46 protein-coding genes, 1 tRNA gene and 2 pseudogenes (2 of these 49 cut by a window edge) are annotated in these 57,671 nt (G+C 63.5%); 25 read left to right on the forward strand and 24 right to left on the reverse strand.

Translation table 11 applies throughout. The features are described 5' to 3' along the window. Positions 1-190: the 3' portion of a YgdI/YgdR family lipoprotein gene (locus AC5O5R_RS19120; protein ID WP_172224912.1), read on the forward strand. Its footprint begins 32 nt before the window's first position; only the last 190 of its 222 coding nucleotides appear in the window; its start codon lies off the left edge, out of view; its stop codon occupies positions 188-190. An 81-nt stretch (positions 191-271) separates the two neighbouring features. Continuing rightward, positions 272-348 (forward strand) — tRNA-Pro (locus AC5O5R_RS19125). A 46-nt stretch (positions 349-394) separates the two neighbouring features. Here the strand turns inward: AC5O5R_RS19125 and AC5O5R_RS19130 are convergent. From AC5O5R_RS19130 to AC5O5R_RS19140, 3 genes and pseudogenes are all read right to left on the reverse strand, one after another. Then, positions 395-1,162, reverse strand: coding sequence for a methyl-accepting chemotaxis protein (locus tag AC5O5R_RS19130; protein WP_494515474.1), 768 nt, complete (start codon positions 1,160-1,162; stop codon positions 395-397). Positions 1,163-1,327: 165 nt separating this feature from the next. Beyond that, positions 1,328-2,011, reverse strand: a pseudogene (locus AC5O5R_RS19135) (methyl-accepting chemotaxis protein); the annotation flags it as partial. A 142-nt stretch (positions 2,012-2,153) separates the two neighbouring features. Beyond that, positions 2,154-3,917: an ABC transporter transmembrane domain-containing protein gene (locus tag AC5O5R_RS19140; RefSeq protein WP_494514643.1), complete on the reverse strand. Its 1,764-nt coding sequence runs from the start codon at positions 3,915-3,917 to the stop codon at positions 2,154-2,156. Between the two features lie 209 nt (positions 3,918-4,126). Here AC5O5R_RS19140 and AC5O5R_RS19145 point away from each other — a divergent pair, with 209 nt between their 5' ends. Further along, a complete protein-coding gene (locus AC5O5R_RS19145) occupies positions 4,127-4,300 on the forward strand; it encodes a PA1571 family protein (protein ID WP_172224903.1) in 174 nt (57 codons plus the stop codon). A 176-nt stretch (positions 4,301-4,476) separates the two neighbouring features. Here AC5O5R_RS19145 and pdxB read toward each other — a convergent pair whose 3' ends face one another. Together pdxB and tusA are read right to left on the reverse strand one after the other, a co-directional pair. Then, positions 4,477-5,619 (reverse strand): 4-phosphoerythronate dehydrogenase PdxB, encoded by a 1,143-nt coding sequence (pdxB, locus tag AC5O5R_RS19150; RefSeq protein ID WP_494514644.1) that lies wholly within the window; start codon positions 5,617-5,619, stop codon positions 4,477-4,479. A 60-nt stretch (positions 5,620-5,679) separates the two neighbouring features. Further along, positions 5,680-5,922: a sulfurtransferase TusA gene (tusA, locus tag AC5O5R_RS19155; RefSeq protein WP_027596647.1), complete on the reverse strand. Its 243-nt coding sequence runs from the start codon at positions 5,920-5,922 to the stop codon at positions 5,680-5,682. 381 nt (positions 5,923-6,303) lie between these two features. Here tusA and AC5O5R_RS19160 point away from each other — a divergent pair, with 381 nt between their 5' ends. Then, positions 6,304-6,483, forward strand: coding sequence for a hypothetical protein (locus tag AC5O5R_RS19160; RefSeq protein WP_494515485.1), 180 nt, complete (start codon positions 6,304-6,306; stop codon positions 6,481-6,483). 368 nt (positions 6,484-6,851) lie between these two features. On the opposite strand, the gene rlmM is transcribed toward AC5O5R_RS19160, so the two are convergent. Further along, positions 6,852-7,916, reverse strand: a complete 1,065-nt coding sequence (rlmM, locus tag AC5O5R_RS19165) for a 23S rRNA (cytidine(2498)-2'-O)-methyltransferase RlmM (RefSeq protein ID WP_172232018.1) — start codon at positions 7,914-7,916, stop codon at positions 6,852-6,854. 224 nt (positions 7,917-8,140) lie between these two features. Between rlmM and acnA the strand changes: the two genes are divergently transcribed. Both acnA and AC5O5R_RS19175 read left to right on the forward strand, forming a co-directional pair. Next, positions 8,141-10,882: an aconitate hydratase AcnA gene (gene acnA, locus AC5O5R_RS19170; RefSeq protein WP_172287926.1), complete on the forward strand. Its 2,742-nt coding sequence runs from the start codon at positions 8,141-8,143 to the stop codon at positions 10,880-10,882. A gap of 139 nt (positions 10,883-11,021) precedes the next feature. Next, positions 11,022-12,587: a methyl-accepting chemotaxis protein gene (locus tag AC5O5R_RS19175; protein WP_172229123.1), complete on the forward strand. Its 1,566-nt coding sequence runs from the start codon at positions 11,022-11,024 to the stop codon at positions 12,585-12,587. 57 nt (positions 12,588-12,644) lie between these two features. Here the strand turns inward: AC5O5R_RS19175 and AC5O5R_RS19180 are convergent, their stop codons facing one another. From AC5O5R_RS19180 to AC5O5R_RS19200, 5 genes are all read right to left on the reverse strand, one after another. Continuing rightward, a complete protein-coding gene (locus AC5O5R_RS19180) occupies positions 12,645-13,529 on the reverse strand; it encodes a pseudouridine synthase (protein ID WP_172229125.1) in 885 nt (294 codons plus the stop codon). A gap of 51 nt (positions 13,530-13,580) precedes the next feature. Further along, the gene (locus tag AC5O5R_RS19185; RefSeq protein WP_172229127.1) at positions 13,581-13,889 is read right to left on the reverse strand and encodes a transcriptional regulator; all 309 of its coding nucleotides are present in this window, start codon (positions 13,887-13,889) and stop codon (positions 13,581-13,583) included. Positions 13,890-13,954: 65 nt separating this feature from the next. After that, positions 13,955-14,386, reverse strand: coding sequence for a D-Ala-D-Ala carboxypeptidase family metallohydrolase (locus tag AC5O5R_RS19190; RefSeq protein WP_172229129.1), 432 nt, complete (start codon positions 14,384-14,386; stop codon positions 13,955-13,957). Positions 14,387-14,493: 107 nt separating this feature from the next. Continuing rightward, positions 14,494-14,733, reverse strand: a complete 240-nt coding sequence (locus AC5O5R_RS19195; protein ID WP_172229131.1) for a glutaredoxin family protein — start codon at positions 14,731-14,733, stop codon at positions 14,494-14,496. Positions 14,734-14,806: 73 nt separating this feature from the next. Continuing rightward, the gene (locus tag AC5O5R_RS19200; protein WP_172229133.1) at positions 14,807-16,015 is read right to left on the reverse strand and encodes an ammonium transporter; all 1,209 of its coding nucleotides are present in this window, start codon (positions 16,013-16,015) and stop codon (positions 14,807-14,809) included. A 312-nt stretch (positions 16,016-16,327) separates the two neighbouring features. Here AC5O5R_RS19200 and AC5O5R_RS19205 point away from each other — a divergent pair, with 312 nt between their 5' ends. The 8 genes from AC5O5R_RS19205 to dacB all read left to right on the forward strand — a co-directional run bounded on the left by AC5O5R_RS19205 (position 16,328) and on the right by dacB (position 25,361). Next, positions 16,328-16,642 (forward strand): ElaB/YgaM/YqjD family protein, encoded by a 315-nt coding sequence (locus AC5O5R_RS19205; protein WP_172229135.1) that lies wholly within the window; start codon positions 16,328-16,330, stop codon positions 16,640-16,642. 9 nt (positions 16,643-16,651) lie between these two features. Next, positions 16,652-17,026 (forward strand): phage holin family protein, encoded by a 375-nt coding sequence (locus AC5O5R_RS19210; protein WP_172229137.1) that lies wholly within the window; start codon positions 16,652-16,654, stop codon positions 17,024-17,026. After that, positions 17,023-17,352 (forward strand): hypothetical protein, encoded by a 330-nt coding sequence (locus tag AC5O5R_RS19215; RefSeq protein WP_172229139.1) that lies wholly within the window; start codon positions 17,023-17,025, stop codon positions 17,350-17,352. Before AC5O5R_RS19210 ends, AC5O5R_RS19215 begins: the two co-directional genes overlap by 4 nt. A 91-nt stretch (positions 17,353-17,443) precedes the next feature. After that, positions 17,444-18,775 (forward strand): deoxyguanosinetriphosphate triphosphohydrolase, encoded by a 1,332-nt coding sequence (locus tag AC5O5R_RS19220; RefSeq protein WP_172229141.1) that lies wholly within the window; start codon positions 17,444-17,446, stop codon positions 18,773-18,775. 286 nt (positions 18,776-19,061) lie between these two features. After that, entirely contained in the window at positions 19,062-19,679 is a 618-nt protein-coding gene (locus tag AC5O5R_RS19225; protein ID WP_172286472.1) for a response regulator transcription factor, read from the forward strand. Positions 19,680-19,687: 8 nt separating this feature from the next. Next, on the forward strand, positions 19,688-23,317 hold the full coding sequence (locus AC5O5R_RS19230) for an ATP-binding protein (RefSeq protein ID WP_494515475.1): 3,630 nt from the start codon (positions 19,688-19,690) through the stop codon (positions 23,315-23,317). 41 nt (positions 23,318-23,358) lie between these two features. Beyond that, the gene (locus AC5O5R_RS19235; RefSeq protein ID WP_172286470.1) at positions 23,359-23,703 is read left to right on the forward strand and encodes a YggL family protein; all 345 of its coding nucleotides are present in this window, start codon (positions 23,359-23,361) and stop codon (positions 23,701-23,703) included. Positions 23,704-23,903: 200 nt separating this feature from the next. Further along, entirely contained in the window at positions 23,904-25,361 is a 1,458-nt protein-coding gene (dacB, locus tag AC5O5R_RS19240; RefSeq protein ID WP_172228269.1) for a D-alanyl-D-alanine carboxypeptidase/D-alanyl-D-alanine endopeptidase, read from the forward strand. Between the two features lie 68 nt (positions 25,362-25,429). Here dacB and AC5O5R_RS19245 read toward each other — a convergent pair. Together AC5O5R_RS19245 and rlmKL are read right to left on the reverse strand one after the other, a co-directional pair. Then, positions 25,430-27,813: pseudogene (locus AC5O5R_RS19245) on the reverse strand (sensor domain-containing diguanylate cyclase). Positions 27,814-27,907: 94 nt separating this feature from the next. Next, entirely contained in the window at positions 27,908-30,100 is a 2,193-nt protein-coding gene (gene rlmKL / locus AC5O5R_RS19250; RefSeq protein WP_172228290.1) for a bifunctional 23S rRNA (guanine(2069)-N(7))-methyltransferase RlmK/23S rRNA (guanine(2445)-N(2))-methyltransferase RlmL, read from the reverse strand. Positions 30,101-30,660: 560 nt separating this feature from the next. Here rlmKL and rmf point away from each other — a divergent pair. Then, on the forward strand, positions 30,661-30,876 hold the full coding sequence (gene rmf / locus AC5O5R_RS19255; RefSeq protein ID WP_003248687.1) for a ribosome modulation factor: 216 nt from the start codon (positions 30,661-30,663) through the stop codon (positions 30,874-30,876). A 97-nt stretch (positions 30,877-30,973) separates the two neighbouring features. Here rmf and AC5O5R_RS19260 read toward each other — a convergent pair whose 3' ends face one another. Next, positions 30,974-31,999 (reverse strand): quinone-dependent dihydroorotate dehydrogenase, encoded by a 1,026-nt coding sequence (locus AC5O5R_RS19260; RefSeq protein ID WP_172228292.1) that lies wholly within the window; start codon positions 31,997-31,999, stop codon positions 30,974-30,976. 146 nt (positions 32,000-32,145) lie between these two features. On the opposite strand from AC5O5R_RS19260, the gene AC5O5R_RS19265 reads away from it, so the two are divergent. From AC5O5R_RS19265 to AC5O5R_RS19280, 4 genes are all read left to right on the forward strand, one after another. Further along, a complete protein-coding gene (locus AC5O5R_RS19265; protein WP_172228294.1) occupies positions 32,146-33,360 on the forward strand; it encodes a CmpA/NrtA family ABC transporter substrate-binding protein in 1,215 nt (404 codons plus the stop codon). An 11-nt stretch (positions 33,361-33,371) separates the two neighbouring features. After that, a complete protein-coding gene (locus tag AC5O5R_RS19270) occupies positions 33,372-33,947 on the forward strand; it encodes an ANTAR domain-containing response regulator (RefSeq protein WP_494511420.1) in 576 nt (191 codons plus the stop codon). 194 nt (positions 33,948-34,141) lie between these two features. Then, positions 34,142-35,353: a nitrate/nitrite transporter gene (locus AC5O5R_RS19275; protein WP_172230826.1), complete on the forward strand. Its 1,212-nt coding sequence runs from the start codon at positions 34,142-34,144 to the stop codon at positions 35,351-35,353. A gap of 9 nt (positions 35,354-35,362) precedes the next feature. Continuing rightward, complete coding sequence (locus tag AC5O5R_RS19280) at positions 35,363-37,033, forward strand: bifunctional protein-serine/threonine kinase/phosphatase (protein WP_172230823.1); 1,671 nt, start codon at positions 35,363-35,365, stop codon at positions 37,031-37,033. Positions 37,034-37,103: 70 nt separating this feature from the next. On the opposite strand, the gene AC5O5R_RS19285 is transcribed toward AC5O5R_RS19280, so the two are convergent. From AC5O5R_RS19285 to ppsA, 8 genes are all read right to left on the reverse strand, one after another. Further along, a complete protein-coding gene (locus tag AC5O5R_RS19285; protein ID WP_172230820.1) occupies positions 37,104-38,138 on the reverse strand; it encodes an OmpA family protein in 1,035 nt (344 codons plus the stop codon). Positions 38,139-38,249: 111 nt separating this feature from the next. Then, a complete protein-coding gene (gene sigX / locus AC5O5R_RS19290; RefSeq protein WP_003248665.1) occupies positions 38,250-38,816 on the reverse strand; it encodes an RNA polymerase sigma factor SigX in 567 nt (188 codons plus the stop codon). 112 nt (positions 38,817-38,928) lie between these two features. Continuing rightward, positions 38,929-39,753, reverse strand: coding sequence for a mechanosensitive ion channel family protein (locus AC5O5R_RS19295; protein ID WP_172227774.1), 825 nt, complete (start codon positions 39,751-39,753; stop codon positions 38,929-38,931). Positions 39,754-39,755: 2 nt separating this feature from the next. Then, positions 39,756-40,028: a hypothetical protein gene (locus tag AC5O5R_RS19300; protein WP_028697557.1), complete on the reverse strand. Its 273-nt coding sequence runs from the start codon at positions 40,026-40,028 to the stop codon at positions 39,756-39,758. Between the two features lie 100 nt (positions 40,029-40,128). Beyond that, positions 40,129-41,124, reverse strand: coding sequence for a zinc transporter ZntB (locus AC5O5R_RS19305; RefSeq protein ID WP_172227772.1), 996 nt, complete (start codon positions 41,122-41,124; stop codon positions 40,129-40,131). A 27-nt stretch (positions 41,125-41,151) separates the two neighbouring features. Next, positions 41,152-41,643 (reverse strand): ribonuclease E activity regulator RraA, encoded by a 492-nt coding sequence (gene rraA, locus AC5O5R_RS19310; RefSeq protein ID WP_172227770.1) that lies wholly within the window; start codon positions 41,641-41,643, stop codon positions 41,152-41,154. Between the two features lie 221 nt (positions 41,644-41,864). Beyond that, on the reverse strand, positions 41,865-42,857 hold the full coding sequence (locus AC5O5R_RS19315; RefSeq protein ID WP_256678493.1) for an alpha/beta fold hydrolase: 993 nt from the start codon (positions 42,855-42,857) through the stop codon (positions 41,865-41,867). Between the two features lie 100 nt (positions 42,858-42,957). Beyond that, entirely contained in the window at positions 42,958-45,333 is a 2,376-nt protein-coding gene (gene ppsA / locus AC5O5R_RS19320; RefSeq protein ID WP_172227766.1) for a phosphoenolpyruvate synthase, read from the reverse strand. Between the two features lie 190 nt (positions 45,334-45,523). Between ppsA and ppsR the strand changes: the two genes are divergently transcribed. Next, positions 45,524-46,342 (forward strand): posphoenolpyruvate synthetase regulatory kinase/phosphorylase PpsR, encoded by an 819-nt coding sequence (ppsR, locus tag AC5O5R_RS19325; RefSeq protein ID WP_012271263.1) that lies wholly within the window; start codon positions 45,524-45,526, stop codon positions 46,340-46,342. A 162-nt stretch (positions 46,343-46,504) separates the two neighbouring features. On the opposite strand, the gene AC5O5R_RS19330 is transcribed toward ppsR, so the two are convergent. Further along, complete coding sequence (locus tag AC5O5R_RS19330) at positions 46,505-51,370, reverse strand: NAD-glutamate dehydrogenase (protein ID WP_494514645.1); 4,866 nt, start codon at positions 51,368-51,370, stop codon at positions 46,505-46,507. A gap of 275 nt (positions 51,371-51,645) precedes the next feature. On the opposite strand from AC5O5R_RS19330, the gene AC5O5R_RS19335 reads away from it, so the two are divergent. Next, positions 51,646-51,999, forward strand: a complete 354-nt coding sequence (locus tag AC5O5R_RS19335; RefSeq protein WP_172232475.1) for a hypothetical protein — start codon at positions 51,646-51,648, stop codon at positions 51,997-51,999. 173 nt (positions 52,000-52,172) lie between these two features. Here AC5O5R_RS19335 and AC5O5R_RS19340 read toward each other — a convergent pair whose 3' ends face one another. Next, positions 52,173-53,078, reverse strand: coding sequence for a LysR family transcriptional regulator (locus AC5O5R_RS19340; RefSeq protein ID WP_172232472.1), 906 nt, complete (start codon positions 53,076-53,078; stop codon positions 52,173-52,175). Positions 53,079-53,200: 122 nt separating this feature from the next. On the opposite strand from AC5O5R_RS19340, the gene lysA reads away from it, so the two are divergent. The 4 genes from lysA to AC5O5R_RS19360 all read left to right on the forward strand — a co-directional run. Beyond that, a complete protein-coding gene (gene lysA / locus AC5O5R_RS19345; RefSeq protein WP_172287308.1) occupies positions 53,201-54,433 on the forward strand; it encodes a diaminopimelate decarboxylase in 1,233 nt (410 codons plus the stop codon). Between the two features lie 139 nt (positions 54,434-54,572). Then, positions 54,573-55,073, forward strand: a complete 501-nt coding sequence (locus AC5O5R_RS19350) for a sigma-70 family RNA polymerase sigma factor (RefSeq protein ID WP_172227976.1) — start codon at positions 54,573-54,575, stop codon at positions 55,071-55,073. A 5-nt stretch (positions 55,074-55,078) separates the two neighbouring features. Continuing rightward, entirely contained in the window at positions 55,079-56,014 is a 936-nt protein-coding gene (locus AC5O5R_RS19355) for a FecR domain-containing protein (protein ID WP_172227978.1), read from the forward strand. 112 nt (positions 56,015-56,126) lie between these two features. Beyond that, positions 56,127-57,671, forward strand: the 5' portion of a protein-coding gene (locus AC5O5R_RS19360; RefSeq protein WP_494514646.1) for a TonB-dependent siderophore receptor. It continues 942 nt past the right edge of the window; 1,545 of the gene's 2,487 nt are visible here — the first part of the coding sequence; its start codon is at positions 56,127-56,129; the stop codon falls past the right edge of the window.

The following is a 57,671-nucleotide window of genomic DNA, read 5'->3' on the forward strand; positions in this document are numbered from 1 at the left end:
CGCCCTGGGCCTGGGCGCCCTCGCCGGCTGCTCGACCCCAAGCGTCATCACCCTCAATGATGGCCGCGAAATCCAGGCAACCGACAAACCCTCCTATGATGAAGACTCTGGCTTCTACGAATTCGAGCAACTGGACGGCAAGCGCACGCGCCTGAACAAGGACCAGATCCGCACCGTCAAAGAGCTCTGATCAAGTCGCCTGTTTTGGTCAGCGGCCGTTGAACGACAAGGGCTTGCGGGCCAAAACGGGATGCAGTAGGATTTTCGCCATCGGAGTGTAGCGCAGCCAGGTAGCGCGTCTCGTTCGGGACGAGAAGGCCGCAGGTTCGAATCCTGTCTCTCCGACCAGATCCTGCTCAAAAAGCCCGCCTTGCGCGGGCTTTTTAGTGCCCGGTCAGGCGCTCAGGCGCGAGGTGACCTCACCCAGCTGCCCCGACAGCCCATGCAGGCGCTGCCCTGCCTGTTCGGTGTGCTGCACCGCTTCCTGGTTGGCTGTGGCAATGCGGGTGATTTCGATCAGGTTGCGCGAGATGTCCTCGGCCACGCTGGTCTGTTCCTCGGCCGCCGTGGCGATCTGCCGGTTCATGTCGCGGATCGCCTCCACTGCCAGGGTGATGCGCTGCAGCATCTGCCCGGCCCGCTGCACCTGCTCGGCCCCTTCCTCACTGCGCTGCTGGCCGCTTTCAATGGCCTTGACCGCTTCCACCGCCCCCGACTGCACCGCTTCGATGATCTGGTGGATCTCGGCAATCGATGCCGCCGTGCGCTGGGCCAGGCTGCGTACTTCGTCGGCCACGACCGCAAAGCCACGCCCGGCCTCCCCCGCGCGGGCCGCTTCGATGGCCGCATTGAGTGCCAGCAGGTTGGTTTGTTCGGCAATGCCGCGGATCACTTCAAGCACCTTGCCGATGCGCGTGCTGTCATGTTCCAGGTCGCGGATCACCGCCGCCGTGCCAGCGATTTCGCGGTTGACCACGCCAATGATGTCGATGGTCTGCTGCATGACCTGTTCGCCCGCCTGGGCGCTGTGGTCGGCATCATCCGCCGCGCGGGCGGCTTCCGCGGCATGGCGGGCGACTTCCTGGGCGGTAGCGGACATCTCGTGCATGGCCGTGGCCACCTGGTCGGTACGCTGGAACTGGTCGTGGGTACCTCGGGCCATGTCCCCGGCAATGCTGCGCAACTGGCCGCTGGCGCCTTCCAGTTCCTGGGCGTTGTCCTGCAGCCGGCCTACGGTGTCGGCGAGGAAGTCGCGCAGGGTGTTGGCCGCCCGCGCCAGGCGCCCCAGTTCGTCCTCGCGGCGGCTGTCGACACGGGCGGCGAAACGGCCCTGGCTAAGCTGCGCGACATACTCGATCAACTGGCGAATCGGCTCGATCAGGCTGCGGTTCACCAGCCACAGGCTGAGCAGCCCCACCAGTACCGCCGAGGCCAGCATCACCAGCAGGCCCAGCCATACGGTGCGGTCGGCGCTGGCATTGATGCGGGCCGCACGCTGGCTCGCGTCCGCCCGCAGTTGCTCGACCAGCTCGCTCATCTGCTCGCTGGCGGCGCGGTCAACCCCCTTCACCGCCTGGTCGCCCGCTACCGGGTCGCCCCCCGCAGCGAGAAACGCCTGCCGGCCTTGCGCGTAGGCCTGGCCCAGCTGGCGATGGGTCTCGCGCAGCTGCTGCAGCGGCGCCTTGAGCCGCGCATCGCTGCTGTCTATCAGTTGCCCGAGCAGTTGTTGCACCTGCTGTTCGCGGGCCTGGAACTGCTGCCAGTACTTGTCCATGTCAGCCGGCTGGCGCCCGCGCAACAGCACGTTCTTCCATTCCTGCACCTGGATCTTGAACTGCAGGTTGGCCTCGTCGATCAATTGCGAGGCACGCAGGGGCCCGTCGACCAGTTCGGCATAACTGCGCACGCTCGACGACAGGAACTGGAAGCACACCAGGGCGATCAGCAGCATCGCGACCAGGCTGCCACCGAGCAGCGAGAGAATTTGCACTCTGAGGGATTTACGCAACATCGAGGGTCTCGGAACCAGGGGGAGAAAGCGGGCCAAAAAAAAGCTGCCATCAAGCAATGGCAGCCAGGTCGAGCACTTACGCAACAGTTGAGTTGAATACTCTCAGGCAATTACTACAGAAATATTACAGAGCAACGACAGCCTACCCCAAAGTGAACTGCAAAGCGGCCAACCGCGCATAAAGCGGGCTTTCCTCGATCAACTGGCGATGAGTGCCCACTGCCACCAGCCGGCCCTTGTCGATGACCGCAATACGCTCGGCATGCTGCACCGTAGCCAGTCGATGCGCGATCACAAGGGTGGTGCGCCCGGCCATCAGGCTGGGCAGCGCCTGCTGGATCAGGTGTTCGCTCTGCGCATCGAGGGCACTGGTGGCTTCGTCCAGCAACAGGATCGGCGCGTCGACCAACAGCGCCCTGGCAATCGCCAGGCGTTGCCGCTGCCCACCCGACAAGCCGATGCCGCCCTCGCCCAGTGGCGTCTGGTAGCCCTGCGGCAGCTGGCGGATGAATTCATCGGCATGGGCGCCCTTGGCCGCGGCTTCGACCTCGGCCATGGTCGCGTCGGGCCGGCCGTAGCGAATATTGGCCTCGACCGTGCCACGAAACAGTGAGGGGTTTTGCGCCACCAGGGCGAACTGTCGGCGCAACTGGTCGGGGTCGAGCGCGGTGATCGCCTGGCCATCGAGCAGGATGCGCCCTTGCTGGGGGTCGTAAAAGCGCAGCAGCAAATCGAACAGGGTCGACTTGCCTGCCCCCGACGGGCCTACCAGGGCCACGGTCTGCCCAGGCTCGATGGCCAGGCTGAGGCCATCGATAGCCGCCACCGATGGCCGTGAAGGGTAGGCAAACACCAACTCCTGCAGCTCGATGCGCCCGCTGGCGCGCTGCTGCGGCAGTGTCAGCGCCGTGGTCGGGGGCAGGATTGCGCTACGCGCAGCCAGCAGTTCGGCGATGCGTTCGGCAGCCCCCGCTGCACGTTGCAACTCGCCGATCACTTCGCTGAGCGTGCCGAAAGCGCTGCCCACGATAAGGCTGTAGAACACGAATGCCGCCAGCTCGCCGGCGGATATGCGCCCAGCGATGACGTCCATGCCACCTACCCACAACATCACCCCGACCGCCCCCAGCACCAGTACGATGACCAGGGTGATCAACCAGGCACGCTGGGCAATGCGCTGCCGGGCCACGGCAAACGCCGCCTCGACCGTGCCTGCGAACAACTGGCGGTCCAACCCCTGGTGGTTGTAGGCCTGCACGGTCTTGATCTGCCCCAGGGTTTCGGCCACGTAGCTGCCCACATCCGCCACCCGGTCCTGGCTTTGCCGCGACAGGCTGCGTACCCGACGGCCAAACAGCAGGATCGGCGCCAGCACCAGCGGCAAGGCCACCACCACGATACTGGTGAGCTTGGGGTTAGTGATGAACAGCAGCACCACACCGCCGATGACCATCAGCGCGTTGCGCAGGAACATCGACAACGATGAGCCGATCACCGATTGCAGCAAGGTGGTGTCGGCGGTCAGCCGCGACTGGATTTCGGAGCTGCGGTTGTCTTCGAAAAACCCCGGGTGCAGGCCGATCAGGTGGTCGAACACGGCACGGCGAATATCGGCCACGCAACGCTCGCCAATCCACGATACCAGGTAGAAACGGCTGAACGTGCCCACGGCCAAAGCCAGCACCAGCAGCAGGAACAACCCGATGGTCTGGTTGAGCTGGTGCGCGGAGCGGGTCATGAACCCCTGGTCCACCAGCAGGCGTATGCCTTGGCCCATCGACAGGGTAATGCCGGCAGTGACCACCAGCGCCAGCAAGGCCAGCAGCACCTGGCGGCGATAAGGGCGAACGAACTGCCAGGCCAGGCGCAAGGCCCGGCGTTGGCGCGGGGAAACCGATTCGGGCATGACTGCAACCACAATGGCAGGGAAGCCGCAGACTACCACTCATCCAGGCCGTGGGAACGGGTGCAGGTTGCTATAACCGATCGATCTAACCTGGCTATGGAGGTTTATCCTGGTTTCTGTTGGACTGGTTGTGCCGGGATGCGGCCGCTGTCACAGGCCAGTCACGGCGCAAGGTTACCTTGAGCTTGTACCTGATGAGGAGACAATGCATGAGCTTGCAGCACAACAGCGACAACCAGAAGCCCCGGACCACCCCGCAACCGCAGGTGTGCGGTTCGATCATCGACGGCCAGGGGCGCGAAGTGCCAATCACCGAGCAGATGATCCAGCAGGCCTGCGAGGACCTGGAAAAAAGCCGGCGCGAGCGCGTGCGCAAAGGTTGATCGGCGAATTTATTGCAACCCGGCCTTCGCGCCGGGTTTTTATTTGCCTGAATACTGTGCCGGCCTCTTCGCGGGTGAACCCGCTCCCACAGGGATTCCACAGGACCTGAGCCAGGTCAGGTTGCTGTGGGAGCGGGTTCACCCGCGAAGAGGCCGGTAGAGCTTGCAATACTCTGTCAGACCAGCACGCCACCCAAAGCGCTGACCAGCTGCGCAAGCTGTGGTGACTCCCCACGCAAGCGCACCGCCAACCCCTCGATCTCGCGCCGGGGCGGATACTGCTTGCGCAACTGGTCAAACGCCGCCCGCTGTTGCTGCGGGTCGTCGCTGAGGCTGCGACGGAAATCAGCATCGTCCCGACGTGGGTCGTACACCGCGCGGCACAGTGTAGCCAGCGCCCAGGCCAGGTCTGTGCTGGCATCCAGCTCGATCTGCGCGAGCGACGGCCGGGGTAGCAGATCAGCCAGCTGCACTTGCTCGTCCACCCCCAGGAAGCGGCACAGCGCCTGGTAGATCTGCGCCGTGCCACGCTGGCGGCCGTCGAGGCTGTAACCGGCGATGTGTGGCGAAGCCAGGGTGCACAGGTCGGCCAGTTGCAGGTCGACCTGCGGTTCGCCCTCCCACACATCCAGCACCGCATGCACGTCCTCACGGTCCAGTAGCAGTTCGCGCAGGGCGGCGTTGTCCACCACCGGACCGCGGCTGGCGTTTACCAGCCAGGCACCCGGACGAAGCTCGGCCAGTTGCGCCTGGCCCAGCAAGTGCCAGGTCGGGTGCTCGCCAGCGTGCTGCAACGGGGTATGCAGGCTGATCACATCGCATCGTTGAAGGATGGTTTCGAGGCTGACGTAATCGCCACCTTCGGCGGCCTGGCGCAGCGGGTCGCACACCAGCACGTTCCAGCCCAGCCCGTGCAGCACGCGCACCAGGCGACCGCCGACTTCACCGGCGCCGACCACGCCGTAGGTGCGCTCGGGCAGTGCCACGCCATCCAGTTCGGCCAGGGTCAGCAGGCTGCCCAGCACGTAATCGACGACGCCGCGGGCATTGCAGCCCGGCGCGCTGCTCCAGCGGATGCCGGCTTCGGCAAAGTAGTCCAGGTCCAGGTGATCGGTGCCGATGGTGCAGGTGCCTACAAAGCGTACCCGGCTGCCTTCGAGCAACTGACGGTCGACTTTGGTTACTGACCGCACCAGCAGGATGTCGGCATCCTTTACGCTGGCGGCATCGAGGCTTCGGCCGGGGTAGCGGCGTATTTCACCGAAACCCTGGAAGAAGGCATCGAGCAGCGGGATGTTCTCGTCGGCAACTATCAGCATGGCGCTCTCCTGTCTGGGGAACGCAGTGTAGGCGCAACGTGGGGCGTGTTCCAGAGCGTTTCAGTCGGCTTTCTTGCGGATCCAGTACAGGAATGTGCCGGCGTCTTCTTGCTGCTGAAGCAGTTCGTGGCCGAGGAAGTTGCAGAATTTGGGGATGTCGCGGCGGGTCGACGGGTCGGTGGCGATGACCTTGAGCAGGCCACCGGCGGCCAGGTCACGTACGTGCTGGTGCAGCATCATTACAGGTTCCGGGCAGTTCAGGCCGGTGGCGTCGAGGACGGCGTCAGGGGTGAAGTCGGTCATGTGGGGCTCCGCAAATGATCGTCATTGTCGCGCATCGCGCGACGTCGTCCAAGCACCGGCTGCGAACCTGGCTCCAAGGTTCAGGTTCAAGTTCAGGTTCAAGTTCAGGTTCAAGTTCAAGTTCAAGTTCAAGTTCAAGTTCAAGTTCAAGGTTCAAGCCATGGGCATTCACATCAAGTAGACATTCGTTAGCGAGGGTGGCGCTGAGTCACCTTTCCGCCCTTACGGCGGGTCACTTTTGTCTTGGCAAAAGTAACCAAAACCGCCCGCTCCCATCATCCGGCCCCTACGCTGCGCTGCGGGGTTCCCTCGCTCCGGGCTTGCTCCCGGGAGGACCGCGCTGCAGGCCCCATCCTGGGGCCCAGCGCTTGACGGGCATCCATGCCCGTCACCTCCCTCCGCAAGCCCTGCGCTCGGCCTCCTGAAGTCGCAACCTGTGTCGCCTGGACTATCGCGCGCTTAGAAGCAAAAGCCGAAGCAAAGCAAGAGCAGAAGCTGTTGCTGTTGCTGTTGCTGTTGCTGTTGCTGTTGCTGTTGCTGTTGCTGTTGCTGTTGCTGTAGATCTTGATCTTGATCTTGATCTTGATCTTCGCGACTTCAGGAGGCCGAACGCAGGCCTTGCGGAGGGAGGTGACGGGCATGGATGCCCGTCAAGCGCTGGGCCCCAGGATGGGGCCTGCAGCGCGGTCCTCCCGGGAGCAAGGCCGGAGTGAGGGAACCCCGCAGCGCAGCGTAGGGGCCGGATGATGGGAGCGAGCGGTTTTTGGTTACTTTTTTCCAAGAAAAAAAGTGACTCGCCGTAAGGGCGAAAAGGTGAGTAAGCGTCGCCATCGCAAATGGACTGTTCGCTGCATCAAAACCGGCGCATAAGTTTCAAACTTCAAACTTCAAGCTTCAAGCTTCAAGCTTCAAGCTTCAAGCTCTCACGCTCAGCGCGCCTTCAGATCAAGCCTGCGCAAGTGACAGGTCACTTCCTCCCGATCGTGATACAGCTGCTTGCAAGCAATCGACACCCGAATCTTGCGCGCCTTGAACGTCGCCTCCATGCGATCAAGCAACCGCCGCACTTCGGCATAACGCTGCTTCATCGGCAGCTTCAGGTTGACCACCGCCTCGCGACACAACCCCTCCCCCAGCCAGGTCTCGATCAGCGAGGTAGTGCGCGCCGGCTTCTCGACAATGTCGCACACCATCCAGTCCACCGGATGCTTCGGCTGCCAGGTAAACCCATCAGCCATCAGGTGCTGGACCAGCCCGGTGTCCATCAGGCTTTCGGCCATCGGCCCGTTATCGATGGCCGTCACCAGCATCCCCCGGCGAACCAGCTGGTACGTCCAGCCACCCGGCGAGGCACCCAGGTCGACACCGGTCATGTCATCGCCCAGACGCTGCTCCCACTGCTCGCGCGGGATGAACTGGTGCCAGGCCTCTTCCAGCTTGAGGGTCGAACGACTGGGCGCCTCGCGGGGAAACTTCAGGCGCGGAATGCCCATGGGCCACAGCGCGCTGTTGTTGGCGGCGGCAACACCGGCAAATACCCGTCGGCCGCTGATAAATGTCAGCAGCAGCCGTGGCCGGTTGGCGTCGTCGACCAAGCGGCCGGCTTTTTCCATGGCCTTGCGCAGCGGCACCTCGAACTTGCGGCAAAAGGTGGACAGTTCCTTGCCATCGTTGCTGTCCAGCACCTCCAGCCACAGGCTGCCGAACACCGGCATGTCGGCCAAATGGGCCAGCAGCACACTGATGCGGTCGGTTTCCGGCAGCTCGACAAAACCACCACGGGCCCACTGCCGCGGGAAAATCAGCTGGTTGAAGCGCAACTCCCCCATCAAGCGCTCGGCACCGCCGTCCTCGCTGCAGACAAACTCGGCACTGGCGCTTTGCGGCTTGCCTTTGGCATAGCCAGCAACACCCAGGCGGGCGGCGTGTTCGCTGATTTCGGCGCACACCTCGCCCTCGAAACCGGGCCGGCAATGCATGAACAGGGTATTCATCTCTCACTCCACTACGGCGGGCGCGCAACAGGCGCCGGCAGGGCGGCGATGATAAAGGAAGTTCGGAACCTGCGACACGCCCCGCCGGTCCAGAAAAGGGTCAGGGGCCATAAACCGGTCTAACCTGACCATTCAGCCAGGTCCGTGCCGTGCGGACCGATACACAACGGTGCTACCGGCAAACCCTGAGTAATTGCCGGGCACCGGCGCAGAAGGAGTTGGCAATGCCCTCGCTCGATAGCCTGAACACCCTCAAGCCCCTCAAGGTCGGCGATCAGACCTACCATTACTTCAGCCTTGCTGAGGCTGCCCGCCAGCTGGGTGATCTGCAGCGCCTGCCCATGTCGCTGAAGGTGCTGCTGGAAAACCTGCTGCGCTGGGAAGACGGCAAGACCGTCAGCGGCGACGACCTGCGCGCCGTCGCCCAGTGGCTGAGCGATCGGCGCTCCGATCGCGAAATCCAGTACCGCCCGGCACGGGTGCTGATGCAGGACTTTACCGGCGTGCCGGCGGTGGTCGACCTGGCCGCCATGCGCGCGGCCATGGCCAAGGCCGGTGGCGACCCACAGCGGATCAACCCGCTGTCCCCCGTTGACCTGGTCATCGACCACTCGGTGATGGTCGACCGCTACGGCACCCCGCAGGCATTCAGCGAAAACGTCGATATCGAAATGCAGCGCAATGGCGAGCGCTACGCGTTCCTGCGTTGGGGCCAGAGCGCCTTTGACAACTTCCGCGTGGTGCCGCCGGGTACCGGCATCTGCCACCAGGTGAACCTGGAATATCTGGGCCGCACGGTCTGGACCCGCGAAGCAGATGGCCGCACCTATGCCTTCCCCGACACGCTGGTCGGCACCGATTCGCACACCACCATGATCAATGGCCTTGGCGTACTAGGCTGGGGTGTCGGCGGCATCGAGGCAGAGGCAGCCATGCTCGGCCAGCCCGTGTCGATGCTGATCCCTGAAGTGATTGGATTCAAGCTGACCGGCAAGTTGCGCGAAGGCATCACCGCCACCGACCTGGTGCTGACAGTCACCCAGATGCTGCGCAAGAAAGGCGTGGTGGGCAAGTTCGTGGAATTCTACGGCGACGGCCTGGCTGAGCTGCCCTTGGCCGACCGCGCTACCATTGCCAACATGGCCCCCGAATACGGCGCCACCTGTGGGTTCTTCCCGGTCGACCAGGTCACACTGGACTACCTGCGCCTTTCCGGCCGCCCCGAGGCGACCGTGCAACTGGTCGAGCAATACTGCAAAACCCAAGGCCTGTGGCGCCTGCCGGGCCAGGAGCCGCTGTTCAGCGACAGCCTGGCGCTGGACATGCACCAGGTCGAAGCCAGCCTGGCCGGGCCGAAACGGCCGCAGGACCGTGTGGCGCTGGGCGAGGTCAGCCAAGCCTTCAACCATTTCATCGAGCTGCAACCCAAACCGCTGGCCAAGGAAGTCGGCCGCCTGGAAAGCGAAGGCGGTGGTGGCGTGGCGGTGGGCAACGCCGATCAGGCCGGCGAGATTGATTACACCCATCAGGAGCAGACTCACACCCTGCGTGATGGGGCCGTGGTAATCGCCGCGATCACCTCGTGCACCAACACCTCCAACCCCAGCGTGATGATGGCCGCCGGCCTGGTGGCGAAAAAGGCCCTGGAAAAAGGCCTGAAACGCAAGCCGTGGGTCAAGAGCTCGCTGGCGCCGGGCTCCAAGGTCGTCACCGAGTACTTCAACGCAGCCGGGCTCACCCCGTACCTCGACCAGCTGGGCTTCGACCTGGTCGGTTACGGCTGCACTACCTGCATCGGCAACTCCGGGCCGCTGGACGAGCCGATCGAGAAGGCCATCGGCAGCGCCGACCTGACCGTGGCCTCGGTGCTGTCCGGCAATCGCAACTTCGAAGGACGCGTGCACCCCTTGGTCAAGACCAACTGGCTGGCCTCGCCGCCCCTGGTAGTGGCCTACGCCCTGGCCGGTAGCGTGCGCCTGGACCTTACCCGTGACCCACTCGGCACCGGCAAGGACGGCCACCCTGTCTACCTGCGCGACATCTGGCCCACCCAGCAGGAAATCGCCGAGGCCGTGGCCAAGGTCGACACGGCAATGTTCCACAAGGAGTACGCCGAAGTGTTCGCCGGCGATGCCCAATGGCAAGCCATCGAGGTGCCACAGGCTGCGACCTATGTGTGGCAGGCGGACTCCACCTATATCCAGCACCCGCCCTTCTTCGACGGCATCGGCGGCCCGCCGCCGCAGATCGCCGACATTCATGACGCGCGGATTCTGGCGCTGCTGGGCGACTCGGTGACCACCGACCACATTTCACCCGCCGGCAACATCAAGGCCGACAGCCCCGCCGGGCGTTACCTGCGCGAGCAGGGTGTAGAGCCACGCGACTTCAACTCCTATGGCTCACGGCGTGGCAACCATGAGGTGATGATGCGTGGCACCTTTGCCAACATCCGTATCCGCAACGAAATGCTGGCGGGCGAGGAAGGTGGCAACACCCTGCACATCCCCAGCGGCGACAAACTGTCGATCTATGACGCGGCCATGCGCTACCAGCAGGAAGGCACCCCGCTGGTGGTGATCGCCGGCCAGGAATACGGCACCGGCTCAAGCCGCGACTGGGCGGCCAAGGGCACCAATCTGCTGGGGGTCAAGGCTGTGCTGGCGGAAAGTTTCGAGCGCATCCACCGCTCCAACCTGGTGGGCATGGGTGTACTGCCGCTGCAGTTCACGGCCGGGCACGATCGCAAGCAACTGGGGCTGACCGGGAACGAGAAAATCGATGTATTAGGCCTGGACAGCGCGCAAATCCGTCCCGGCATGAGCCTGCCCCTGCGCATCACCCGCGCGGATGGGCAGCAGGAGCAGATCGAGGTGCTGTGCCGGATCGACACCCTGAACGAGGTTGAATACTTCAAGGCGGGTGGAATTCTGCATTATGTGCTGCGCCAACTGATCGCGGGCTGAGGCGGCAGGTCTGGCTCTGGATTCCAGGTGCTCCTGAGATCGGGCGCCGCCTGCGCGGCGCTCGATCTGACAAAAATATCCATTCAACAAAAGCCGTGGCTTGCCGATACCTCTCCAAAGCCCTGCGGACTTACAAGCCATGCGTAACAACCAGCCGATTACCCAGAGAGAACGGACTTTCCCTGCCCAGCAGCGGTTGATCTCCACCACCAATGCCAAAGGCGTGATTACCTACTGCAACGATGCCTTCATCGATATCAGTGGTTTCACCCGCGAAGAGCTGACCGGCGCACCGCACAACCTGGTCCGCCATCCCGACGTTCCGCCTGCCGTGTTCGCCCATATGTGGCAAACGCTCAAACAGGGCCAGCCGTGGATGGGGATCGTCAAGAACCGTTGCAAGTCCGGCGACCATTACTGGGTCAACGCCTATGTCACGCCGATCTACGACAACAACCAGGTCGTCGGCTTCGAGTCGGTGCGGGTCAAACCCACTGCCGAACAGATCCGTCGCGCCGAGGCGTTGTACCAGCGCCTCAACCAGGGCAAGCCGGCGGTGCCGCGCCGTGACAAGTGGCTGCCCGTGCTGCAGGACTGGCTGCCGTTCATCCTGATCAGCCAGATGGGCTTCCTGATCGGTAACTGGCTGGGCCATTCCTGGGGCTTCGCCCTGGCCGCCGGGCTTTCGGTTCCGCTGGGGCTACTCGGCCTGAGCTGGCAGCAGCGCGGCCTCAAGCGCCTGCTGCGCCTGGCCGAACAAACCACCTCCGACCCACTGATCGCGCAGATGTTCACCGACAGCCGGGGCGTGCAGGCGCGCCTGGAAATGGCCATGCTCAGCCAGGACGCGCGCATGAAAACCTGCCTGACCCGCTTGCAGGACAGTGCCGAGCACCTCAGTGACCAGGCCCGTCAGTCCGATGCCCTGGCGCACAAAAGCTCTTCGGGCCTGGAGCGCCAGCGGGTAGAAACCGAGCAGGTCGCCGCAGCGGTCAACCAGATGGCAGCCACCACCCAGGAAGTGGCCAACCACGTGCAACGCACCGCCGATGCCACCCAGGAAGCCAACCGCCTGACCACCCAGGGCCGGCAGATTGCCGGGGAAACCCGCGAAGCCATTGAACGCCTGTCGGCGGCAGTGGGCGAAACCGGCCAGACGGTCACGCAACTGGCCAAGGACAGCGACGAGATTGGTGGCGTGGTCGATGTGATCAAGGGCATTGCCGACCAGACCAATCTGCTGGCGCTGAACGCGGCCATCGAGGCGGCGCGAGCCGGGGAAATGGGCCGCGGCTTTGCCGTGGTGGCCGACGAGGTGCGGCAGTTGGCACAGCGTACCGCTGAATCCACCGGGCAGATCCATGGCCTGATCGCCAAGCTGCAACAAACCGCCAGCAATGCCGTGCTGACCATGGAAACCGGTCACCGCCAGGCGCAGGAAGGGGTCGACCGGGTGATGCAGGCTGACGAAGCCCTGGTGGGCATCAGCGAAGCGGTCGCCAACATCACCGACATGGCCACCCAGATTGCTGCCGCAACCGAAGAACAGACGGCGGTCGCAGACGAGATCAGCCGTAACATCAGCACCATCGCCGAACTGGCCGACCAGACCGCCGAACAGGCGCAGCACTCGGCCCTGCTCAGCGAGGAGCTGACCAGCACGGCGGGTAGCCAGTACTCGCTGGTGGAACGGTTCAACCGCTAAGGGCAGAGCCTGACGTTCGATGCAGGCGCGGGCTTGGCCGCGCCTGCATGTCGCTGCTTACCAATCCAGCTGCAAGCGGCTCTCGAAATAGCGCACTTCCCCGCTCAACGGGTCCTCGAAGCGCAGGCTCTGGGCCAGAAGTTTCAGCGGCCGCTGGTAGTCATCTTCCACCTGTAGCAACTGCGGATAGAACGGGTCGTTGCTGATCCCGGCGCCCAGGGCGGCCATGTGCACACGTAGCTGATGGGTCTTGCCCGTCACCGGCGACAACCCGTAGCGCCACAACTCCCCATTCTTCTCCAGCACTTCGGCCAGGGTTTCGCTGTTGGCCTCCCCTTCTACTTCATGCATGCGGAAGAACGGCTCGCCATGGACCAGGCGGCTTTTGTGCACCAACGGAAACGCACGCTGCGGCATGGCAGCAGCAATGGCCTGATAGCGCTTGTCGATGCGCCGTTCGGGGAACAGCCGCTGGTAGGCACTGCGGGTGTGCGGGTTGGCGGAAAACAGCACAAGCCCGGCGGTATGCCGGTCGATGCGGTGCAACGGCACCAGGTGCGGGTTGCCCAAGCGGCGGATCAGCCGGCGCAGCAAGGTATGCTCGACGTACTCCCCGGTCGGCGTCACCGGCAGAAAGTGCGGCTTGTCGGCCACCACCAGGTGCTCGTCCACGTGCAGCACCACCTCCTGCACCGGAATCGGCCGTTCGTTTGGCACTTCGCGAAAGTAGTGCACACGCATGCCCCGCTTGTAGGGCAATTCGGCCGCAATCGCCCGGCCGCAGGCATCCAGCACGCGGCCACGGGCAAACCGGTCGAGCCACTGGTCCCGGTCGATGGCCTTGAAGTGATCACACAGGCAGTCGAGAACCGTCGCCCAGTTACCGGGTGGCAGGCATACCGTACTGGCTTGCTGGTGGGCGGGGTCGAAAGAGGGGGTCATGGCACTACTCGAAACGATCACGGCCGCGCATTATCGCCCAAGCCCACGCCCTCAACCAGCCTGGGAAATCGCCTCGCTGCGTTCCTTGAGCCAGCGCAGCACCTGCACCGGCTCCCAGCGACCAGGGTCGTAGAGTGCGTAAAGCAACCCCTGGTAACCCACCACGTCCAGCCCACGGTGGTAGCCGGCGCGCTGGAACAAGGCCTCGATTTCGGCAAAGCAGGTATTGAAATGGACCTTGCCAAATGGCGTGCGGTCATCGGTCACCAGGCCTTCGAGGCGCAGTTCCAGAACGGCGTCGGCCACCCGGTCCACGGGCATTCGGTTGACGCTGTACTTGAGTTGCTCGACGTTGAGCATGCTGTTACCTCGATACTGTATTTATATACAGCATACGAACTTCCCCTTGTCGCCGTCAACGTGGCTCATTGCAGCCCCGCCAGGTAGCGGCCGCCCTTACGGATGGTCAACACCTGGCGGCGGGGCGTGCCGCGGGTCACGGACAGATGCACCCACTGGTCGTACTCGAGGATGAGCTGATCGAACGGCACGGCACTTTCGCTGATGCGCCGCACGGTTTCACGCGGGCCGACTTCAATTACCGTGAAATCGGCCGCCAGCCCTTGCACATGCTGGCTATTCGAGGCCCCACCAATCAACCGGTTGACCTTTTCACTGCGAAAAGCGCTACTGATAACGATTGGCGCGCCGAACAGCGAGCGCACCTGCTCAAGCGTCTCACACAACAATTGCAGATTGGCCCTGGCTTCGGGAGGGGGGGTGTTATCGGACCCGTCCCTGGCGGCGAGCTGGGAAAAGGTCATTTCATCGAGCGTGAAATGTGGCGTGATAAGCATGGCGAGCGATTCCGACGATAGAGAGGGTGCCGGCCCTGCTGGGCCGACACCTGATCATCAGCTCGTCTCACGCTGCATGGAGCAGGGTTACAGATCCTCTGCTGCCATCATTGCGCTAGAAACGCCACGACCTGTTCGGCATCGAACGGCCAGTGCAACTCGGCACCGTTATCGCAGCGTCGCAGCACTGGAATGATCAGGCCATAGCGCTCGAACAAGTGTTCGCGTTCAGCGATATCGACCAGCTCCACCAGCAGACCACGGTCGACGAAAGGCATCAGCACCGCCTCGGCCACTTCACACAGGTGGCAACCGAGGGTGCCGAACAATTGGCATTCAGGCAGCATGGGGCAGGTCCCGGTTTGGCATTGAGAAATGCCTATTCTAGGTCTGTCCCGGCCACCCTGCACCTCACCTGGCTCAATCCTGGCTGGTGGCACCAATCCGGTGCAGCGAGAGGTCCGCCCCCTGGAACTCCTGCTCATGGCTCAGGCGCAAGCCATGCACTGCCCGGATCGCGCCGTAAATGGCAAAGCCGCCGGCTAATGCCACCAGCACCCCCATCAGGCTACCCAGCAACTGGCTGCTCAGGCTGACACCACCCATTCCGCCCAGGGCAGCCTGGCCGAAGACACCGCAGGCAATGCCACCCCACACCCCGCACAGGCCGTGCAGAGGCCACACCCCCAGAACGTCGTCGATCTTCCAGCGATTTTGTGCGGCGGTAAATGTCCAGACGAACAACGCGCCCGCGAGCAGACCGGTGGCCAGTGCGCCGATCGGGTGCATCAGGTCGGAACCGGCGCAGATCGCTACCAACCCTGCCAGCGGCCCGTTATGCAAAAAGCCCGGGTCGTTACGCCCGGCCAGCAAAGCAGACAAAGTGCCGCCAACCATGGCCATCAGCGAGTTGATCGCGACCAGGCCGCTGACACCCTGCAGGGTCTGGGCGCTCATCACGTTGAACCCGAACCAGCCGATGATCAGGATCCACGACCCCAGCGCCAGGAAAGGAATGCTTGAAGGCGCAAACGCCACCAGCCGGCCGTCGCGGTAGCGCCCGCGGCGTGGGCCCAGCAGCAACACCGCCGCCAGCGCCAGCCAGCCGCCCATGGCATGCACCACCACGGAACCTGCAAAGTCATGGAACGGTGCTCCGAAACGTGCCTGCAACCAGGCCTGAAGGCCAAGGTTGCCGTTCCAGACCACACCCTCGAAGAAGGGATAGACGAACGCCACGATCAACGCCGTGGCACACAACTGCGGCACAAAGCGCGCCCGCTCGGCAATGCCCCCAGAGATGATCGCAGGGATTGCCGCAGCGAAGGTCAGCAGGAAGAAGCACTTGACCAGCGCATACCCATGGTCGGCAGCCAGCGTTGCCGCCGGCTGGAAAAAATTGACCCCATAGGCGATCCAGTAACCGATGAAGAAGTACACCAGCGCCGAGATGGCAAAGTCGCTGAGGATTTTCGACAAGGCGTTGACCTGGTTCTTGTGACGCACCGTGCCCACTTCGAGAAAGGCGAAGCCTGCATGCATGGCCAGCACCAGAATGGCGCCCATGAGAATGAACAGGGTATTGGAACCGTGGACCAGGGAGTCCATCGCACTATGCATGTTTTCCATGAATCAGGCAGACCTGCTGAAAAGGCACCAGGACAGTTCAAGAACCTGCATCCATGCACCGATTCGGTGCCAGCCCCCTGCCCTGTTTCGGTGTGCCGGGCGGAGCCTGCGTGGTTTTTTCTTGGGTTTGTCGTGGATTGGGTTAAGGTTTATCGGAACCCGCTGCGCTGGCGCCCTGAATCGGCGCAAAAACCGCCTATGGCGCCCCGCAACGTGGCAAAGACTTAGCAAGGCCCATACCAGCATCGGCACTTGAACCTTCCGCGTGTGCTATCACTCGAACTACCAACACTCATCAACAGGGAGAGGCCCATGGCCAGCAAATCGGCAAAGACTGCTCAAGAGATATTGATGGCTGACTTCCAGGCCTTGGTGCGCGACACCGAGAGGCTGCTGGCCGACACCGCCAACCTGGCGGGCGACCAGGCAGACGAACTGCGCGGGCAGATCCACGACCGCCTGGCCCAGGCCCGCGAAACCCTGCAGCTGACCCAGGACTCGGTGCGTGAACGCGGCCAGGCGGCGCTGGGCAGCGCCGAGCAGTACGTGCAGGACAACCCGTGGCAGGCGATCGGAATCGCCGCCGGCGTCGGGCTGTTGATCGGCCTGATGGCTAACCGGCGCTGAGGGGATCCCATGGAGAATGACGCCAACGGCGCCAGCGCCTCGGGCAAGCGCCTGGGCGCGGCCGCGCTGGGGCTGCTGCACAGCCACATCGAACTGTTCGGCATCGAGTTGCAGGAGCAGAAAGGGCGCACCCTGAGCCTGCTGCTGTTCGCAGGCCTCGCCCTGGTTTTTGCCTTGCTGTTGCTTACCGCACTGTCCGGATTGTTGCTGGTGCTGCTGTGGGACAGCTATCGCCTGGCCGGCATCATCGGCCTGTGCGTGTTCTACGGGATGGCCGCGCTGTATTGCGGGATTCGCCTGAAAGCGGCGGTATTCGACGAGTCGTCGCCGTTCGGCGCCACCCTCGAGGAACTCGCCAAGGACCGGGAGCGCCTGTTGCCATGAACCTGCCAGAACTACCCAACACACGTAACCCGCGCGAACTGCGCAAGGCGCTGCTGCGCCTGCGCATGGAAATGCACCGCCAGGAAATCCGGCATGAGTCCGGGCAACTGCTCGAGCCACTGCGCCGCGTGCGCGGCATGGGCAGCTCGCTGCAGGGCGGGCTGGGCATCAAGCATGCGCCGCTGTGGGGGATTGGCGCCGTGGTGGCGCTGGGCTTCCTGACCGGCAAGGGTGTGCGCAGCGGCAACCTGACCCGTCTTGTACGCCTGGGCAGCAGCCTGCTGCCGCTGGTGCGCCTGTACCTGCAAGGCGACCGCCGGCCGTGACCTGAGCGCAGGGCCGCGTTGCGGCCCTTTCGCGAAACAAGGCCGCGCTTGCAGGATATGCTCTGCTCACCGACCTACCGGAGACCGCGCCTTGGAATGGAACACCCTGTTGACCCGCGAACGCCTGGGCAAAGCGTTGTACAGCGCCGATGAGCTCGGCCGCAGCCCTTTTCACAAAGACCACGACCGCATCATCTTCTCCGGAGCATTCCGCCGCCTCGGGCGCAAGACCCAGGTGCACCCGGTTTCCAGCAACGACCACATCCACACCCGCCTGACCCACTCGCTGGAAGTCAGTTGCGTTGGCCGCTCCCTGGGCATGCGCGTTGGCGAAACCTTGCGCGACAGCCTGCCGGACTGGTGCGCGCCCAGCGACCTGGGCATGATCGTGCAGTCGGCCTGCCTGGCCCACGACATCGGCAACCCGCCGTTCGGGCACTCGGGCGAGGACGCCATCCGCCACTGGTTCCAGCAGGCCGCCGGGCGCGGCTGGCTGGACGACATGAGCGACGACGAGCGGGCAGACTTCCTCAACTTCGAAGGCAACGCCCAGGGTTTTCGCGTACTCACCCAGCTGGAGTATCACCAGTTTGACGGCGGCACCCGGCTGACCTATGCCACCCTGGGCACCTATTTGAAGTACCCCTGGAGCGCTCGCCACGCCGACGCCTTGGGTTACAAGAAACACAAGTTCGGCAGCTACCAGAGCGAACTGCCCCTGCTGGAGCAGATCGCCCGCAAGCTCGGCCTGCCGCAGCTGGAGCCCCAGCGCTGGGCCCGCCACCCGCTGGTGTACCTGATGGAGGCTGCCGATGACATCTGCTACGCCTTGATCGACCTGGAAGACGGCCTGGAAATGGAGCTGCTGCAATACGCCGAAGTCGAAGCGTTGCTGCTGGACCTGGTCGGCGATGACCTGCCGGAAACCTACCGCCAGCTAGGTCCAAGGGACTCCCGTCGGCGCAAGCTGGCGATTCTGCGCGGCAAGGCCATCGAGCACCTGACCAACGCCGCCGCCCACGCCTTCGTCGAACAACAGCGGGCCTTGCTGGCCGGGCAGCTGGCGGGCGACCTGGTCGAGCACATGCACGGTCCGGCCAAGCGCTGCGTGCTGCAGGCCAAGGACATGGCGCGCAACAAGATCTTCCAGGACAAGCGCAAGACCCTGCACGAGATTGGTGCCTACACCACCCTGGAAATTCTGCTCAATACCTTCTGTGGTGCTGCACTGGAGCAGCATGGTGGGCGCAGCCCATCCTTCAAAAGCCGCCGGGTGCTGGACCTGATCGGCAACAATGCGCCGGACCCCCACGGTTCGCTGCACAGCGCCTTTCTGCGCATGATCGACTTCATTGCCGGCATGACCGATAGCTACGCCAGCGAAATGGCCCGGGAAATGACCGGGCGCTCCAGCCCGAGCTGAACCTGGCACGGGTGTGGCCTGGGCGTCGCTCGGCGCCGCACCCGTGCATTGCAGGAAACTTCCTACATATACAACGACCAAACTAAACAGCACGAATAAAAACCGCCGAAAAGTTACCAATCTCGCTCTGATATCGAATTGAACACGGCAATTTCGTAGTCTGTTTTGTTTTATCTTGTAAGCCATTTCCCATATGGGGCTAATAGCCCTTCCTCGTATGCCCGACGACTTCCAACTGCGATAAGGTGCTGCCTGCCACCCTCCATCGCCCGCAGGGAAGTTCAACATGCATTCAATATTTATTGTCGACGATCACCCCGTCATCCGCCTGGCTGTCCGTATGTTGCTGGAAAACCAGAACTACAAGGTCGTCGGCGAATCGGACAACGGCGTAGACGCCATGCAGATGATTCGCGAAACCGCCCCTGACCTGGTCATCCTCGACATCAGCATTCCCAAGCTGGACGGGCTGGAGGTGCTTTCCCGTTTCCAGGCCATGGCTTTGCCACTGAAAGTTCTGGTGCTGACTGCGCAGTCTCCCGAGTTGTTCGCCGTGCGTTGCATGCATTCGGGTGCCGCAGGCTTCGTGTGCAAGCAGGAAGACCTCAACGAACTGCTCAGTGCAATCAAGGCCGTGCTGGCCGGCTACAACTACTTCCCCAGCCAGGCAATCAAGCACAACCAGGCAGTTGATGCCGACCTGCAACTCTTTCGCCAGGTGAATGACCGCGAACTGATGGTGTTGCAACTTTTTGCGCAGGGTCGCTGCAACAAGGATATTGCCAAGGGCATGTTCCTCAGCAGCAAGACCGTCAGTACCTACAAGAAGCGCCTCATGCACAAACTCAAGGTCAATACGCTGGTCGACCTGATCGACATGGCCAAACGCAACGCGCTGGTCTGAGCATGGTCATGCCCCGCCCTGGCGCCCGCCTGCTGCTCGCCCTGCTGCTGTGCAGTGGCGTGGTACAGGCGACTCATCACGACACCTCCACCTACGCAGTGCTGGCACGCTCGACAGCCCGGCCGACACCGCCTGAGCTTACCCTCGAACAACGGCAGTGGCTGCAAAGCCGGCAGGAGCTGGTGCTGGGCACCTCGGCACCGGACTACCCGCCATTCGACATCACCAGTGGCGGGCGCGACTACCAGGGTCTTACCGCCGAGTATGCAAGCCTGATCGGCGCAGCCTTGCAGTTGCCGGTGCGGGTGCTGCGTTTCTCCAGCCGCCAGGCGGCGGTAGAGGCGCTGCGGCGCGGCGATATCGACCTGCTGGGCAGCGCCAACGGTTACGAAGCGGCCAGCGATGGCCTGGCGCTGTCGCAGCCCTATGCCATCGATCAACCAGTGCTGGTAACGCGTGAAGACGACAGCCGGGCGCTGGACATGGGCCTGAGCGGCATGCGCCTGGGCATGCTCTACCATTATCTGCCGGGGCAGGAAGTGCGCAGCACCTACCCCCAGGCCAGGCTGCAGGCTTTCGGTTCTTCCAGCGAGGCCCTGAGTGCCGTGGCATTCGGCCAGGCCGACGTGTTCATCGGCGACACCATCTCCACTCACTACCAGCTCAGCCGCGGCCACCTGCCCCGCCTGCGCATGGCCAACTTCAGCAAGCACGAGGCCATCGGCTTCGGTTTTGCCTTGCGCCAGCAGGACACACTGCTGCTGGAACTGGTGAATGCCACCCTGGGCAGCCAGACCCAGGCCGTGCACGCCAGTATCTTCAAACGCTGGAGCGCTGGCAGCGATCTGTTGCTGACCGACCGCAAACTGCAGTTGAGCACGGCCGAGGCGCAGTGGCTCAAAGATCACCCGGTCATGCGCGTGGTGATCGATGATACGGCTGCGCCGCTGTCCTATTTCGATGGTTCAGGGCACTTTCGTGGCATCACTGCCGATCTGCTGGAGCTCATCCGCCTGCGCACCGGCTTGCGATTCGAGGTGCAGCGCGCCAGCGGCATCGCCGACATGCTCGCCCGGCTCAAGGATGGCCGCGCGGATGTCATCGCCGCGTTGGTCAGCGGCGGAGTGCCCGAGGGCGACCTGCAAATCAGCCGGCCTTATCTGGAAAGCGCCTACGTGCTGGTCAGCCGCGACGGCAGCAAGGCATTGGGCACACTGGAGCAGTTGCAGGGGCACCGCATCGCCATCACGCGCTACAGCGACATGGACGCCATGCTGTCCCGGGATTACCCGCAGATTGGCTGGGTCGAAACCGAAAGCGCGTTCTACTCCCTGGCGCTACTCAAGAGTGGCGCCGTGGATGGCGTCATCACCACCCTGATCGATGCCAACCATGCCTTGGCCGGCAACCCCGAGCTGGTCATCCGCACCACCGTCGGCAGCGAACCGGCGAACTTTGCCATGGCGACCAGCGCACCGTCACAGACCCTGGTGTCGATCCTCGACAAGGCCCTGCTGAGCATCTCGCCCGAAGAGCTGGGGGTGATCAACAACCGCTGGCGCGGCTTCGGCCTGCATGACGACGGTAACGGCCAGGGTTACAGTCGGCTGACGCTGCAGGTGGTGCTGGGTACGGCCGTGCTCCTGCTGCTGGCGCTGCTGTGGAACGCCCGGCTGCGCCTGCAGATTCGCCAGCGCCAACGCGCCGAACGCGCGCTGAACGACCAGCTCGCGTTCATGCGCGCGTTGCTCAATGGCACGCCTCACCCCATGTACGTGCGTGACCGCGAGGGCTGCCTGCAAAGCTGCAACTTCAGCTACCTGGAAGCCGTGCAGGCCCGCTCAGACGACATCATCGGCAAGCAGCTGGACGGCAGCCTGTTCGCCGACAGCGAACAGAGCCGGCAAATTCAGGCCGACTACCAGAAAGTCATGGCCGAGGGTTCGCCGCTGATCATGGACCGGCCACTCCGGATCAAGGGCCGGGACATGACCATCTACCACTGGATACTCCCCTACCGAGACTCGCTGGGTGAGGTGCGCGGCATCATCGGCGGCTGGATCGACATCAGCGAACGCCGCCAACTGGTTCTGGAGCTGCGCCAGGCCAAGCAGCAGGCCGACGATGCCAACCGCGCCAAAAGCACCTTCCTGGCCACCATCAGTCACGAAATCCGCACCCCGATGAATGCTGTCATCGGCATGCTCGAACTGGCGGTAAAACGCGCCGACCAGGGTAGGGTGGACCGCAGCGCACTGGAGCTCGCCCACCATTCCGCAAAGGACCTGCTGGGCCTGATAGGCGATATCCTCGATATCGTGCGCATCGAGTCCGGGCACTTGTCACTGGCGCCAGAGGCGGTCGACCTGGCCGCCCTGATTGAATCCGTAGGGCGGATTTTCGATGGCCAGGCGCGGCAGAAAGGCCTGGCCCTGGAAGTGACGATCACACCGGCCGCACGCTGCCACGCCTGGCTCGATCCGCTGCGCTTCAAGCAAGTGCTGTCCAACCTGGTGAGCAATGCCATCAAGTTCACCGAACATGGCGGAGTGCGCATCAGCGTCGACCTGCTGGCTGACGACACCGGCAAGCCCGCAGTGCTGGAGCTGGAAGTGCGCGACAGTGGCATCGGCATCCACGCCGATGACCTGCAGCGCCTGTTCAACCCGTTCATCCAGGCCAACCCGCACAGCCAGGGCGCCCGCGCGGGTACCGGGCTGGGCCTGGCGATCTGCCGCAACCTGTGCGAAATGATGGGTGGCAGCCTGAGCATCAAAAGCCTGGAGAGTGTCGGCACCCGGGTGCGCATGAAGATGCCGCTGCAGCAGGTTGATGCTGCAGCACCCGCCCCGCTGCCTGAACACCTCGATGTACCCGACCCACGCCTGAACGTCCTGGTGATCGACGACCACCCGGCCAACCTGGAACTGATGGCGCAGCAGCTCGGCTACCTGAACCTGGAGCACACCTGCGCGCGCGATGGCCGCGAGGGCCTGGCCATCTGGCGGGCGGGCGACTTCGATGTGCTGGTGCTCGACTGCAACATGCCGCACATGAACGGTTATCAACTGGCGACCGCCGTGCGCACCGAAGAACGCCATGGCAAGCGTCTGCGCTGCACCATCCTTGGCTACACCGCCAACGCGCAGCCAGAAGTACACCGCAAGTGCTTGAGTGCGGGCATGGATGACTGCCTGCTCAAACCCATCAGCCTGAGCACCCTCAGCCAGCACCTGGCGGGCATTCGTCCGCGCCGGCAGAAAAAACTCAGCCGCACACCCTACAGCCTGGACGGCCTGGCCGCAGTCATCGGGCCTGCGCCAGCCGACCGCCAGCGCTTCCTGCTGGCGTTGCAACAGAGCCTGCAGGCCGACCTGGCCACCTTGATGGCGCTGCACCCGGAGCACGACGGCCCTGCGATTGCCGACCACGCCCACAAAGTGCTCAGCGCCGCGCGCATGCTGGAAGCCCCCCGCCTGATGGCGGCCTGCGATGCCTTGGCGGTCAGTGGCTTGCCCTGCGCCCAGCTGCGCCTGCGTCGCCAGTCTCTGGCGCGGCACATGTGCCGGGTGGAACGCGCACTGGCCAAGGAACTGGCCGCAGCGACCTGCACTCAGGCAGGCAGCGAAGCGCGTTAGCTGGTAGACTGCGCGGCGTTATTACCTAAGAGGATTGTTTCATGGCCACAAACCGCTCCCGTCGTCTGCGCAAGAAGCTGTGTGTCGACGAGTTTCAGGAATTGGGCTTCGAGCTGAACCTGGAATTCAAGGAAGATCTGGATGACCAGGCAATCGATGCTTTCCTCGACGCGTTTCTGGCTGAAGCCATGGACGCCAACGGCCTGGACTATGTAGGCGGTGACGATTTCGGCCTGGTGTGCTCGGTCAAGCGCGGCTCGGTCAGCGAAGAGCAACGCGCTGCCGTTGAAGCCTGGCTCAAAGGTCGCAGCGAACTGACCAAAGTCGAGGTCAGCCCGCTGCTCGACGCCTGGTACCCGGAAAAGCCGATCAACAAGGCTGAGTAATACTCGCCTGGTTCAATCGGTAGAAGGCCACCCTCGCGGTGGCCTTTTTTATGCGCGGTGCTTTTTCAGGAAGGGCGCTTTTCCGTCGAACGTGGCGCATCATCGCTGCGCTTGGGGCATAATGCGTAGGCTTTCGTCGTGGGGCCATCATCTCATACAGCCCCAAGCCCATTCCCCTCGCCGCAGGGTATTTACTCGCTATGATCAAAACGCTTCGTCCCCTGATTCTTGCCGGCCTGCTGCTGCCACTTGCCTTGCCCAGCCAGGCCGCCGCCGTCAATACCACGCTCCCCGCCAAGGTCCAGCAGGCCCTCAAGGCCAACAAGTTGCAAGACACCGCCTTGTCACTGGTGATGCTGCCGCTGGACGGTCCCGGCACCGCGACCGTGTTCAATGCCGATGTTTCAGTGAACCCGGCTTCGACCATGAAACTGGTCACCACCTACGCCGCCCTCGAACTGCTGGGCCCGACCTTCCAGTGGAAAACCGAGTTCTACACCGACGGCACCCTGAGCAACGGCGTACTCAACGGCAACCTGTACCTCAAAGGTGGCGGTGACCCGAAACTGAACATGGAAAAACTGTGGCTGCTGATGCGTGACCTGCGCGCCAACGGCGTGCGCACCATCACCGGTGACCTGGTGCTGGATCGCAGTCATTTCGTGCAACCCAACCTGCCGCAGTTCAACGACGACGGCGGCGATGTTAACAAACCCTTTCTGGTCAAGCCCGACTCGCTGCTGGTCAACCTCAAGGCCCTGCGCTTCGTGGCCCGCAACGATGGCGGCAAAGTCACCATCGCGGTCGAGCCACCGATTGCCAGCATCCGCATCGACAACCAGGTCAAGGCAGTGGCGTCCAGGCAGTGTACCGGTGATGTGCGCTACAACCCGGTACCCCAGGCCGATGGCATCAGCGTGACGGTCAGCGGCCAGCTGGGTGACGGCTGCAATTCGCAGACCTACCTGTCGCTGCTCGACCACTCGACTTACGCTGCCGGTGCCGTCCGCGCAATCTGGAACGAGCTGGGTGGCAGCATCCAGGGTGGTGACCGCGTCGAAAACGTTCCCAAGAGCGCTCGCTTGCTGGCCCGTGCCTTCTCGCCAGACCTGGTGGAAGTGATCCGCGACATCAACAAGTACAGCAACAACACCATGGCCCAGCAGTTGTTCCTCAGCCTGGGCGCGCAGTTCCGCACCGATGCCGATGGCGACGATGCCCGTGCCGCCCAGCGCGTGGTGCGCCAGTGGCTGGCGAAAAAAGGTATCACCGCGCCACACCTGGTGATGGAAAACGGCTCTGGCCTGTCGCGCGCCGAGCGGGTCAGCACCCGGGAAATGGCGGCGATGCTGCAGGCCGCCTGGAAAAGCCCCTACGCGGCAGAATTCATGAGCTCGATGCCACTGGTGGGCATGGACGGCACCATGCGCAAGCGCCTGAAGCGCACCGCCATGACCGGTGAAGGGCATATCAAGACCGGCACGCTGAACACCGTGCGGGCGATTGCCGGCTTCAGCCGTGACAGCAACGGCCATACCTGGGCGGTGGCGGCGATCCTCAACGACCCGAAACCGTGGGGCGCATCGCAAGTGCTGGACCAGGTGCTGCTGGACCTGTATCGCCAGCCGAAGCTGGCCGGCAGCACCGCTGCCAACTGATTGCACGGTTCGTCCCGGCGCTTGCGCGGCTAACGCCGCGAAGCGCCGGGACAGGCAAACCACAACTGTTACGCCGACTCGCCCTCCACCCGGTCCCGCCCGGCCTGCTTGGCCGCATACACCCCGGCATCGGCCCGTAGCAGCAACGCATCGGCGCCCTCCCCCGGCCGCCACCCCGCCACGCCAAAGCTCGCGGTGACCGTGCCCACCCCCTCCACCGACAGATTGCGCAGCCCTTGCCACAACTCCAGCGCCAGCAGCCGTGCCTGCTCGGCATCGCTGCCCGGGCACAGCACCATGAACTCCTCCCCCCCAACCGGCAGAACACATCGGTACGCCGCAAGCGCTGGCCGATGCGCTGACACAGGCTACGCAGCACCCGGTCGCCCACGGCATGGCCAAAGCGGTCATTGATACGCTTGAAGTGATCGATGTCGAGCATGATCACCGCCAGCGCCAGGCCATCGCGATCAGCCCGTTCCAGCTCCACCTTGAGCCGCTCCTGGAAGTAGCGGCGGTTATGAATGCCGGTCAGCGAGTCGGTAACCGACAGCGCCCGTAACTCCTCCTCCACGCCCTTGAGGTCGGAGATATCGGTGAGATAGCCGTGCCACAGGGTGCAGCCCTGCTCGCCCACCTCCGGTGTGGCCTCGCCACGCACCCAGCGCAGGCCGGCCCGTGGCAGGCAGACGCGGTATTCTTCCCGCCAGGGCGACAGGTGTTCGGCCGAGTACCAGACGGAACGGCGCACACGGTCCAGGTCATCGGGGTGAATACGCTCGAAAACCGGCGTGGCATCTTCGCGCAACTGCTGCAGATCGACTTCGTAGATGTCGTACAGGCCCATGCTCGCGTACGGAAAGCACGAGTGGCCGTCGGCATCCAGCCGATACTGGTAGATACCACCGGGTACCTCGGCACTGAGCTTTTCCAGCAAGCGGTCACGCGCGGCCAGCGCCTCATGCACCCGGCGCCGCTCGGTCACATCGATGCAAATGGCCAGGTAGCCAACCCACAAACCCTGCTCGTCAAGCATGGCGGTGACCAGCATGTTGGCCACCAGCTGGCTGCCATCGGCGCGCAACAAGGTCCATTCGCCGGGTTCGCAGCCCTGCTCCCGAACCGTCTCGGCAAACATGGCTTGGCCGCCGGCAATGGGGCGACCAAAGCGCAGGCTCATGGCCTGCGCACGCAAGCTCAATTCCTCTGGGAGCACCAGGTTTTCAAGGCGCAACTGGCCGATCGCCGCGCTGGCCGGATAGCCGAGCATCTGCTCGGCACCGGCATTGAAGGTAGTGACCACGCCCTTGAGGTTGGTGGCGATGATGGCGACCTGGGTCGCAGCATCCAGCACGCTGCGCAGCTGGTTGTGGGTGCCACGCAGCGACTGCTCGCTGACCCGTAGCTCTGCGGTGCGCTGCTCGACGAGGGCCAGGGCACGCTGCCTCTGGCTGAACAGGCTGTACAGCAGGACACTGAGCAGCAGGCTCAACAGCCCGCCCAGCAGGCTGATTGCCAGCACCGCAGATGAACGATTGGCCTGCACGAACGCCAGGCTCGGTCGAATATTCAACTGGAATTGATGGTCAGCCAGGTGCAGCAGCCGGTTGCTGGCCAATGACAAACGCGCGACCTGGTTCTGCGAGTCGAACAGTACTTCGGGGCCTTGCAGCCCGGTCGGGTCGACAATAGTAACGACCAGATTGTCATCGGCCGCCACCGGCCGGCCATCACTGACCAGCTGCCGCATGCTCAACAAGGCCATCACATAGCCCGCTGCCGCGCCGTGGGGGTTGGCATCGGAAAACACCGGCGCAACCATCAGCAGGGCACGCGCATCCGAGGTGCCATCGAACAGGGCAATTGGCTCGGACACCGCCATGCTGTCCGGTCCTAGGGCACGTGCAAGGGCCGCCTGAGGAACACCTTGCCCGGCCAGGTCCAGACCAGGCGGCAATCCGGGCATTTCAGCCGGCTGGGTATACAGCACCGGGAAGTAATGGTCGCGCAGTGGCGCATCGCGCCACTGGCCTTGCGAGTCCTGGTCACGGATCGCATAGCCCGAGCCGGAATCGGCCAGGCGCTCGAACTCGGCCCGCTGCGCGGCTTCGACCCGCGGCGCCCAGGCATAGGCCAGGGTCCGGTGGAGCAATGGCCGGGCATAACCGTCGAATTCGCGCGGGGTAATTTCGTGGGAGAAGCTGAAGAACCGCCGCAGCCCGGCCAGGCGCTGCTGCTGTTCGTCAAAACGCTCGGCGATACGGCTGAAGCGTTCGCTGGCCAGCAGCTCGAAACGCTGGCGCAACTGCTGCTTGTATAAAGACTGCGCGGCAAGCGCCAGGGCGGCCGTCAACAAAGCGCCCGCTACCAGCGCCACCAGTGCGAGCGCCCAGGCGGACACCGCTTCTGTGCACAGGCCAGATAACCTCGCACGCACGCCATGCTTTGACATACACACATCTCGTCACGTCAGCGTCCTGCGGATTATCTTGCCCTGCCCTCAGTTATAGCTATTGGCCATCAGCCGCGCAATGTACCTCGTCGCCTCAGCGCAATTGCAGGCGCCAGGCCCGGTGGATACGGTTGTTGCGAGCGAAGTCCGGGTCCAGGGTCTGGGCTGTGATTTCCTCGACTGCGTAACGCGCCATCAGGTGCTCGTCCAGCTGGAACTTGCGGAAGTTGTTGGAGAAGTACAGCACGCCGCCCGGCTCCAGGCGGGCCATGGCCAGGTCCAGCAGTTGCACGTGGTCGCGCTGCACGTCGAACACGCCTTCCATACGCTTGGAGTTGGAGAAGGTTGGCGGGTCGATGAAGATCAGGTCGTAGCTGTCGCGGTTGCCTTCCAGCCAGGCCATCACATCGCTCTGCTCCAGGCGATTGCGCTCGGAGAAGCCATTGAGCGCCAGGTTGCGCCGCGCCCAGTCCAGGTAGGTTTTCGACAAGTCCACGCTGGTGGTGCTGCGCGCCCCGCCCTTGGCCGCATGCACGGTAGCCGTCGCGGTGTAGCAGAACAGGTTGAGGAAGCGCTTGCCGGCGGCTTCACGCTGGATGCGCATGCGCATCGGCCGGTGGTCGAGGAACAGCCCGGTGTCGAGGTAATCGGTGAGGTTGACCAGCAGCTTGACGCCACCTTCGCTCACTTCCTGGAAGCGGCCTTCAGTCGCCTGGCGCTCGTACTGGCGCGTACCGCTCTGCCGTTCGCGGCGCTTGAGCACCACACGCTGCGGCGAAATGCCCAGCGCTTGCGGGATGGCCGCCAGCGCATCGAGCAAGCGCGCCTGGGCCTTTTCCGGGTCGATCGAACGTGGCGCGGCGTATTCCTGCACGTGCACCCAGTCATGGTACAGGTCGACTGCCAGGGCGTACTCCGGCATGTCGGCATCATACAGGCGGTAGCAGTCGACCTGCTCGCGACGGGCCCACTTGCCCAGTTGCTTGAGGTTTTTCTGCAGGCGGTTGGCGAACATCTGCGCGCCTTCCGACAAACGCGCCGGCTCGCTGGCCACAGCGGCCTGCTGGCGAGGTTCGCTGCCTTCAGGTTGGGCCTCGCGGCGCTCGCCGGTGACGAACTGGTCGGGCTGCACCTTGAACAGCAGCAGCTTGCACGGCAAGGCGCCGTTCCAGAACGCGTATTGCTTGTGGCTGCGAATGCCCATGCGCTTGCCCAGCTGAGGCGCGCCGGTGAACACCGCGGCCTCCCAGCCCATGCATGCCTGACGCAGGCGCTCGCCAAGGTTCTGGTAGAGATACAGCAGGCTGGCTTCGTCACCCAGGCGCTCGCCGTACGGTGGGTTGCTGATGACCAGACCTTTCTGGTTCTGGTCCGGGCGCGGCTCGAAGCTGCTGACTTCGCCCTGGTAGATTTTCACCCAGTCGCCCAGCCCGGCACGCTCGACGTTGTTGCGACCCGGCTGGATCAGCCGCGGATCGGCTTCGTAGCCACGGATCCACAGCGGCGGCCGGGCCAAGCCGGCCTGCGCCCGCGCCTGCGCCTCGTCATGCACCTTGCGCCACAGCGCTGGCACGTGACCAAGCCAGGCACTGAAGCCCCAGCGTTCACGCTTGAGGTTGGGGGCGATGTCGGCGGCGATCATCGCCGCTTCGACCAGGAAGGTACCCACGCCGCACATCGGGTCGGCCAGCGCGCCACCTTCGGCGGCGATACGTGGCCAGCCAGCACGGATCAGCACCGCCGCTGCCAGGTTTTCCTTCAGTGGCGCAGCACCTTGCTGCAGGCGGTAGCCACGCTGGTGCAGGCTGTGCCCCGACAGGTCGAGGGAGAGAATCGCCTCGCCACGGTCCAGGCGCAGGTGTACGCGCACGTCCGGGTCGATCTTTTCAACCGATGGGCGCAGGCCTTCGCGGTTGCGCAGCTTGTCGACTATGGCATCCTTGACCTTCAGCGCGCCGAAGTGGGTGTTGTCGATGCCCGAGCCGTGGCCGCTGAATTCCACCGCCAGGGTGCCGTCAGCCGCCAGGTGGTCGGCCCAGTCCAGCGCATTGACGCCATCGTAGAGGTCGTCGGCGTTCTTCATGGAGAAGCGCTTGAGCACCAGCAGCACGCGGTTGGCCAGGCGTGACCAGACGCACAGACGGTAGGCGGTTTCCATGTCGGCTTCGCCGCGAATGGCCGAGGTGTGCTCACGCACCTCCTCCAGGCCGAGGCTCCGGGCCTCTTCGGCGAGCAGGCCTTCCAGGCCTTTGGGGCAAGTGAGATAAAGTTCGAAACGGTCCGACATGAGTAATCCAGCGCCTTTGGGCTATTTGACTGACGGGGCGACGCATCGCCCCGCGATGTTTGCCCGCATGCCTTCCAGCAGGCGTGCGGGTGGCCTTTGCTGCACGCAAGCGTGCCTTGCAAGGCCGGGCCGCCTGACCGATCTGCGCTTGGCCCAGTGGCAAAGACAGCTTAGATCATCAGGCAGTATTAAAAATTCTGGCGATTACCGGGCCCATGTGACCCTTCGTCGCATTTCAAATTATTTCTGTCACACGCCAACTGCGCTGGCGAAATGACGTCAATGATCGGCAAACCCCGATCATAGCGGGCTCAACGCCAAACAAGGTTGAGTCGCATTTATTTACTTATCTCCTCACCCTCGGAAAGGTTACGTCCTTATGACAAATCGATCATTCACAGGGTGACTCGCATTCGTTAGAACTGGTCTCAGGCCGCTTCGCAACGAGGCGGCACCTTCAGCTCGCCACGCCGGCAGCGAGCGCAAACCGGCAGAAAGACTCTGCCCGGCCTCGGAGAGGCCGACGGGACATTACAGTCAACAAGTGAGGGCAACACCCTATGAGAAGACTTAAGCGTGATCCGTTGGAAAGAGCATATTCACGTGGCTACCAATACGGGGTCACCGGCAAATCCCGCGAACTTTGCCCCTTCAATCTTCCTTCTGTTCGCCAAGCCTGGATCAACGGCTGGCGTGAAGGTCGCGGTGATAACTGGGACGGAATGACTGGCACCGCTGGCATCCATAGACTCAACGAAAATCACGCCGTTGGCTGATCGAGGACACTGAATTCGAGTTACCATGCGCGCCCCATCCGGGCGGCGGGCTACGGCCCAGGGGCCCCTTGATGGGGCCCTTTTTCATGCCTGCCGTTCAGGCCTTCGGTAGCGCCGCAATGGCATCCACCGACTCGCGAATCAGCGACGGCCCCTTGTAGATGAAGCCCGAGTAGATCTGCACCAGGCTCGCCCCGGCAGCGATTTTCTCGGCGGCATGGCGGCCTTCGGTAATACCGCCGGCAGCGATGATCGGCAACTTGCCGCCCAGCTCACCCGCCAGCACCTTGACGATGTGCGTGCTCTTCTCCAGCACTGGCGCGCCCGACAGGCCGCCCGCCTCGCCACCATACGGCAGCGCTTCGACACCTTCACGGCCCAGCGTGGTGTTGGTGGCAATCACCCCGTCCATGCCCGATTCCATCAGTGCGGCGGCCACCAGGGCGGTTTCTTCATCGCTCATGTCAGGGGCAATCTTGATCGCCAGCGGCACGCGCTTGCCATGGCTGACGGCCAGCTGCTCGCGGCGCTCGGCCAGGGCATCGAGCAACTGCTTGAGCGAGTCGCCGAACTGCAGGCTGCGCAGGCCGGGGGTGTTGGGCGAACTGACATTGACCGTGACATAGCTGGCGGCGCTATACACTTTGTCCAGGCAGATCAGGTAGTCATCGACGGCGCGCTCCACCGGGGTATCGAAGTTCTTGCCGATGTTGATGCCCAGTACACCGCTGTAGCGCGAAGCACGCACGCGGCCGAGCAGGTGATCGACCCCCAGGTTGTTGAAGCCCATGCGGTTGATGATGGCCGTCGCTTCCGGCAGGCGGAACAGCCGCGGCTTGGGGTTGCCCGGCTGTGGCCGCGGGGTGACCGTGCCGATTTCGACAAAGCCGAAGCCCAGCTGGGCGAACCCGTCGATGGCCGCGCCGTTCTTGTCCAGGCCTGCCGCCAGGCCCACCGGGTTGGCGAAGTTCAAGCCCATGACCGTGACCGGCAATGCCGCAGGCTGCTTGCACAGCACACCGTTGAGGCCAAGACGGCCACCGGCGCCGATCAGGTCCAGGGACAGGTCGTGGGAGGTTTCCGGGGAAAGCTTGAACAGCAGCTGGCGGGCCAGGGTATACATGGGCGGGCAAGGCTCAGGGTGAGTGAGGGGGCGATTATAGCCAGCGAGGGGCTGGCAGGACAGTAAATCATGGCCTGCCTTGCAAGCCCTGGCACATGCGTTGCACCTGCAAGGCCACAGCCTTCTCAGTACGGGCGAGGAACCTTGTGAATACTGTACCCCGAGCAACCCCGCTGGCCTGGGCCAACGGCAGTGACACGCCGGAGAAACCCAGCCTGAACATCGGCTACATGGCCCTGACCGACTGCGCCTCGGTGGTGGTGGCCGCCACCCAGGGCTTCGCCCAGCAATACGGCCTTACCCTCAACCTCAGGCGCCAGGGCTCCTGGGCCGGGCTGCGCGACAAGCTGGTCAGTGGCGAACTGGACGCCGCGCACTGCCTGTACGGCCTGGTCTATGCCGTACACCTGGGCATCGGCGGCGCACCGGCCAGCGACATGGCGGTGCTCATGGGGCTGAACCAGAACGCACAGGCCATCAACCTGTCGCCTGCCCTGCAGCGCAAGGGCGTGACCAGTCCTGAAGCATTGGCGCAGCGGGTGCACCAACAGGGCGCGCGCCTGACCTTTGCCCAGACATTCCCCACTGGCACCCACGCCATGTGGCTGTATTACTGGCTGGCCAGCCAAGGCATTCACCCGCTGCACGATGTCGACAGCGTGGTGGTACCGCCAGCGCAGATGGCCGCGCACATCGAGGCCGGCCGCATCGACGGCTTTTGCGTCGGCGAACCTTGGGCTGCCGATGCAGTCGCCCGGGGCCAGGGTTTCACCCTGGCCACCAGCCAGTCGATCTGGCCGGACCACCCGGAAAAGGTTCTGGCCTGTGCCCGCGGCTTCGCCGAGCGCTACCCCAATAGCGCGCGCGCACTGATCAAGGCGGTACTTGCTGCCAGCCGGTTCATCGAGCAGAGCCCGGAAAACCGCCGCAGCACCGCACAACTGCTCAGCGGCAGCGCCTACCTGGACACCCCCGTGGAAAGCATCGAAGCCCGCCTGCTCGGCCACTACCAGGATGGCCTGGGCAACCACTGGCAAGACCCGCATGCGTTGCGCCTGTTCGACCATGGCCGGGCCAACCTGCCATACCTGTCCGACGGCATGTGGTTCATGACCCAGTTCCGCCGCTGGGGCCTGCTGCGCGAAGACCCCGACTACCTTGGCGTGGCCCGTCAGGTACAGCAACTGGCGCTGTACCGCGAGGCCGCGCAAAGCCTGGGCGTGGCCTGCCCTTCGCAGGTACTGCGCAGCAGCCTGCTGATCGACGGCACCCGCTGGGACGGCAGCGACCCCCACGGCTATGCCCGCAGCTTCAGCCTGCACGCACTGGGCGACCTGCCCGATGCGCGCGCCGGTGTATGAGGGGGACGACCATGTTGCGCATCCTGCTGATCGACGACACCACAAGCAAGCTCGGCCGCCTCAAGGCGGCGCTGAGCGAGGCCGGGTTCGAGGTTACCGAAGCCCCAGGCCTGACCATCGACCTGCCCGCCTGCGTCGCAACGGTGCGCCCCGACGTGGTGCTGATCGACACTGACTCCCCGGACCGCGATGTGATGGAACAGGTGGTGCTGGTCAGCCGCGACCAGCCCAGGCCGATCGTGCTGTTTACTGACGAGCACGACCCGCAGGTGATGCGCCAGGCGATCCAGGCGGGGGTCAGCGCCTATATCGTCGAAGGCATCCATGCGGCGCGGCTGCAGCCGATCCTGGATGTGGCCATGGCCCGTTTCGAAAGTGACCAGGCGCTGAGGGCCCAGTTGCTGGCGCGCGACCAGCAACTGGCCGAGCGCAAGCGGATCGAGCAGGCCAAGGGCTTGCTGATGAAAATGAAAGACTGCAATGAAGAGCAGGCCTACACCCTGATGAGGCGCCAGGCCATGAGCCGGCAGCAGAAGCTGGTGCAGGTGGCGGAGCAGATCATTGCGATGCATGAGATGTTGGGGTAGAGCATTAGATGTCGCAAAAATCCGTAGGCGAGCACACGCGAAAAGTTGGCCCATCTCTTGCTCGATAACCCTCACCGGTAACCAACGGCGGTTGCCCCACCTGATCCCGACAAAGACGTCGCTCTCCCCTCCATCCCCCTGGAGCGGGTAGCGGCGTCTTTTTCGTTCCGTTGCATTGCCGAGTGAGGTGTTCGATGAGTACCAGCTTCTGGAAATCCGGGCATGTGCCCACCCTGTTCGCCGCGTTCCTGTACTTCGACCTCAGCTTCATGGTCTGGTACCTGCTGGGCCCGTTGGCGGTGCAGATTGCCGCCGACCTGCAACTGAGTGCACAACAACGGGGCCTGATGGTCGCTACGCCGATACTGGCCGGGGCGATCCTGCGCTTCGCCATGGGCGTGCTGGTCGACCGCCTGTCACCCAAGACCGCCGGGCTGATCGGCCAGGTGGTGGTCATCGTCGCCCTGGCTGCAGCCTGGCACCTGGGCGTGCACAGCTACGAGCAGGCGCTGCTGCTGGGCGTGTTCCTTGGCTTTGCCGGTGCCTCGTTCGCCGTGTCGCTGCCGCTGGCTTCACAGTGGTACCCGCCGCAACACCAGGGCAAGGCCATGGGCATCGCCGGTGCCGGCAACTCCGGCACAGTGTTCGCGGCGCTGCTGGCCCCGGTACTGGCTGCAGGCTTTGGCTGGAACAATGTGTTCGGCTTTGCACTCATCCCGCTGGCAATCGCGTTTGTGGTGTTCGCCCTGCTGGCGCGCAACGCCCCGCAACGGCCCAGGCCGAAAGCGGTGGCCGATTACCTGAAGGCCTTGGGCGACCGTGACAGCTGGTGGTTCATGTTCTTCTACAGTGTCACTTTCGGCGGCTTCATCGGCCTGGCCAGCGCCCTGCCCGGCTATTTCAGCGACCAGTACGGCCTGAGTCCGGTAACTGCCGGTTACTACACCGCCGCCTGCGTGTTCGCCGGCAGCCTGATGCGCCCGCTCGGTGGCGCCCTGGCCGACCGCTTTGGCGGCATCCGCACGCTGCTGGGCATGTACGGCGTGGCGGCCATCTGCATCGCCGCAGTCGGCTTCAACCTGCCTAGCGCGGCCGCTGCATTGGCGCTGTTCATCAGTGCAATGCTCGGCCTGGGCGCCGGCAACGGCGCGGTATTCCAGCTGGTACCGCAGCGCTTTCGCCAGGAGATCGGGGTGATGACCGGGCTGATCGGCATGGCCGGCGGCATCGGCGGCTTCCTCCTGGCCGCGGGGCTTGGCACCATCAAGCAGCACACCGGTGACTACCAGCTGGCGCTGTGGCTGTTCGCCAGCCTGGGCCTGCTGGCCTGGTTCGGCCTGCATGGGGTGAAACAGCGCTGGCGTACCACCTGGGGTTCGGCTGCGGTTACCGCAGCACGGGTCTGAGGCACGCCGATGAGTCTGCAACTGAGCTTTGCCCAGGCCAGCGCCACCGGCCCGCGCGCGGAAAACCAGGACGCCCTGCGCCTGGTAACCCCGGCGCCGGAGCTGGCTGCCAGCAAAGGCTACCTGTTCGCCCTCGCCGACGGTGTCAGCCAATGCGCCGACGGCGGCCTGGCTGCACGCGCCACCCTACAGGCGCTGGCCCTGGATTATTACGCCACCCCGGCCACCTGGAGCGTGGCCCAGGCACTGGACCGCCTGCTGCTGGCACAGAACCGCTGGCTGCGTGCCCAGGGCAGCGGCCAGCCACTGCTCACCACGCTCAGTGCGCTGGTGTTGCGTGGCCGGCGCTTCACCTTGGCCCATGTCGGCGACTGCCGCGCATACCGCTGGCACGCCGGGCACTTGCAGTGCCTGAGCGAAGACCATGTGTGGGACCAACCCGGCATGCAGCATGTGCTGAAACGCGCGCTGGGCCTGGACCAACACCTGCTGGTGGATTACCTGGAGGGCGAACTGCAGCCGGGCGAGTGCTTTCTGTTGCTCAGCGACGGCGTCTGGGCCAGCCTGGGCGACCAGCACATCCAGGCGGTGCTGCGCGAACAACCCGACCTGCAAGTGGCCGTCGACACCCTGGTCGCCAGCGCACTCCTCAATGGCAGCCAGGACAACGCCAGTGCCTTGCTGGTGCAGGTCGAACAGTTGGGCACCAGCAACCTGGGCGATACCCTGGCGCAACTGCAGCAATGGCCGCTGCCGGGCCCGCTGCGCGGAGGCCAGGTGATCGACGGCTGGGGCGTTGAGCAACTGCTCGCGCACAGCCACCAGTCACTGCTGTACCGGGTACGTGACGGCCAAGGGCACGCCTGGCTGCTCAAGACCCTGCCCGCCGCGCGCGAGCACGAGCCTGGCGCGGCGCAAGGGCTGCTGCTGGAAGAGTGGTTCCTGCGCCGGGTCGCTGGCCGGCACTTCCCCGAGCTGCACCCCGCCAGCCAACGTCAGCACCTGTACTACGTGATGCGCGAATACCCCGGCCAGAGCCTGGCCGCTTTGCAGGCCGAGCACGGCCCGCTGCCCCTCACCCAGTGGCTGGAAATCGCCCGGCAGCTGTTGCATGCAGTTGGCGTGCTGCACCGGCGTAATGTGCTGCACCGCGATATCAAACCAGAAAACCTGCACCTGGGCAGCGATGGCCAGCTGCGCCTGCTGGACTTCGGCCTGGCGTACTGCCCGGGGCTGTCCCAAGACCCTTTGCACACGTTGCCGGGCACGCCCTCGTACATCGCCCCGGACGCATTCGAAGGCCTACCGCCCAGCCCGCGCCAGGACCTGTATGCCGTGGGCGTGACGCTGTACCACCTGCTGACCGGTCATTACCCCTATGGCGAGGTGGAAGCATTCCAGCGACCGCGCTTCGGCCAGCCGGTGAATGCCGCCCGCTACCGCCCCGATCTGCCGGAATGGCTGCAGCACAACCTGCAGCAGGCGGTGGCTGCCGACCCGGCGCAGCGCTACGAAACTGCCGAACACTGGCTGCTGCTGCTCGAACGCGGTGACCGCCAGGAGCTGCCCGACCGGCCACGGCCATTGCTGGAGCGCGAACCGCTGAAAGTGTGGCGCACCCTGGCCCTGCTGTCCTTGCTGATCAACCTGATACTGCTGCTTACCCTGCTCAAGGGCTGAGCAGGCAACCCAAATCGCAGGCAAAGAAAAACCCGGCCGAGGCCGGGTTTTTCATGAAACGTCAGGCCAATTACTTGGACTGAGCTTCAACCTGCGCTTCAACGCGACGGTTAACAGCGCGACCTTCTTCGGTGGCGTTGTCAGCAACCGGACGGGTTTCGCCGTAGCCAACCGAGTCAACACGGGTAGATTCTACGCCGTACTGCTGGGTCAGAACCTGCTTCACAGCGTTGGCACGACGCTCGGACAGCTTCTGGTTGTAAGCGTCTGGGCCCACGGAGTCAGTGTGACCTTCAACCACGGTGGTGGTCTGTGGGTACTGCTTCATGAAGTCAGCCAGGTTCTTGATGTCGCCGTAGCTGTTTGGCTTGACGACCGACTTGTCGAAGTCGAACTTGACGTCCAGCTCAACACGAACCACTTCGGCAACAGCCGGGCAGCCATCAGCGTCAACGGTAACGTTGGCCGGGGTGTCCGGGCACTTGTCGACGTTGTCGCAAACGCCGTCGTTGTCGGAGTCGGAGCAGACTTCAGCAACTGGAGCCGGAGCGACTTCAGCTTGCTTCGGGCTACCGCCGAAGTTCAGGCCAACACCAACGCTCGGGGCCCACTCGGTGTCGCCCTGGTCGATGTTGTACTGAGCTTCTACGCCGGCACGGGCGTAGAACATGTCGGTGATGTACCACTTGGCGCCAGCGCCAACGTTGGCGAAGGTGGAGTGGTCACGACCGCCACGGCCGGTCTGGCCCAGCGACTGGTGCGAGAAACCAGCGGAAACGTACGGACGGATGGCGTCATACGGGTTGTTGAAGTGGTAAACGGCGTCCAGGGCGCTGTTCGAGCCCTTGATGTTCTTGCCGTCTTCGCCACGAGCGTTGTGAACTTCGTCGTAGCCCAGACGCAGTTCAACGTCGTCGGTCAGGAAGTAACCGATCGAGCCGCCGAACAGGTTGCCGTCGTTCTTGAAGTCGCGCTGGCTGTCGAAGAATTCCTTCTTGTAGAAGCCTTCGACTTCTACAGCGCCTGTGCCTTGTGCCATAGCGCCGATCGAAGTGGCGGCTACAAGCGAACCAATGGCCAAGCCCAAGGTGTTTTTCAGTTTCATCCGTTAAATCCCCATCTGGTGATAGTTAAGCAGTCCCACCACAAACAAGGGGGACAACTCGACGGCAAGTCTAGCAGAACTCACCGCTGCGTTAGAGATATTTGCACGCCACTAAGTTTCATCGAGGCCAGCAAATTTCTCACGAAGCTTGTCTAGCGCGCGCTTGTAGCGCATTTTCGTTGCGCTCAGGCCCATGTGCATGATGTCGGCAATTTCCTGAAATTCCAGCTCTGCGACAAAACGCAGCACCAGGATTTCCCGGTCAATCGGGTTCACATGCACCAGCCATTTGTCCAGCCCGCCTTTTTCTTCAGGTTTTGGTGCCTTGTCTTCGGACGCCTCTTCAACAGGGTCCAGACTCAAGGCATCCATCAGCCTGCGTTTACGGCGCTCCTTGCGGTACTGGGTAATGCACTCGTTGTAGGTGATGCTATAGAGCCATGTCTTGAACTTGGATTTGCCTTCGAAGTTCTTCAGCCCGTACAACACTTTCAGCATCACTTCCTGACAGACATCGTCCGCGTCCCGGTCGTTCCCCAGATAACGCGCACAGACGTTGAACAGGGTTCGCTGGTAGCGCCGCATGAGCTCTTCATAGGCGCGGGTAACGTGGTACAGCTCCTCATGCGAACGCGCCACCAACTCTTCATCGGTGAGCTCGCGGGGGTCATAACGCATGGGCGGCGAATGAACTTTATTCAAAACGGATCTGGCCGACAGTCAGGTCAATGTCGCCGCGAGACCCCGTGGGTCATTTTCGCGGCGGCATACATTAACAGCTTTTGTGCGGTTAGCGGCTATTGACACGCTGTTCCAGCAGCTCGCGGTTGGACAGCGATAGTAGTTCGCCATCATCGGTCAGCAGCGTCGTCTTGACCGTACCGATCTCTTCGATCTGGCCTTCGACCTCTCCAATCCGCACCTGCTGGCCAACCTGGTACAGCTCGCGCACGTAGATGCCAGCCAGGATCTGCCCGGCAATTTCGCGGCTGCCAAGGCCCATCGCCAGGGCAACGGCCAGACCAACGGTAATCAGCCCGATGACGATAACGTGGTTCAGCAGGTCGGTTTTGACCTCCAGCTGGCTGATGGCTACCGAAATGCTGATGATGATCACCAGGCCCTGGGTAATACGCCCCAGGCCCGCCGAATATTCCAGGCCGATACCTTCGGCAGCGCCGCGCACCAGGCCGTTGGCCACTTGTGCCAGCAGCACGCCAACCAGCAGCACCAGCGCTGCGCCGAACACCTTCGGCAAATACAGGGCAAGCATGTCGAGCGTGGCCGAAACCCGCTCAAGGCCCAGCGACTCGGCGGCCGAGACCAGGAAGATGAGCAGCACGAACCAGTAGACGATCTTGCCGATCAGGGTCGAGATCGGCACCTGGATGCCGACCCGGCCCAGCATTTTGGTCAGGCCGGTGCCAGCCATCAGGCGGTCCAGGCCGAGCTTGGCCAGCAACTTGGACAGCAGTGTATCGAGCAGCTTGGCCACCACGAAACCGAGCAGCACCACGACCAGCGCGCCGAACAGGTTGGGGATGAAGTTCGCCACCTTGGTCCAAAGGGCAGTCATCGCGGTGACCAGGCTCTGGGTCCAGAGATCGAGTTCCATATTCAATCGGCCTTATCTGCTTTGCTGCCGCTGGCAGCGTTGCGGGAAGAGTGTCGACGCACCGGCGCGACATGCGCCGAGCCATTGTTCACGGCGATCAGCAGCGCCTGGCACCAGCGGCCGAGCAGGCTGAACAGATCGCCCGCGCCAACCTGGCGGTTGGCGGTTTTCAGCACGCGACCCAGGCAGGCAGCGTCATCCCGGTCGTCCCGGTCGTTGCCGGAGGGTGACGCCTTGAGCAGGTCGCGCAGGGATTCTTCAAACGGATCGTGCATAGGCACCTCGCGCAGTATCAGCAAGAGACGAGGTGGCCCAACGCTGGGTCACACATTGCATCGGGACGAATGTTTCAACATGGGAGATATTCGTGAGCATCTATACCCACCGTAACCGTCGGAACATCCACCACTGGCCCACCGCCAGCCCCAGCACGACGATGCAGGCAAACAGGAAGCCATAGGGGTTTTCCGCCCCGGGAATACCGCCGACATTAATGCCCAGCAGCCCGGTGATAAAGCTCATGGGCAGGAAAATGCAGGTGATGATGCCGAAGCGGTACATGGTGCGGTTCATGCGCTCGCTGCGCCGACGGTCTTCGCTCTCCAGCACCAGCGCAGCCCGCTCGCGGGTCAGTTCCAGCTCTTCGAGATAGCGGATCAGGCTGTTGTTGAGCTCGTTCCAGTAATCGGCGTCGGCGTCGGCGAACCAGCTCCATTTGCTGCGCGACAGCTGGGCGTAGATTTCCCGCTGCGGGGCGAGGAAACGCCGTAACCCGGCCGCGCGACGGCGGATCTGCTGCAGGCTGCCCTGCTCAGGCGTATACCGTTCGTCGGATTCAACCTTTTCCTCTTCAAGGTCGACCAGTTCAGACAGGTCGCTGACCAGTCCCTGGACCTTTTCGGTCAGCAGTTCGCCCATCAGCAGCAACAGCTCGGACGCCGATTTCGGCCCCCTGCCCTGCTCCAGCTGCTGCAAGACTTCGTCGCTGGCGCGCAACGGTCGCAGGCGCAGCGAGATAACCCGCTGGGCCTCGGCGAAGATGCGCACCGAAACCATGTCTTCGGGCTCGGCGCCGGGGTTGAGGTTGACCCCACGCAGGAACAGCAACAATTGCTCGTCCACCATGGGCAGCAGGCGTGGCCGGGTGTTCTCTTCCAGCAGCAAGTCGCAGGCAAACTCGCTGAGGCCGCTGTCGCGCAGCAGCCAGGTGCGGGTTTGCGGATGGCTGCGGTCCCAGTGCAGCCAAAGGCTCTGCTCGGGTTGCAGCTGCAGGTCGTCCAGTTCGGTACGGGCAATCGGGCGCGCGCCGCCTTTGCCATCGAGCACCAGGGCATGCACCAGCCCCCACTGCGCGTTGTCTTCCTCGAACATCAAAGCTCCATCAGCGCGTGCGGCGCATCACTCCGGCATTTTCAGCGGGTTTGGCGAGACCAGCACGCCATTGTTGTCGGCATATACATACTCACCCGGGCGGAAGGTTACCCCGGCGAAGGTCACCGCCACGTTGAGGTCGCCGATGCCGCGCTTGTCGGTTTTCATCGGGTGGCTGGCCAAGGCCTGGACGCCGACGTCGGTCTGGATCAGCACGTCGACATCACGCACGCAGCCGTAGATCACCAGGCCTTCCCAACCGTTTTTGGCAGCCTTTTCGGCGAGCATGTCGCCAAGCAGCGCACGACGCAGGGAACCACCGCCATCGACCACCAGCACCTTGCCTGTGCCATCGAGCTCGACCTGCTCCTTGACCAGCGAGTTGTCCTCGAAGCACTTGATGGTGACGATCTGGCCGCCGAACGAATCGCGCCCCCCGAAATTGCTGAACATCGGTTCCAGCACCTGCACCAGGTCGGGGTAGGCGTCACACAGGTCGGGCGTTACGTAATGCTGCATGGGAAGCTCCTGTCAGTCACAACGAAAGCGGGGATCGACCCAAGGCTACACCTTTGAGGCCGTCGCAGTCATCCGGGACCGGGCAGTCAGTTGGGTTCTACCTGCCCTGGCCCTATCGCCGGCAAGCCAGCTGCCACAGGGATACCCACAAGGTTCGAGGCCTGCGGTATCCCTGTGGGGGCTGGTTTGCCGGCGATGGGGCCAGAACAGCTAGAGCAAGATCAGCTGACAGGCACAGATTCTGCAGCCGCCGTCGACGCATGCACCGGCATCAACGGGTTGCGCAGCCAACGCTGCACCAGCGGCCACACCTGCACCTGCGCGGCCTTGCTGACCAGCATGTCGACATGCCCGAACGCCTCGAAGCCTTCTTCGCGCCCCAGCCGCAAGAACTGCTTGCGCTCGCCGCCCAGCTGATCGAACAGCTTGCGGCAGGCCCACACCGGGTCCTGGAAGTCGCCCGCACCGGCCACTGCCAGCAGCGGCACATCCACCTCGGCCAGCCCCGCCCACCAGTCGTGCTTCTTGTCGCCAAAGCGGCCGAACAGGCCATGCCAGCGCATGCTCTCCAGGGCCAGGCCGATCGGCTCGTCCTCCGGTCCACGCTTGAAACGCGGCCCGGAAATCTGCCCCCAGCGCTTGAGCAGCAGCTTCGCACCCCAGGTCAACGGCGGGACTTTCAGTGGCCAGTAGACACGGCTGATCTGGGTGCCGAACAGCGCCACGCTGGCAACGTCCTCGGCAGCCAGGAAACCACCGCCCAGCGCTGCCACCAGGGTTGTGCCGCCCAGTGAGTGACCTACCCAGTGCGGCGCCTGGCCCGATTGCTCGCGCACGAACGCGGCAATCAGCGGCAGATCATCACGGGCGTAGGCAGCCACGCTGTTGTGCTTCCAGTCGAGGTTGCGCGGCGACAGGCCATGGCCGCGCATTTCCGGGATCCACACATCGAAACCGGCGCGGGCAAGGTAGGCGCCCAGGCCAACCCCCTTGGGCGAGTACCAGAAGCGCCTATTGGAAAAACTGCCGTGCAGGAGAATGACCGGCACACCCTGGGCCGGGCCCTGATCGGCCAGCCCCAGGCGCGTCACGGCCAGCTCGACGCTGGGGTCAGGGCTGTTGCCGGCCTTGATCCGGTACACGTCTTCGCTGAGGTCGCCGCGGCGTTCGGCACTGAGCAGGGCCACGGGAAATAAAGTGCTGCTGCTTTGCATAAGGTTGCTTGACGCACAAAAAAAGGCGGGTTCCATCGCTGGAGCTCGCCCTGAAAAAAAAGGCAGGGGTACGCCAGACGTACCCCCGCGTTCTACTAGGTCAGGCTGCGCCTTGGCCTTCGGCCAGGAAGAACCAGGTTTCGAGTACCGAATCCGGGTTCAGCGACACGCTTTCGATGCCCTGCTCCATCAGCCATTTGGCCAGATCCGGGTGGTCCGATGGGCCCTGGCCGCAGATGCCGATGTACTTGCCCGCCTTGTTACACGCGGCAATGGCGTTGGCCAGCAGCTTCTTCACCGCAGGATTTCGCTCATCGAACAGGTGCGCGATGATGCCCGAGTCACGGTCCAGGCCCAGGGTCAGCTGGGTCAGGTCGTTGGAGCCGATCGAGAAGCCGTCGAAGTATTCCAGGAACTCTTCGGCGAGAATCGCGTTGGACGGCAGCTCGCACATCATGATCACGTGCAGGCCGTTGTCGCCGCGGGCCAGGCCGTTTTCGGCAAGCAGGTCGACGACCTGGCTGGCTTCGCCCAGGGTGCGCACGAATGGCACCATGATCTCGACGTTGGTCAGGCCCATTTCGTTGCGCACGCGTTTCAGGGCACGGCACTCGAGTTCGAAGCAGTCACGGAACGATTCGCTGATGTAACGCGAAGCGCCACGGAAGCCCAGCATCGGGTTTTCTTCTTCCGGCTCGTACAGCTTGCCGCCGATCAGGTTGGCGTACTCGTTGGACTTGAAGTCCGACAGACGCACGATGACCTTTTTCGGGTAGAAGGCGGCCGCCAGGGTGCTGATGCCCTCGACCAGTTTCTCGACATAGAAGCCGACCGGGTCGCTGTAGCCGGCGATGCGCTTGTCGACGCTGTCCTTCAGGTCGGCAGGCAGGCCTGCGTAGTTCAGCAGCGCCTTGGGGTGCACGCCGATCATGCGGTTGATGATGAATTCCAGGCGCGCCAGGCCGACACCGGCGTTGGGCAGCTGGGCGAAGTCGAAGGCGCGGTCCGGGTTGCCGACGTTCATCATGATCTTGAACGGCAGATCAGGCATGGCGTCGACCGAGTTCTGCTTGATGTCGAAGCCCAGCTCACCTTCGAAGATGAAGCCGGTGTCGCCTTCGGCGCAGGACACGGTCACGCCCTGGCCGTCTTTGAGCAACTGGGTGGCGTTGCCGCAACCGACCACGGCCGGGATACCCAGCTCACGGGCGATGATCGCCGCGTGGCAGGTGCGCCCGCCGCGGTTGGTGACGATGGCGCTGGCGCGTTTCATCACCGGTTCCCAGTCCGGGTCGGTCATGTCGGACACCAGCACGTCGCCGGGTTGCACCTTGTCCATTTCCGACACATCGTTGATCACGCGGACCTTGCCGGCGCCGATGCGCTGGCCGATGGCGCGGCCTTCGACCAGTACGGTGCCCTTTTCCTTGAGCAGGTAGCGTTCCATGACATTGGCGCTGGAACGGCTCTTCACCGTCTCAGGGCGAGCCTGGACAATGTACAGCTTGCCGTCGTCACCGTCCTTGGCCCACTCGATATCCATCGGGCGCTGATAGTGCTGCTCGATGATCATCGCCTGCTTGGCCAGCTCGCTGACCTCGGCATCGCTCAGGCAGAAGCGCGCGCGCTCGGCGCGGTCGACTTCGACGGTTTTCACCGAACGGCCGGCCTTGGCTTCTTCGCCGTAGACCATCTTGATGGCCTTGCTGCCCAGGTTGCGGCGCAGGATGGCCGGGCGGCCGGCCTGCAAGGTGTTCTTGTGCACGTAGAATTCGTCAGGGTTGACCGCACCCTGCACCACGGTTTCGCCCAGGCCGTAGGCGCCGGTGATGAATACCACATCGCGGAAGCCCGATTCGGTGTCGAGGGTGAACATGACGCCAGCGGTACCGGTTTCGGAGCGGACCATGCGCTGCACACCAGCCGACAGGGCGACCAGCTTGTGGTCGAAGCCCTGATGCACGCGGTAGGCAATGGCGCGGTCGTTGAACAGCGAGGCAAACACTTCCTTGGCCGCACGGATCACGTTGTCGACGCCGCGGATGTTGAGGAAGGTTTCCTGCTGGCCGGCGAACGAGGCGTCCGGCAGGTCTTCGGCGGTGGCGGAGGAACGCACGGCGACCGCCATGTTGTCATTGCCGGCGGCCATTTCGGCGAAGGCCGTACGGATTTCCGAATTCAGACGCTCCGGGAATTCGGCTTCCATGACCCACTGGCGAATTTGCGCGCCGGTCTTGGTCAGGGCATTGATGTCATCCACGTCAAGCGCGTCGAGGGCGGCATGGATACGGTCGTTGAGACCACTCTGTTCGAGAAAATCGCGGTACGCCTGCGCCGTAGTGGCAAAGCCGCCCGGCACCGATACACCAGCACCTGCAAGGTTGCTGATCATCTCGCCCAGGGATGCGTTCTTGCCCCCCACATGCTCTACATCATGGACGCCGAGCTTATCAAGGGAAACTACGTACTCTACCAAGGTGATCTCTCCACTAACTGTGTTGGAAAAGCTCAAAGGCGCCCGCCTGTCTTCAGTGACTTGGCCGGGCGTTTGTGGCCTGTACCTGGAAAATAGGGTCTGCAAGTGTGGCAGAATGCCGACAGCCGCATTCGGCAAACCGAACTTATCATATCCAAGAATCTTCATCAGCTTAAGGCCCAGATCGCAAATGAAACGAACCGCGTTCTTCATCTCCGACGGCACCGGTATCACTGCCGAAACCCTGGGCCAGAGTCTGCTCGCGCAATTCGAGAGCATTCCCTTCAACAAATTCACCCGTCCGTACATCGATTCGCCGGACAAGGCACGCACCATGGTCCAGCAAATCAACGCGGCGGCCGAGCGTGACGGGGTACGCCCGATCATCTTCGACACCATCGTCAACCAGGACATCCGTGAAATCCTGGCGACCTCGAATGGCTTCATGATCGACATCTTTTCGTCGTTTTTATCCCCGCTCGAGCAGGAATTGACCGCCCATTCGTCGTATTCCGTGGGCAAATCGCACTCGATTGGCGGCAATTCCAACTACATGGAACGCATCGAGGCGGTGAATTTCGCCCTGGACAACGACGATGGCGCGCGCACCCACTATTACGACAAGGCCGACCTGATCCTGGTCGGCGTGTCACGCTGCGGCAAGACCCCGACCTGCCTGTACATGGCCATGCAATTCGGCATCCGCGCCGCCAACTACCCGCTGACCGAGGACGACATGGAGCGCCTGCAGCTGCCGGCGGTGCTGAAAAAGCACCACAACAAGCTGTTCGGCCTGACCATCGACCCCGACCGCCTTACCGCCATCCGCCACGAACGCAAGCCCAACAGCCGCTATTCCAGCTTTGCCCAGTGCGAATTCGAGGTGCGCGAGGTGGAGAGCCTGTTCCGCCGCGAGAACATTCCCAACATCAATTCCACGCATTTTTCGGTGGAGGAGATTTCGGCCAAGATCCTGGTGGAGAAAGGGGTGGAGCGGCGGTTCAAGTAAGCCTGTGCTGGCCCCTTCGCGGGTGAACCCGCTCCCACAGGTACCCCACCAGCCTTGAGGCCTGTGCAATACCTGTGGGAGCGGGTTCACCCGCGAAGAGGCCAGCACAGGTACAAAAAAGCCCCGACATTACTGCCGGGGCTTTTTCATTTCAGCTCAAGCTCAGGACGGCACAACCGCCGCCTGCCCGCTCATGGCCAGGTCGACCAGCTCGCGGTTGGCCACCGCGTACATCGCGTAGTCGGTACCGGTGGCATTGCGCAGGTCATCCAGCATGGCGCGCCAGCGCTCTACCATCACCCGATGCTGCTCGGCCCACAGTGCCACACGGGCGTCCATGTCTTCCGGTGCATCGGCCATTTGCAGTACCGAGATGGTGATCGCCCGCTGCTGCAGGTCGATATCGTCGCGGAACGCCTCGCGCGCCAGCGCCTGCCAGTTGTTTTCCACCGGCAGGTTGCTGATTTCCTGCAAGTACCAGGTCAGGTCCAGCGAGCTGCCCACGGCGAAGAACGCCTTGGCCACCTGGGCCGGATCATGCCCGGTAACGTCAGCGGCTTCGATGATCGGCAACAGGGTGTACAGGTGGCTGGTACCGGCAACCATGCGCGCCAGCAGCTCCGGCACACCGGCCTCGACGAAGCCCTGGTAGCGCACCATCCAGCGTTCGCGGGTCGGGCCTTCAAGCAGCTCGTCCAGCTTGAGCCCCAACTGCGCGATCTTCGGCCCGAAATGCGCGGCGTCACGCCCGGCATCCTGCTCGTTGCGACGGCTGCGCAGGAACCAGCGGGTGGCACGGCGCCCCAGGCGCATCAGCTCGTCCATCAGGGTGAGCTGAATTTCGGCGGGTACCTGGTAATCCAGCGCCTCGATCTGGCGGAACCAGTGCGGCAGGTGGAAGATATCGCGCACGATCACATAGGCCCCGGCCACGTTGGCCGGGCTCATGCCAGTCGACTCCTTGAGACGCTGGACGAAGGTGATGCCCATGTTGTTGACCAGGTCGTTGGCGATCTGGGTGCTGACGATTTCGCGTTTCAGCCGGTGGCGGCGCATGGGCTCGGCGAACTTGCTGACCAGCGACGGCGGGAAGGCGGTTTCCATGTCGCGGGTCAGGTAATCGTCGTCCGGCACCCGCGATTTCAGCAGTTGCTCCTTGAGGTCGATCTTGCTGTACGAGATCAGCACCGACAGCTCGGCGCGGGTCAGGCCCTGGCCAGCGGCCAGGCGTTCGGCCAGCTGCTCCTCGGACGGCAGGAACTCGATGGCACGGTCCAGCTTGCCGCGGCTCTCCAGGTCCGCCATCAGGCGCTTGTACTCGGCAATCCGCTCGCGGGCACGCCGGGCAGCCAGCGACAGCGCCTGGGTCTGCTTGTAGTTGTTGCCCAGCACCAGGCCGCCCACTTCGTCGGTCATGCTGCCCAGCAGCTGGTTGCGCTGCTTCTCGGTCATGTCGCCACCCTGCACCACTTCATTGAGCAGGATCTTGATATTGACCTCGTGGTCGGAGCAGTCCACGCCGCCGGCGTTGTCGATGAAGTCGGTGTTGGTGGCGCCGCCGTGCAGGCCGAACTCGACCCGGCCGAGCTGGGTCATGCCCAGGTTGCCGCCCTCGCCCACCACCTTGCAGCGCAGCTCGTTGCCGTTGACCCGCAGCGCGTCGTTGGCCTTGTCGCCGACATCGGCGTGGCTTTCGCTGCTGGCCTTCACGTAGGTACCGATGCCGCCGTTCCACAGCAGGTCCACCGGCGCCTTGAGCAGCGCATTGAGCAGCTCGGTCGGAGTCAGGCGGTCGGCCTCGATGGCGAAACGTCCTTTCATCTGTGGGCTGATGGCGATGCTCTTGGCACTGCGCGGGAAGATCCCGCCGCCTTCGGACATGATGCTGGTGTCGTAGTCGCTCCAGGCAGAACGCGGCAGGTCGAACAGGCGCTTGCGCTCGGCGAAGCTGGAAGCCGGCTCGGGGTTGGGGTCGATGAAGATGTGCAAGTGGTTGAACGCTGCCACCAGTTGCAGCTTGTCGGACATCAGCAAGCCGTTGCCGAACACGTCGCCGGCCATGTCGCCCACACCGATGACGGTGATCGGGTCTTCCTGCACATTGATGCCGCGCTCGCGGAAGTGGCGCTGCACGCCCACCCACGCGCCACGCGCGGTAATGCCCATCTTCTTGTGGTCGTAACCGGCCGAACCGCCCGAGGCGAAGGCATCGCCCAGCCAGAAGCCGTAATCGATGGCAATGCCGTTGGCAATGTCGGAGAAGGTCGCGGTGCCCTTGTCGGCCGCCACCACCAGGTACGGGTCGTCATCGTCATGACGCACCACGTTGGCCGGCGGCACCACGCCACCGTCCTTGAGGTTGTCGGTAATGTCGAGCAGGCCGGAGATGAAGATGCGGTAGCACGCCACGCCCTCGGCAGCGATTTCGTCACGGCTGCCGCCCAGCGGCAGGCGCCGCGGCAGGAAGCCGCCCTTGGCGCCGACCGGCACGATCACCGAGTTCTTCACCTGCTGGGCCTTGACCAGGCCCAGCACTTCGGTGCGGTAGTCCTCTTCGCGGTCGGACCAGCGCAGGCCGCCGCGGGCAACGTTGCCAAAGCGCAGGTGCACGCCCTCGACCCGCGGCGAGTAGACGAAGATTTCGAACTTGGGCACCGGTTTGGGCAGCTCGGGGATCAGCTTGGGGTTGAACTTGAAGCTGAAGTACGACTTGTTCTGGCCATCGGCATCCGGCTGGTAGAAGTTGGTGCGCAGGGTAGCCTTGATCAGGTCCAGGTAGCGGCGCAGGATGCGGTCTTCGTTAAGTACCTGCACGTCATCCAGTGCGGTCAGGATGGCCTGTTCAAGGCGCTGCTGCTTGTCATCCAGGTCGTCCTGGGTGAGTTTGCGTGCCAGGTAGAAGCGGGTCTTGAACAGCCGGGTGAGCTCGCGGGCGATATCGGTGTGGTTGTTCAGGGTACTGGCAATGTAGCCGAGGTCGAAGCCCAGGCGAATCTGCTTCAGGTAACGGGCGTAGGCGCGCAGCAGCGCCACGTCGCGCCATGGCAGGCCAGCGGTCAGCACCAGCCGGTTGAAGGCGTCGTTCTCGGCATCCCCGCGCACAATGTGGATGAAGGCGTCCTGCAGGGTGTCGTTGAGCTGCTGGATATCCAGGCTCAGGCCTTCGCTGTAGGTGAAGGCGAAATCGTGAATCCAGTACTCGCGGCCATTGGCGTGGCGCAGGCGGTAGGGGAACTCGCCGAGCACGCGCAGGCCGAGGTTTTCCAGGATCGGCAGCACGTCGGACAGCGCCAGCGGGGTATCAGCGTGGTACAGCTTGCAGTGCAGGATGCGCTCGCCAACCTGGGTCAGCGGCTGGTAGAAGCTCATCGCCAGGGGTTTGGTTTCAGACAGGTTCAGCACGTGCTGCAGGTCGACCACTGCCGAGTGCGCGGCGAAGCGTTCGCGATAACCGGCCGGGAAGCCTTTGGGGAAGTCGGCGAGGATGTTGGTGCCCTGCGCTTCGCCGAAGTTCTCGACTACCAGCGCCGAGTAGTCGTCATGCCACGAGCGGCAGGCCTGGATGACTTCGCGTTCCAGCTGCTGGGGGTCGATGTCGATGCGGTTCTTCGGGTCGACCCGCAGAATCAGCTGCACACGCGCCAGCACCGATTCGGAGAAGAACGTCCAGAACTCGCAGTCGCTGGCCTTCAGCCGCTCCATCAGCACCTGCTGGATTTTCTGCCGCACTTCGGTGGAGTAGATTTCCCGCGGCACGTAGGCCAGGCAGTAGCAGAAGCGGCCGTACGGGTCCTTGCGCAGGAACACGCGGATCTTGTTGCGTTCCTGGATCTGCACGATCGCCATGACGGTGGTGAACAGCTCGTCGATCGGTGTCTGGAACAGGTCGTCGCGCGGCAGCACTTCGAGTACCTGGGTCAGCTCCTTGCCCAGGTGGGCCTTGGGGTCGAAACCCGAGCGCCGCTCGATTTCGGCGACCTTGACGCGGATATACGGAATTGCATGCACGCTTTCGCCATACACCGACGAGGTGTACAGGCCCATGAAGCGGTGTTCCTTGACCACCTTGCCGTCGGCGTCCAGCTGGCGGATCGACACGTAGTCCGGGTAGGCCGGGCGGTGTACGCGGCTGGGCAGCGCGGCCTTGGCAAACGACAGCAGCAGCGGCTCGTTGAGGTAGGCCACGGCGTAGTCTTCGATGCGCAGCTCTTCTGCCGTCAGGCCTACGCGCAGGCGGCGCGGCAGGCCGAGGAAGGACTGCTCGTCGTAGACCATCTGGCCACCACCGGCGCCGCCCTTGACGGTGAATTCTTCATAGCCCAGGAAGGTGAAGTGGTTGTCCAGCAGCCATTCGAGGAAGGCCTTGACCTCGCCCTTTTCGTTCTGCGCCGGGCCGAAGGCAGTCTGTTCCACCTGCGCCACCACTTCCCGCAGCTTGGCCTTCATCGGTTCGAAATCGGCAACCGCCACCCGCACCTCGGCCAGCACCTGCTCGATTTCGCGAGTCAGCACTGTCAGCTCGGCAGCGTTGGCGCAGCGGTCGATCTCCAGGTACATCAGCGACTCATGACGCACGCCCTCGCCCTGGGTGCCCTTGGGCAGCAGCTCCAGCAGCTCGCCCTTGGCGCCACGGCGCACGCTGAGTACGGTGGTCTGCAGGGTGTGGATGCTGTAGCCGCGGCGGTTGAGCTCGGTGCGCACCGAGTCGACCAGGAATGGCAGGTCGTGGTGCAGCACTTCGACCACGGTATGGGTCGACTGCCAGCCGTTGCGTTCGTAATCGGGGTTGTACACCCGCACTTGCGGGTATTCGGGGTCGAAACGCTCGATGATGCGCCAGGCCGAGAGGGTGCAGCCGGCCAGGTCGGAAAGCCTTCGCTGGGTGAGTTCGTCCATGGAGATGATGCCGAAGAACTGCTCGGCGAACAGCGTCACTTGTGGCAGGGACTGCTCGCTGATGTGCTGCGCCAGGGCCGCTTGCAGTTGATGCTGGAAGTCGGCTTTGCTGGCTGCGGTGAAGAACGCCATCTGTGGTACTCCGCTTGGGCTTTGTATTAGTTGGAGCGTCGCTGCGTGCGCCGTGTACGGGTCAACGATAGCCAACCCGTAGCAAGGCGGACGGTAAAAACCAGACGTTGGACGTGCGCAGGCACGCCCAGGGCTGGGCGAAGCTTAACGACTGATCGGTCATCAAGGCTTGCAGCGCTGCGACAATTTCGGTCAAGGGGCGGTAACTTTACGTTTATGCATGTAAGCAAGACTGTCAGAATTCCCTTCCGTTTCCTTTGATCCGAGCCTTGTCCATGCAAATCGATACCGCCCTGCTCTTCGCCACCCCTTGCGATGACGAGGAAGACAACATGGCCACGCTGTGCTGCCACAGCGACAAGGGCCAGATGTTCCTGCTGACCCGCTATCCGGACGAAGACACCGTCGACCTGACCCTGGATGACGAGCCGTCGACGCTGGACGGGCTGAAAGTGACGTTGAGCGCCAAGCGCCTGCTGATCGAAGTCGCCGCCGGCGACCGTGATGCGCTGAAGGGGGACGAGGTGCTGGAGATCAACCTGACCAGTGACCTGAGTGACATGGATGAAGTGAAGGAAACCCTGGAAAACATCCTGGCCGGGACCGGTACCTTCGTCTGCGAGCTCTGAAACGCAGATTTCCCATAGGGGCCTACCCGTATTGCCTGTACTGGCCTTATCGCCGGCAAGCCAGCTCCCACACCGACCACCGCTGCCCCAAGCCATGTGCAGTACCTGTGGGAGCTGGCTTGCCGGCGATAAGGACGGTACAGACAGCACAAAATCCTGAGCCGAGCCAGGCGCTAGCGCAATGCTGCCTGCATTGCTTCAGCCTGCACCCGCAACGCATCGCAAAACGGCTCCACCGCCGCCGAAGCCGGCCGGTGGTCGGGCCTGATCAGCATCACCTGGTACGGCACTGACACCCGCAAGCGGCGGATCGGCAAACCGCCCTGCGCGGCCTCCAGCCCACTCAGCGGGTTGATGATCGCCACCCCCAGGCCCTGCCTGACCATGGCGCACACCGACGCGGCGCTGGTGGTCTCGATGACCGTGCGGCGGTTCACCCCCGCCGCACGGAAGTGCTGGTCCAGGCGCTGGCGGTAGGTGTCCAGGCTGGCCAGGTTGATGAAGTCCACTTCATGGAAATCGCTCAATTCCAGTTCAGCCTTGGCTTGCAACGGGTGCCCATGGGGCAGCACACAGACCATGTTGGCGCTGAACAGCAGCTCGCCGTAGGCGCCGCGCGGCATCTGCTCGACCTCGGTCAGGCCAAGGTCGTGCTGCTGGGCAACCAGTGACTCCTCCAGCAACGGCGACTCCTGCGCCAAAATGCTCACACTCACGCCGCGGTGCTGCTGATGGAAGCGCTGGCAGGCCTTGGGCAGCAAGGTCTGGGAAAACAGCGGCAGGCAGGTGATGGCCAACCGGCCCTGCTCGAAATTGCGGATGGCCTGGGCAAAGCGCTCGATGCGCTCCAGCCCGAGATAGGCGCGCTCGACCTCTTCGATCAACAGCAGCGCCTGGGCGGTTGCCACCAGGCGCCCGCCCTCGCGCTCGAACAGGTTCAGGCCGGTGACCTGCTCCAGCCGTGCCAGCTCTCGGCTGACGGTGGGCTGCGAGGTGAACAGCAGCCGCGCCGCGCCGGTGACGCTGCCAGCGGCCATGATGGCGCGGAACACTTCGATATGGCGGACGGACAGTTTCACGGCTACACCTGCGCAACAACGATGGGTATATCAGATATGAATGGCGAGTAGAAAAATAGCTATTTTTCTGAATCCACTCTTTCACGCATCCTGCACATCTACCCACTACGAGTAATGCCAGCATGACTGCACCCTTCACGACCCTGGCCGCGGCGGTTCATCAACATGGATCGCCCCTCTGGGCCTACGACGCCAGCACCATCGCCAAGCGCGTTGAACAACTGAAGGTATTCGACACCGTACGCTTCGCCCAGAAAGCCAACCCCAACCTGCACGTGCTGCGCCTGATGCGCGCCCATGGCCTGGTGCTGGACGCGGTGTCGCTGGGTGAAATGGAGCGGGCCTTTGCCGCCGGTGCCAGCGTGGACGGCGACCCCGCTGGCGTGGTGCTGACCTGCGATGCACTGGACCGGCCAACCCTGGAGCGGGTGGTGGAATCGAAGATCGAAGTCAACGCCGGTTCCATCGACATGCTGCGCCAGCTGGGTGAACGCTCCCCCGGCCACCGCGTCTGGATCCGCATCAACCCGGGCTTCGGCCACGGCCACAGCCGCAAGACCAACACCGGCGGCGAGAACAGCAAGCACGGCATCTGGCATGAAGAACTGGACGAGGCGCTGGCCTGCATCAAAACCCACGGCCTGCACCTGGTCGGCGTGCACATGCATATTGGCTCCGGGGTGGATTACCAACACCTGGAGCAGGTAGCCCGGTCGATGATCGAGCTGATCGGCCGCCTGGGCGTAGACATCGAAGCCTTCTCCATCGGCGGCGGGCTTTCGACCCCTTACCGCAGCACCGACAAGCCGGTCGACCTGCAACGCTACGCGCAGACCTGGGCGGTGGCGCGCAAGGAAATCGAAGCCATGCTGGGCCACCCCGTGCGCATGGAGATCGAACCTGGGCGTTTCCTGGTGGCCGAGTCGGGCTACCTGGTGGCCGAGGTGCGTGCCGTGAAACAGGTGGGGCGCAATACTTTCGTGATGATCGATGCCGGCTTCAACGACCTGATGCGCCCGGCGATGTACGGTGCGTACCATGGCATGACCCTGCTCGACGCCAACGGCCAGCCGGTGGACCGCCCGCGCCAACCGACCGTGGTGGCCGGGCCACTGTGTGAGTCGGGAGACGTGTTCACCCAGGACGACCAGGAACTGACCCCACAGGACCTGCCCCAGGCGCAGGTGGGTGACTTGCTGGTGATTCACGATGCCGGTGCCTACGGGGCGTCGATGTCGTCGAACTACAACAGCCGACCTTTGCTGCCGGAGTTTCTGATCGAGAACGGCGCGCTGCGCATGATCCGCCGGCGGCAGACCGTGCAGGACCTGCTAGCGCTGGAAGCGGGTTTCTAGGCAGCGCACCAATGAGGGCTGCCTAGCAGCCCATCGCCGCCGAGCCAGCTCCCACAGGTACAGCGCAAACCCTGCTTGCAATCAGACCCCTCTATGGCAACAATGCGATCAATTCCCATTCATATTGCGGTCTTGACGCATGTCGACGCTCGATCCTCAGACCCTGCACCAGCTGTACAGTGAAAACAACGGCTGGCTGAAGGGCTGGCTGCGCGCCCGCCTGGGCAATGCCGCCGATGCATCCGACCTGGCGCACGACACCTTCCTGCGGGTAATGACCGCCCGCAACCAGCTGCCGATCCGCGAGCCGCGCAGCTACCTCAGCGCTATCGCCCGCTCGCTGCTGATCGACAAAGCCCGCCGCCGCACCATCGAAAAGGCCTACCTGCAGGCCTTGGCCCTGCGCCCGGAACCGGTAGAGGTATCGCCGGAAGTGCGCTTGTCGATCATCGAAATGTTGGTAGCCGTGGACAGCCTGCTTGACGAACTCGGCGCCAACACCCGCGCCATCTTCCTCGCCGTTCAACTCGAAGGCCTGACCTACGGTGCTGCTGCCGAGCGTTTCGGCGTGTCGGTTACCACCGTGAAGAACCATCTGATAAAGGCAATGACCCGCTGCCTGCTGGCAGTCGAAGGCTGAGGACGATGGATCTCAAGACGCTCGAAGCCGCTGCCACCTGGTATGTGCAGCTCAACGATGGCGCCAGCAACGAGGCGCGCACCCAAGCTTGGCGCCAGTGGCTGCAGGCAAGCCCACAACACGCTGCCGCCTGGGCGCGGGTAGAAAAACTGCAACTGCAGTGGGCCATGGTGCCGCCGCAGGCGGCGCTGTCCAGCCTGGGCGCGGCACAGGCACAGCGGCGCGATGTGCTGAAGGTGCTGAGCCTGTTGCTGGCCATGGGCGGCGGTGGCTGGCTGGCAGCCGAGCAGGTGCCCTATCGCGCCTTGCTGGCCCAGCAACACACCCGCGGCGGCGAACGGCGCAGCTTGCAGCTGGATGATGGCTCGCAGCTTGAAATGAACGTGAACACTGCGGTGGATGTGCGCTACGACGCAAAAGTGCGGGCAATCCAGCTGTACCATGGGGAAATACTCGTTCGCCCGACCATTACCCCTGAACAGCGCCCGTTCATCGTGCACACCGAAGACGGCAGCGTACTCGCCCGTAGTACCGAGTTCAGCATTCGCAAACTTGCGCAGCAAACGCGCGTGGGCGTGCTGCAAGCGGCTGTCGATGTACGCCCGCAGCGTCACCCGGAGCGGGTGCTGCGACTGCAAGCCGGGCAGCAGGTAAATTATGACCGCGACGACTTCGCCATCACCCATGCGCTGCCCGTCAATTCGACCGCCTGGGTACAAGGCATGGTGAGCGTGAACGACTGGCACCTGGGCGACTTTGTCGAAGAACTGGCGCGTTACCGACAAGGAGTGCTGCGCTGCGCACCCTCGATCCGGTCCATGAGCATTTCCGGAGCATTCCGCATCGACGATACCGACATTGCACTGGCCAACCTGCCGAAAACCCTGCCGGTGAAAGTGCGCTACCTCAGCCGTTACTGGGCAAGCGTGGAACCTGCCTGAGCAACAGCCGCAAAAAAACTTCACCCACACCTTGCTGATTTCGATTCTCGCCCGTCCCTGACACAAGCCGCGACGACAGCGACTTTCTGCCATGACACGGAAGGATCACGCAATGCCCCATCTGCACCCCACCCCTGCAACCAAGCTGAGCCAGGCCGTGCGCTTGGTGTTGTTCGGCATGTCCCTGGCCGGCGCACCGGGCCTGCTGCTGATGCCTGGCCTGGCCATGGCCCACAGCCAGACCGCCTATCACGTCCCCGCTGGCCCACTGGGCAATGCCATCACCCAGTTTGGCGTGCAGGCCGGCGTGACCATTTCGTTCGACACCACCCAGACGCGCAGCCTGAGCAGCGCAGGCCTGGAGGGTAGCTACAGCGTCGAGGAAGGGCTGGTTCGCCTGCTGGGCAACAGTGGCTTGCAGGCGCAGCGCCAGGGCAATGGCGGCTATGTGCTGGTACCCGCAGACAACGGTTCGGCGATGGAACTGGGGCCACTGAACATCGACGCCAACCGGCTGGATGCAACCAGCGAGGGCACCCAATCGTATACCGCGCATGCCGTCACCATCGGCAAGGGCGTGCACACGCTGAAGGAAACCCCGCAGTCGGTCACCGTGATGACCCGCAAGATGCTCGACGACCAGAACCTCAACACGCTGGAACAGGTGCTGGACAAAACCCCCGGCATCACGGTGTACGACTCGCCCATGGGCGGCAAGTACTTCTACTCCCGCGGTTTCAACCTGGATGGCCAGTACCAGTATGACGGCGTGCCGCTGGACGTAGGCGGCAACTACGTGCAGGCCAACAGCTTTTCCAGCGACATGGCGTTCTACGACCGGGTCGAAATTCTCAAGGGTGCAGCCGGCATGATGAAGGGCTCCGGTTCATCCGCCGGCGGCGTCAACTTCGTACGCAAGCGTGGCCAGGAACAGGCCACCACCACCGTCACCCTGTCTGCCGGCAGCTGGAACAACTACCGCGGGCAGGTCGATGTGGGCGGCCCGCTCAACGAATCGGGTAGCGTGCGCGGTCGCGCCGTGGCAACGCTTCAGGACCGCCAGTATTTCTACGACACGGCCACGCGCCAGGACCAGATATTGTATGGCGCCATCGACTGGGACATTACCGCCGACACCACCCTTGGCGCCGGCCTGGCCTACGAGGATGCCGATGCCACCCCGTGCTATTCCGGCCTGCCACGCTACGCCGATGGCAGTGACTTGAAGCTGTCGCGTTCCACCTGCCTGGGCGCCAGCTGGAACGACCTGCAAAGCCAGCGCATCACCGGCTTTGCCGACCTCAAGCACCGCTTCAACGATGACTGGACGCTGAATTTCGCCTCGATCTATACCCACAACACCCAGGACATCGAATACGCCTACTCCGAAGGTACGGTACCGGTCGGCGCCGGCACCGCCAGCATGAACGTGCGGGCCGGTCGTTTCGACTACGACCAGGACGACTACGGCTTCGATAGCTATGTCGATGGCAAGTTCGAGGCGTTCGGCCTACAGCATGAGCTGATCGTCGGCGCCAACGCCAGCCGGCAGAAAACCCATGATTACTTCGCACTTATACTGCTGGACGGCAAGCAGGATCCGTTCAACCCATCCTCGAACTTCCCCCGCCCTTCCAAGGCCGATTATCTGGTCAAC

Source organism: Pseudomonas sp. 8_5_2, from assembly GCF_059295255.1.

Coding starts and splice junctions, on each gene's coding strand:
- rraA (WP_172227770.1), bottom strand. CDS start 41,643: ATGCAGCATTACGTAACGCCCGACCTGTGTGACGCCTACCCCGACCTG.
- AC5O5R_RS19300 (WP_028697557.1), bottom strand. CDS start 40,028: ATGCACGATCCGTTTGAAGAATCCCTGCGCGACCTGCTCAAGGCGTCA.
- dacB (WP_172228269.1), top strand. CDS start 23,904: ATGATCAAAACGCTTCGTCCCCTGATTCTTGCCGGCCTGCTGCTGCCA.
- AC5O5R_RS19175 (WP_172229123.1), top strand. CDS start 11,022: ATGCGTAACAACCAGCCGATTACCCAGAGAGAACGGACTTTCCCTGCC.
- AC5O5R_RS19225 (WP_172286472.1), top strand. CDS start 19,062: ATGCATTCAATATTTATTGTCGACGATCACCCCGTCATCCGCCTGGCT.
- acnA (WP_172287926.1), top strand. CDS start 8,141: ATGCCCTCGCTCGATAGCCTGAACACCCTCAAGCCCCTCAAGGTCGGC.
- AC5O5R_RS19315 (WP_256678493.1), bottom strand. CDS start 42,857: ATGCAAAGCAGCAGCACTTTATTTCCCGTGGCCCTGCTCAGTGCCGAA.
- AC5O5R_RS19305 (WP_172227772.1), bottom strand. CDS start 41,124: ATGTTCGAGGAAGACAACGCGCAGTGGGGGCTGGTGCATGCCCTGGTG.
- AC5O5R_RS19130 (WP_494515474.1), bottom strand. CDS start 1,162: ATGGCCCGAGGTACCCACGACCAGTTCCAGCGTACCGACCAGGTGGCC.
- AC5O5R_RS19160 (WP_494515485.1), top strand. CDS start 6,304: ATGCCCGTCACCTCCCTCCGCAAGCCCTGCGCTCGGCCTCCTGAAGTC.
- AC5O5R_RS19210 (WP_172229137.1), top strand. CDS start 16,652: ATGGAGAATGACGCCAACGGCGCCAGCGCCTCGGGCAAGCGCCTGGGC.
- AC5O5R_RS19235 (WP_172286470.1), top strand. CDS start 23,359: ATGGCCACAAACCGCTCCCGTCGTCTGCGCAAGAAGCTGTGTGTCGAC.
- AC5O5R_RS19140 (WP_494514643.1), bottom strand. CDS start 3,917: ATGCCCGAATCGGTTTCCCCGCGCCAACGCCGGGCCTTGCGCCTGGCC.
- AC5O5R_RS19180 (WP_172229125.1), bottom strand. CDS start 13,529: ATGACCCCCTCTTTCGACCCCGCCCACCAGCAAGCCAGTACGGTATGC.
- AC5O5R_RS19330 (WP_494514645.1), bottom strand. CDS start 51,370: ATGGCGTTCTTCACCGCAGCCAGCAAAGCCGACTTCCAGCATCAACTG.
- AC5O5R_RS19350 (WP_172227976.1), top strand. CDS start 54,573: ATGTCGACGCTCGATCCTCAGACCCTGCACCAGCTGTACAGTGAAAAC.
- sigX (WP_003248665.1), bottom strand. CDS start 38,816: ATGCGTTATGACCCCCGCGAGCTCACCGATGAAGAGTTGGTGGCGCGT.
- lysA (WP_172287308.1), top strand. CDS start 53,201: ATGACTGCACCCTTCACGACCCTGGCCGCGGCGGTTCATCAACATGGA.
- rmf (WP_003248687.1), top strand. CDS start 30,661: ATGAGAAGACTTAAGCGTGATCCGTTGGAAAGAGCATATTCACGTGGC.
- AC5O5R_RS19335 (WP_172232475.1), top strand. CDS start 51,646: ATGCAAATCGATACCGCCCTGCTCTTCGCCACCCCTTGCGATGACGAG.
- AC5O5R_RS19285 (WP_172230820.1), bottom strand. CDS start 38,138: ATGAAACTGAAAAACACCTTGGGCTTGGCCATTGGTTCGCTTGTAGCC.
- ppsR (WP_012271263.1), top strand. CDS start 45,524: ATGAAACGAACCGCGTTCTTCATCTCCGACGGCACCGGTATCACTGCC.
- AC5O5R_RS19270 (WP_494511420.1), top strand. CDS start 33,372: ATGTTGCGCATCCTGCTGATCGACGACACCACAAGCAAGCTCGGCCGC.
- AC5O5R_RS19215 (WP_172229139.1), top strand. CDS start 17,023: ATGAACCTGCCAGAACTACCCAACACACGTAACCCGCGCGAACTGCGC.
- tusA (WP_027596647.1), bottom strand. CDS start 5,922: ATGACCGACTTCACCCCTGACGCCGTCCTCGACGCCACCGGCCTGAAC.
- pdxB (WP_494514644.1), bottom strand. CDS start 5,619: ATGCTGATAGTTGCCGACGAGAACATCCCGCTGCTCGATGCCTTCTTC.
- AC5O5R_RS19185 (WP_172229127.1), bottom strand. CDS start 13,889: ATGCTCAACGTCGAGCAACTCAAGTACAGCGTCAACCGAATGCCCGTG.
- AC5O5R_RS19295 (WP_172227774.1), bottom strand. CDS start 39,753: ATGGAACTCGATCTCTGGACCCAGAGCCTGGTCACCGCGATGACTGCC.
- AC5O5R_RS19145 (WP_172224903.1), top strand. CDS start 4,127: ATGAGCTTGCAGCACAACAGCGACAACCAGAAGCCCCGGACCACCCCG.
- AC5O5R_RS19260 (WP_172228292.1), bottom strand. CDS start 31,999: ATGTATACCCTGGCCCGCCAGCTGCTGTTCAAGCTTTCCCCGGAAACC.
- AC5O5R_RS19190 (WP_172229129.1), bottom strand. CDS start 14,386: ATGCTTATCACGCCACATTTCACGCTCGATGAAATGACCTTTTCCCAG.
- rlmM (WP_172232018.1), bottom strand. CDS start 7,916: ATGAATACCCTGTTCATGCATTGCCGGCCCGGTTTCGAGGGCGAGGTG.
- AC5O5R_RS19280 (WP_172230823.1), top strand. CDS start 35,363: ATGAGTCTGCAACTGAGCTTTGCCCAGGCCAGCGCCACCGGCCCGCGC.
- AC5O5R_RS19195 (WP_172229131.1), bottom strand. CDS start 14,733: ATGCTGCCTGAATGCCAATTGTTCGGCACCCTCGGTTGCCACCTGTGT.
- AC5O5R_RS19275 (WP_172230826.1), top strand. CDS start 34,142: ATGAGTACCAGCTTCTGGAAATCCGGGCATGTGCCCACCCTGTTCGCC.
- AC5O5R_RS19355 (WP_172227978.1), top strand. CDS start 55,079: ATGGATCTCAAGACGCTCGAAGCCGCTGCCACCTGGTATGTGCAGCTC.
- AC5O5R_RS19205 (WP_172229135.1), top strand. CDS start 16,328: ATGGCCAGCAAATCGGCAAAGACTGCTCAAGAGATATTGATGGCTGAC.
- AC5O5R_RS19200 (WP_172229133.1), bottom strand. CDS start 16,015: ATGGAAAACATGCATAGTGCGATGGACTCCCTGGTCCACGGTTCCAAT.
- rlmKL (WP_172228290.1), bottom strand. CDS start 30,100: ATGTCGGACCGTTTCGAACTTTATCTCACTTGCCCCAAAGGCCTGGAA.
- AC5O5R_RS19230 (WP_494515475.1), top strand. CDS start 19,688: ATGCCCCGCCCTGGCGCCCGCCTGCTGCTCGCCCTGCTGCTGTGCAGT.